Source organism: Cyanobacteria bacterium GSL.Bin1, assembly GCA_009909085.1.
Taxonomy (GTDB): Bacteria; Cyanobacteriota; Cyanobacteriia; order Cyanobacteriales; family Rubidibacteraceae; genus Halothece.
The window spans coordinates 57,672-115,114 of record JAAANX010000065.1 but is presented as its reverse complement, the minus strand read 5'-3'; the positions used below and the strand labels follow the sequence as shown (position 1 = coordinate 115,114).

Annotated in this window: 56 protein-coding genes and 1 pseudogene (2 of these 57 cut by a window edge); 30 read left to right on the top strand and 27 right to left on the bottom strand. The window is 43.7% G+C overall.

The window, feature by feature from the left end:
* Nucleotides 1-697, bottom strand: the 5' portion of a protein-coding gene (gene pflA, locus GVY04_08295; GenBank protein NBD16136.1) for a pyruvate formate lyase-activating protein. 68 nt of this gene lie to the left of the window's left edge; 697 of the gene's 765 nt are visible here — the first part of the coding sequence; it begins with the start codon at nucleotides 695-697; its stop codon lies beyond the left edge, outside the window.
* Between the two features lie 146 nt (nucleotides 698-843).
* The gene (pflB, locus tag GVY04_08290) at nucleotides 844-3,072 is read right to left on the bottom strand and encodes a formate C-acetyltransferase (protein ID NBD16135.1); all 2,229 of its coding nucleotides are present in this window, start codon (nucleotides 3,070-3,072) and stop codon (nucleotides 844-846) included.
* A gap of 341 nt (nucleotides 3,073-3,413) precedes the next feature.
* Here pflB and trxA point away from each other — a divergent pair, with 341 nt between their 5' ends.
* The 8 genes from trxA (at nucleotide 3,414) to hflB (ending at nucleotide 13,027) form a co-directional block, all read left to right on the top strand.
* Nucleotides 3,414-3,737, top strand: coding sequence for a thioredoxin (gene trxA, locus GVY04_08285; protein NBD16134.1), 324 nt, complete (start codon nucleotides 3,414-3,416; stop codon nucleotides 3,735-3,737).
* A gap of 168 nt (nucleotides 3,738-3,905) precedes the next feature.
* Entirely contained in the window at nucleotides 3,906-5,111 is a 1,206-nt protein-coding gene (locus tag GVY04_08280; GenBank protein NBD16133.1) for a ferredoxin-NADP reductase, read from the top strand.
* 173 nt (nucleotides 5,112-5,284) lie between these two features.
* Complete coding sequence (locus GVY04_08275) at nucleotides 5,285-5,917, top strand: 2Fe-2S iron-sulfur cluster binding domain-containing protein (protein ID NBD16132.1); 633 nt, start codon at nucleotides 5,285-5,287, stop codon at nucleotides 5,915-5,917.
* On the top strand, nucleotides 5,914-6,903 hold the full coding sequence (locus GVY04_08270; protein ID NBD16131.1) for a xanthine dehydrogenase family protein subunit M: 990 nt from the start codon (nucleotides 5,914-5,916) through the stop codon (nucleotides 6,901-6,903). The genes GVY04_08275 and GVY04_08270 overlap by 4 nt, the downstream gene beginning before the upstream one ends.
* Nucleotides 6,900-9,083: a molybdopterin-dependent oxidoreductase gene (locus tag GVY04_08265; protein ID NBD16130.1), complete on the top strand. Its 2,184-nt coding sequence runs from the start codon at nucleotides 6,900-6,902 to the stop codon at nucleotides 9,081-9,083. The genes GVY04_08270 and GVY04_08265 overlap by 4 nt, the downstream gene beginning before the upstream one ends.
* 136 nt (nucleotides 9,084-9,219) lie before the next feature.
* On the top strand, nucleotides 9,220-10,389 hold the full coding sequence (locus tag GVY04_08260; protein ID NBD16129.1) for an XdhC/CoxI family protein: 1,170 nt from the start codon (nucleotides 9,220-9,222) through the stop codon (nucleotides 10,387-10,389).
* Nucleotides 10,362-10,955 (top strand): NTP transferase domain-containing protein, encoded by a 594-nt coding sequence (locus GVY04_08255; protein ID NBD16128.1) that lies wholly within the window; start codon nucleotides 10,362-10,364, stop codon nucleotides 10,953-10,955. Before GVY04_08260 ends, GVY04_08255 begins: the two co-directional genes overlap by 28 nt.
* 170 nt (nucleotides 10,956-11,125) lie before the next feature.
* Nucleotides 11,126-13,027 (top strand): ATP-dependent zinc metalloprotease FtsH, encoded by a 1,902-nt coding sequence (gene hflB, locus GVY04_08250; GenBank protein ID NBD16127.1) that lies wholly within the window; start codon nucleotides 11,126-11,128, stop codon nucleotides 13,025-13,027.
* A gap of 77 nt (nucleotides 13,028-13,104) precedes the next feature.
* Here the strand turns inward: hflB and GVY04_08245 are convergent, their stop codons facing one another.
* From GVY04_08245 to GVY04_08210, 8 genes are all read right to left on the bottom strand, one after another.
* A complete protein-coding gene (locus tag GVY04_08245) occupies nucleotides 13,105-13,518 on the bottom strand; it encodes a peptide chain release factor 1 (GenBank protein NBD16126.1) in 414 nt (137 codons plus the stop codon).
* A gap of 11 nt (nucleotides 13,519-13,529) precedes the next feature.
* Entirely contained in the window at nucleotides 13,530-13,982 is a 453-nt protein-coding gene (locus tag GVY04_08240; GenBank protein ID NBD16125.1) for a DUF4281 domain-containing protein, read from the bottom strand.
* 166 nt (nucleotides 13,983-14,148) lie between these two features.
* Nucleotides 14,149-14,910 (bottom strand): DUF1995 family protein, encoded by a 762-nt coding sequence (locus tag GVY04_08235; protein NBD16124.1) that lies wholly within the window; start codon nucleotides 14,908-14,910, stop codon nucleotides 14,149-14,151.
* Nucleotides 14,911-14,914: 4 nt separating this feature from the next.
* On the bottom strand, nucleotides 14,915-16,084 hold the full coding sequence (locus GVY04_08230; GenBank protein ID NBD16123.1) for an aminotransferase class V-fold PLP-dependent enzyme: 1,170 nt from the start codon (nucleotides 16,082-16,084) through the stop codon (nucleotides 14,915-14,917).
* A gap of 60 nt (nucleotides 16,085-16,144) precedes the next feature.
* Nucleotides 16,145-16,291, bottom strand: a complete 147-nt coding sequence (locus GVY04_08225; GenBank protein ID NBD16122.1) for a hypothetical protein — start codon at nucleotides 16,289-16,291, stop codon at nucleotides 16,145-16,147.
* Between the two features lie 85 nt (nucleotides 16,292-16,376).
* Nucleotides 16,377-17,327, bottom strand: coding sequence for an aldo/keto reductase (locus GVY04_08220; protein NBD16121.1), 951 nt, complete (start codon nucleotides 17,325-17,327; stop codon nucleotides 16,377-16,379).
* A 313-nt stretch (nucleotides 17,328-17,640) separates the two neighbouring features.
* On the bottom strand, nucleotides 17,641-19,032 hold the full coding sequence (gene hemN / locus GVY04_08215) for an oxygen-independent coproporphyrinogen III oxidase (GenBank protein ID NBD16120.1): 1,392 nt from the start codon (nucleotides 19,030-19,032) through the stop codon (nucleotides 17,641-17,643).
* A 117-nt stretch (nucleotides 19,033-19,149) separates the two neighbouring features.
* Nucleotides 19,150-19,872, bottom strand: a complete 723-nt coding sequence (locus tag GVY04_08210; GenBank protein NBD16119.1) for a heme oxygenase — start codon at nucleotides 19,870-19,872, stop codon at nucleotides 19,150-19,152.
* Between the two features lie 169 nt (nucleotides 19,873-20,041).
* On the opposite strand from GVY04_08210, the gene acsF reads away from it, so the two are divergent.
* On the top strand, nucleotides 20,042-21,097 hold the full coding sequence (gene acsF / locus GVY04_08205; protein ID NBD16118.1) for a magnesium-protoporphyrin IX monomethyl ester (oxidative) cyclase: 1,056 nt from the start codon (nucleotides 20,042-20,044) through the stop codon (nucleotides 21,095-21,097).
* A 322-nt stretch (nucleotides 21,098-21,419) separates the two neighbouring features.
* On the opposite strand, the pseudogene GVY04_08200 reads toward acsF, so the two are convergent.
* Nucleotides 21,420-21,686, bottom strand: a pseudogene (locus tag GVY04_08200) (hypothetical protein).
* Nucleotides 21,687-21,909: 223 nt separating this feature from the next.
* On the opposite strand from GVY04_08200, the gene GVY04_08195 reads away from it, so the two are divergent.
* On the top strand, nucleotides 21,910-22,107 hold the full coding sequence (locus tag GVY04_08195; GenBank protein ID NBD16117.1) for a DNA-binding protein: 198 nt from the start codon (nucleotides 21,910-21,912) through the stop codon (nucleotides 22,105-22,107).
* An 81-nt stretch (nucleotides 22,108-22,188) separates the two neighbouring features.
* Here GVY04_08195 and GVY04_08190 read toward each other — a convergent pair whose 3' ends face one another.
* Nucleotides 22,189-22,332 carry a type II toxin-antitoxin system HicB family antitoxin gene (locus tag GVY04_08190; GenBank protein ID NBD16116.1) on the bottom strand — a complete coding sequence of 48 codons (144 nt, stop codon included), beginning with the start codon at nucleotides 22,330-22,332 and terminating at the stop codon, nucleotides 22,189-22,191.
* A gap of 199 nt (nucleotides 22,333-22,531) precedes the next feature.
* Between GVY04_08190 and GVY04_08185 the strand changes: the two genes are divergently transcribed.
* Nucleotides 22,532-22,759 carry a hypothetical protein gene (locus GVY04_08185; protein NBD16115.1) on the top strand — a complete coding sequence of 76 codons (228 nt, stop codon included), beginning with the start codon at nucleotides 22,532-22,534 and terminating at the stop codon, nucleotides 22,757-22,759.
* Nucleotides 22,760-23,056, top strand: coding sequence for a type II toxin-antitoxin system RelE/ParE family toxin (locus tag GVY04_08180; protein NBD16114.1), 297 nt, complete (start codon nucleotides 22,760-22,762; stop codon nucleotides 23,054-23,056).
* 453 nt (nucleotides 23,057-23,509) lie between these two features.
* Here the strand turns inward: GVY04_08180 and GVY04_08175 are convergent, their stop codons facing one another.
* The 5 genes from GVY04_08175 to GVY04_08155 all read right to left on the bottom strand — a co-directional run bounded on the left by GVY04_08175 (nucleotide 23,510) and on the right by GVY04_08155 (nucleotide 26,530).
* Nucleotides 23,510-24,118, bottom strand: coding sequence for a DUF4935 domain-containing protein (locus tag GVY04_08175; GenBank protein NBD16113.1), 609 nt, complete (start codon nucleotides 24,116-24,118; stop codon nucleotides 23,510-23,512).
* Nucleotides 24,115-24,570 (bottom strand): hypothetical protein, encoded by a 456-nt coding sequence (locus GVY04_08170; protein ID NBD16112.1) that lies wholly within the window; start codon nucleotides 24,568-24,570, stop codon nucleotides 24,115-24,117. The genes GVY04_08175 and GVY04_08170 overlap by 4 nt, the downstream gene beginning before the upstream one ends.
* Nucleotides 24,571-25,126: 556 nt before the next feature.
* Nucleotides 25,127-25,711 carry a hypothetical protein gene (locus tag GVY04_08165; GenBank protein ID NBD16111.1) on the bottom strand — a complete coding sequence of 195 codons (585 nt, stop codon included), beginning with the start codon at nucleotides 25,709-25,711 and terminating at the stop codon, nucleotides 25,127-25,129.
* Nucleotides 25,712-25,787: 76 nt separating this feature from the next.
* Complete coding sequence (locus GVY04_08160; protein NBD16110.1) at nucleotides 25,788-25,967, bottom strand: Uma2 family endonuclease; 180 nt, start codon at nucleotides 25,965-25,967, stop codon at nucleotides 25,788-25,790.
* Complete coding sequence (locus GVY04_08155; protein NBD16109.1) at nucleotides 25,964-26,530, bottom strand: Uma2 family endonuclease; 567 nt, start codon at nucleotides 26,528-26,530, stop codon at nucleotides 25,964-25,966. The genes GVY04_08160 and GVY04_08155 overlap by 4 nt, the downstream gene beginning before the upstream one ends.
* Before the next feature lie 752 nt (nucleotides 26,531-27,282).
* Here GVY04_08155 and GVY04_08150 point away from each other — a divergent pair.
* From GVY04_08150 to GVY04_08140, 3 genes are all read left to right on the top strand, one after another.
* The gene (locus tag GVY04_08150) at nucleotides 27,283-29,901 is read left to right on the top strand and encodes a TonB-dependent receptor (protein ID NBD16108.1); all 2,619 of its coding nucleotides are present in this window, start codon (nucleotides 27,283-27,285) and stop codon (nucleotides 29,899-29,901) included.
* Nucleotides 29,902-29,904: 3 nt separating this feature from the next.
* Nucleotides 29,905-30,849, top strand: a complete 945-nt coding sequence (locus GVY04_08145; GenBank protein ID NBD16107.1) for an ABC transporter substrate-binding protein — start codon at nucleotides 29,905-29,907, stop codon at nucleotides 30,847-30,849.
* A 572-nt stretch (nucleotides 30,850-31,421) separates the two neighbouring features.
* On the top strand, nucleotides 31,422-33,221 hold the full coding sequence (locus tag GVY04_08140) for an ATP-binding cassette domain-containing protein (protein ID NBD16106.1): 1,800 nt from the start codon (nucleotides 31,422-31,424) through the stop codon (nucleotides 33,219-33,221).
* A gap of 153 nt (nucleotides 33,222-33,374) precedes the next feature.
* On the opposite strand, the gene GVY04_08135 is transcribed toward GVY04_08140, so the two are convergent.
* A complete protein-coding gene (locus GVY04_08135) occupies nucleotides 33,375-34,244 on the bottom strand; it encodes an EamA family transporter (protein ID NBD16105.1) in 870 nt (289 codons plus the stop codon).
* A 115-nt stretch (nucleotides 34,245-34,359) separates the two neighbouring features.
* On the opposite strand from GVY04_08135, the gene GVY04_08130 reads away from it, so the two are divergent.
* The 3 genes from GVY04_08130 to GVY04_08120 are packed head-to-tail and all read left to right on the top strand — an operon-like array spanning nucleotide 34,360 to nucleotide 36,469.
* Entirely contained in the window at nucleotides 34,360-35,508 is a 1,149-nt protein-coding gene (locus GVY04_08130; GenBank protein ID NBD16104.1) for an FtsW/RodA/SpoVE family cell cycle protein, read from the top strand.
* Nucleotides 35,509-35,549: 41 nt separating this feature from the next.
* Nucleotides 35,550-36,083 (top strand): hypothetical protein, encoded by a 534-nt coding sequence (locus GVY04_08125; GenBank protein ID NBD16103.1) that lies wholly within the window; start codon nucleotides 35,550-35,552, stop codon nucleotides 36,081-36,083.
* A 14-nt stretch (nucleotides 36,084-36,097) separates the two neighbouring features.
* Entirely contained in the window at nucleotides 36,098-36,469 is a 372-nt protein-coding gene (locus GVY04_08120) for a hypothetical protein (GenBank protein NBD16102.1), read from the top strand.
* A 93-nt stretch (nucleotides 36,470-36,562) separates the two neighbouring features.
* On the opposite strand, the gene GVY04_08115 is transcribed toward GVY04_08120, so the two are convergent.
* Entirely contained in the window at nucleotides 36,563-37,072 is a 510-nt protein-coding gene (locus GVY04_08115; GenBank protein ID NBD16101.1) for a hypothetical protein, read from the bottom strand.
* 109 nt (nucleotides 37,073-37,181) lie between these two features.
* On the opposite strand from GVY04_08115, the gene GVY04_08110 reads away from it, so the two are divergent.
* The 3 genes from GVY04_08110 to GVY04_08100 all read left to right on the top strand — a co-directional run bounded on the left by GVY04_08110 (nucleotide 37,182) and on the right by GVY04_08100 (nucleotide 39,847).
* Entirely contained in the window at nucleotides 37,182-37,454 is a 273-nt protein-coding gene (locus GVY04_08110) for a hypothetical protein (protein ID NBD16100.1), read from the top strand.
* Nucleotides 37,455-37,787: 333 nt separating this feature from the next.
* Nucleotides 37,788-39,155 (top strand): AAA family ATPase, encoded by a 1,368-nt coding sequence (locus tag GVY04_08105; protein NBD16099.1) that lies wholly within the window; start codon nucleotides 37,788-37,790, stop codon nucleotides 39,153-39,155.
* Complete coding sequence (locus GVY04_08100; GenBank protein NBD16098.1) at nucleotides 39,152-39,847, top strand: transcription termination factor rho family protein; 696 nt, start codon at nucleotides 39,152-39,154, stop codon at nucleotides 39,845-39,847. Before GVY04_08105 ends, GVY04_08100 begins: the two co-directional genes overlap by 4 nt.
* Before the next feature lie 9 nt (nucleotides 39,848-39,856).
* Here the strand turns inward: GVY04_08100 and GVY04_08095 are convergent, their stop codons facing one another.
* A complete protein-coding gene (locus GVY04_08095) occupies nucleotides 39,857-40,990 on the bottom strand; it encodes a glycosyltransferase (protein ID NBD16097.1) in 1,134 nt (377 codons plus the stop codon).
* A gap of 432 nt (nucleotides 40,991-41,422) precedes the next feature.
* Between GVY04_08095 and GVY04_08090 the strand changes: the two genes are divergently transcribed.
* Together GVY04_08090 and GVY04_08085 are read left to right on the top strand one after the other, a co-directional pair.
* Complete coding sequence (locus tag GVY04_08090) at nucleotides 41,423-42,136, top strand: UMP kinase (GenBank protein NBD16096.1); 714 nt, start codon at nucleotides 41,423-41,425, stop codon at nucleotides 42,134-42,136.
* Nucleotides 42,133-42,681, top strand: a complete 549-nt coding sequence (locus GVY04_08085; protein NBD16095.1) for a ribosome recycling factor — start codon at nucleotides 42,133-42,135, stop codon at nucleotides 42,679-42,681. The genes GVY04_08090 and GVY04_08085 overlap by 4 nt, the downstream gene beginning before the upstream one ends.
* 9 nt (nucleotides 42,682-42,690) lie before the next feature.
* Here the strand turns inward: GVY04_08085 and GVY04_08080 are convergent, their stop codons facing one another.
* From GVY04_08080 to GVY04_08070, 3 genes are all read right to left on the bottom strand, one after another.
* Nucleotides 42,691-43,428, bottom strand: coding sequence for a hypothetical protein (locus tag GVY04_08080; GenBank protein NBD16094.1), 738 nt, complete (start codon nucleotides 43,426-43,428; stop codon nucleotides 42,691-42,693).
* 66 nt (nucleotides 43,429-43,494) lie between these two features.
* Nucleotides 43,495-44,262: a sigma-70 family RNA polymerase sigma factor gene (locus GVY04_08075; protein NBD16093.1), complete on the bottom strand. Its 768-nt coding sequence runs from the start codon at nucleotides 44,260-44,262 to the stop codon at nucleotides 43,495-43,497.
* A gap of 280 nt (nucleotides 44,263-44,542) precedes the next feature.
* The gene (locus GVY04_08070) at nucleotides 44,543-45,232 is read right to left on the bottom strand and encodes a uracil-DNA glycosylase (GenBank protein NBD16092.1); all 690 of its coding nucleotides are present in this window, start codon (nucleotides 45,230-45,232) and stop codon (nucleotides 44,543-44,545) included.
* A 768-nt stretch (nucleotides 45,233-46,000) separates the two neighbouring features.
* Here GVY04_08070 and sds point away from each other — a divergent pair.
* The 3 genes from sds to GVY04_08055 all read left to right on the top strand — a co-directional run bounded on the left by sds (nucleotide 46,001) and on the right by GVY04_08055 (nucleotide 48,410).
* Nucleotides 46,001-46,975, top strand: a complete 975-nt coding sequence (gene sds / locus GVY04_08065; GenBank protein NBD16091.1) for a solanesyl diphosphate synthase — start codon at nucleotides 46,001-46,003, stop codon at nucleotides 46,973-46,975.
* Nucleotides 46,976-47,060: 85 nt separating this feature from the next.
* Nucleotides 47,061-47,672, top strand: a complete 612-nt coding sequence (locus GVY04_08060) for an exopolysaccharide biosynthesis protein (GenBank protein ID NBD16090.1) — start codon at nucleotides 47,061-47,063, stop codon at nucleotides 47,670-47,672.
* Between the two features lie 66 nt (nucleotides 47,673-47,738).
* Nucleotides 47,739-48,410: a tetratricopeptide repeat protein gene (locus GVY04_08055; GenBank protein NBD16089.1), complete on the top strand. Its 672-nt coding sequence runs from the start codon at nucleotides 47,739-47,741 to the stop codon at nucleotides 48,408-48,410.
* Here GVY04_08055 and GVY04_08050 read toward each other — a convergent pair.
* The 3 genes from GVY04_08050 to GVY04_08040 all read right to left on the bottom strand — a co-directional run bounded on the left by GVY04_08050 (nucleotide 48,402) and on the right by GVY04_08040 (nucleotide 53,002).
* Nucleotides 48,402-49,805, bottom strand: coding sequence for an HlyD family efflux transporter periplasmic adaptor subunit (locus tag GVY04_08050; protein NBD16088.1), 1,404 nt, complete (start codon nucleotides 49,803-49,805; stop codon nucleotides 48,402-48,404). The genes GVY04_08055 and GVY04_08050 overlap by 9 nt on opposite strands.
* A 69-nt stretch (nucleotides 49,806-49,874) precedes the next feature.
* Nucleotides 49,875-52,247, bottom strand: a complete 2,373-nt coding sequence (locus tag GVY04_08045) for an FtsX-like permease family protein (protein ID NBD16087.1) — start codon at nucleotides 52,245-52,247, stop codon at nucleotides 49,875-49,877.
* A 2-nt stretch (nucleotides 52,248-52,249) separates the two neighbouring features.
* A complete protein-coding gene (locus GVY04_08040) occupies nucleotides 52,250-53,002 on the bottom strand; it encodes an ATP-binding cassette domain-containing protein (GenBank protein ID NBD16086.1) in 753 nt (250 codons plus the stop codon).
* Between the two features lie 285 nt (nucleotides 53,003-53,287).
* Between GVY04_08040 and GVY04_08035 the strand changes: the two genes are divergently transcribed.
* Together GVY04_08035 and GVY04_08030 are read left to right on the top strand one after the other, a co-directional pair.
* On the top strand, nucleotides 53,288-54,052 hold the full coding sequence (locus tag GVY04_08035; protein ID NBD16085.1) for a GAF domain-containing protein: 765 nt from the start codon (nucleotides 53,288-53,290) through the stop codon (nucleotides 54,050-54,052).
* A 91-nt stretch (nucleotides 54,053-54,143) separates the two neighbouring features.
* A complete protein-coding gene (locus tag GVY04_08030; GenBank protein NBD16084.1) occupies nucleotides 54,144-54,944 on the top strand; it encodes a hypothetical protein in 801 nt (266 codons plus the stop codon).
* On the opposite strand, the gene GVY04_08025 is transcribed toward GVY04_08030, so the two are convergent.
* Entirely contained in the window at nucleotides 54,911-56,506 is a 1,596-nt protein-coding gene (locus tag GVY04_08025; GenBank protein ID NBD16083.1) for a S8 family serine peptidase, read from the bottom strand. The genes GVY04_08030 and GVY04_08025 overlap by 34 nt on opposite strands.
* 88 nt (nucleotides 56,507-56,594) lie before the next feature.
* Here GVY04_08025 and GVY04_08020 point away from each other — a divergent pair, with 88 nt between their 5' ends.
* Complete coding sequence (locus tag GVY04_08020) at nucleotides 56,595-57,290, top strand: ribulose-phosphate 3-epimerase (GenBank protein NBD16082.1); 696 nt, start codon at nucleotides 56,595-56,597, stop codon at nucleotides 57,288-57,290.
* 75 nt (nucleotides 57,291-57,365) lie between these two features.
* A protein-coding gene (locus GVY04_08015; GenBank protein NBD16081.1) for a class I SAM-dependent RNA methyltransferase crosses the window boundary here: on the top strand, nucleotides 57,366-57,443 show its 5' portion. Its footprint extends 1,164 nt past the window's final position; only the first 78 of its 1,242 coding nucleotides appear in the window; its start codon is at nucleotides 57,366-57,368; its stop codon lies off the right edge, out of view.

Sequence of the window (57,443 nt, the reverse complement as noted above, 5' to 3'; positions counted from 1 at the left end):
GTGGTTTTGTATCTTGCAATTGATAGTCATAACCGAGTTTTTCCCATTTATATTCCCCCATTTGATGGAAGGGTAAAACTTCTACTATCTCTACATTATGCAAACTAGAAACAAATTCAGCTAATCTCTTAATATTATCAATGGGATCAGTTAAATTTGGCACTAACACAAAACGAATCCAAGTTGGTTTATTGATCTCACTTAAATAGCGAGCGAATTTTAAGGTCGGTTCAATAGTAACACTGGTGACCTTGCGGTAAATTTCAGGGTCAAATGATTTGAGATCGAGTAAAACTAAGTCTGTATTTTTCAGCACCGGTTTTGCTGCTTCAAGGGGAACATAACCTGAGGTATCTAACGCTGTATGAATTCCTAAGGCTTGGCAACGTTGAAAAATTTCACTCACAAACTGGGGTTGCATTAAGGGTTCTCCCCCCGTTACTGTGACGCCACCACCCGAGAAATGCATATAGGAACGATATTTTTGGATTTCTGTGATCAGTTCCTCAACGGTTACTTCTGTTCCGTCTTCCAAATTAAGACAATCAGGGTTTTGACAGTAGAGACAACGAAGGGGACAGCCTTGGGTGAAGATGACAAACCGAATCCCTGGTCCGTCAACGGTGCCACAACTTTCCAGGGAATGAATGCGTCCTTTGCTTGGTATCGGCATAGTCGTTAGGGTCGTATCTGGCATTTCCTCCCTCTAGATCTTGATTTTTGTTAATACTCAAATTGACGAATGTAATAGTGAATAAGTGATAGAAAACCAATAATTGATTCCTATCCCTGACTCCCCCGCCCCTGATGAGAGGGGGAGTGTTGATACAGGTTCAGAACCATTTAAATCCGGCTGTGGAAGGTTCGAGAAATCACATCTTCTTGCTGTTCTCGAGTTAATTTAATAAAGTTGACGGCGTAACCGGAAACACGAATGGTTAATTGGGGATATTTCTCGGGATGATCCATGGCATCGAGTAAGGTTTCTCGGTTGAGGACATTGATATTAACATGATGTCCACTGTCATGGAAGTAACCATCTAACATTCCAGTGAGGTTGTTGATGCGGTTTTCTTCACCTTTTCCTAAGGCTTGGGGAACAATGGAGAAGGTGTAAGAAATACCATCTTTTGCATTCTCATAGGGGAGTTTCGCGACTGAAGATAATGCCGCGATCGCGCCTTGGGTATCCCGTTCGTGTACGGGATTCGCCCCCGGTGCAAAGGGTTTTCCAGCTTTGCGTCCGTCGGGGGTACTCCCGGTTTTCTTGCCATACACCACATTCGAGGTAATGGTGAGAATCGACTGCGTGGGAACGGCTTCTCGGTAGGTGGGATGTTGACGGATGTGGTTCATCAAGTCGGTCACCAGATTGATCGCAATGCTGTCAGCGCGAGGGTCGTTATTGCCAAATTTGGGATAATCCCCTTCCACTTGATAATCGACGGCTAACCCATTTTCATCCCGCAGCACTTTCACTTTGGCATATTTAATCGCCGCAATCGAGTCTGCCACCACCGATAAGCCGGCTACACCACACGCCATAGTGCGATAAACATCGCGATCGTGTAACGCCATTTGCAGCCGTTCATAGGCATATTTATCGTGCATATAGTGAATAATATTGAGGGCGTTTACATACAGTTTCGACAGCCAACCCATCAAACCTTCAAATTTTGCCATCACCTCATCGTAATCGAGGTACTCAGAAGTAATCGGTTCACTGGGAGGCGCCACCTGATCCCCTGATTTTTCATCCTTGCCGCCGTTAATGGCATAAAGTAACGCTTTTGCCAGATTGACCCGCGCACCAAAGAACTGCATTTGTTTCCCAATACGCATCGCCGAAACACAGCAAGCAATCCCATAATCATCGCCGTATTCGGCACGCATCAAGTCATCATTTTCATACTGTATGGAACTGGTATCAATGGAAACTTTGGCACAGTAGCGTTTGAAATTAACCGGGAGGTTTTCTGACCAAAGTACTGTCAAATTAGGTTCGGGTGCGGCTCCTAAGTTATAAAGAGTATGGAGAAAACGGAAGCTGGTTCGCGTCACTAAAGGACGACCGTCTAAGCCCATTCCCCCTAAGCCTTCGGTGACCCAGGTCGGATCCCCTGAGAAGAGTTGATTATATTCGGGTGCCCGGAGAAAGCGGACCATACGCAATTTCATCACGAAATGATCAATCATTTCTTGGGCTTGCACTTCATCAATCAAGCCGTTGGCTAAGTCCCGTTCAAGATAAATATCAAGAAACGTTGACACTCGTCCCAGGGACATGGCAGCGCCATTTTGTTCTTTGACGGCACCAAGATAACCAAAATAGGTCCATTGAATCGCTTCTTTCGCCGTTTCTGCTGGCTGAGAGATATCAAAGCCATAACTGGCTGCCATGGTTTGCAAATCTTTCAGCGCTGTGATTTGTTCTGAAATCTCTTCTCGCAAACGAATGACATCTTCGGTCATTGTTTCCCCTTCTAGGGATTCAAGCTGATGTTTTTTATCCTGGACTAAATGGTCAGTGCCATAGAGGGCAACGCGACGATAATCGCCAATGATGCGACCGCGCCCATAAGCATCGGGCAAGCCAGTAATCACGCCAGAACGTCGGGCTAAACGCATTTGTTGCGTGTAGGCAGAGAAGACCCCATCATTATGAGTTTTACGGTATTTGGTAAAAATTTCGTCAGTTTGGGGATCAAGTTGATAACCGTAAGCTTCCAGGGATTTTTTCACAACCCGAATTCCCCCATAGGGCATAATGGCCCGTTTTAGAGGTTGATCGGTTTGTAAACCAACAATTTGTTCTAAGGTTTGATCAATATAACCGGGTGCGTGAGCGGTAATTCCTGCCGGAGTTTTTGTATCGGTATCTAAAATGCCTTTTTCTCGTTCTACTCCCATTAAGAGTTGGACTTTCTTCCACAGATTTTTTGTTTTTTCTGTTGCCGCTGCTACAAATGATTCGTCACCCGTGTAGGGAGTATAGTTATTTTGAATAAAATCGCGAACGTCAATATTTTCTATCCATTGACCAGGTACAAATTGTTCGGTTTTTGTTAGCATCTGATATTCCCCTTATTTCCCGATTTTTGTGGCTTGAGGAGAAGTCCTTCTTATTTTTTAAGGCTTCTTGTTTTCAACGCAATCTTTAATTTTCTGACTGACGTTTTTCCTCTCGCCTCCTATTCTAATGAGTCCAGTCAGCATATTTACTCAGCTTAAAAATAGTTCATAAATAATTATTTTTTGTAGGATTTAAAAAATTAAATTTGTATTAAAGAAAAATCTAGATCAGTGCAGTCATATAAAAACAACAATTAAGTTGTTAAATTGAGTGGTGTTCAGTAATCTGGTAGGGTAGATTTAACTAAATTTAGACCTCATCAACCATTGGAGAGACTAGCGTGGCAGAAACAGCTTATATTCAAAGTGAAAGTGAATTAGATGAACTGATTGCAAGTGAATCGGTTTTGGTAGTGGATTGTACAGCGACTTGGTGCGGACCGTGTAAACTCGTTGCGCCTTTGATCGATCAATTGAATGAAGCGTACAGCGATCGCGCTCAAATTCGGAAACTCGATCTCGATGATCATAAATCCGTTGCCAAACGCTTTGAAATCAAAAGCATTCCCGCAGTGATGTTCTTCAAAGGCGGGGAACAAGTGGAAACCCTTGTCGGTGCCAAAACTTATGACCAATACAGCACAGAACTAGAAAAACATCTATAGTGTCAATTTAGATCAAGTTATGGTATCAGGTTAGTCGCTCTTGACTAAAGCTTCGGTTATCAGCCTCATTTACCCGTTAAGCTAAGCTATAGCGGGATTCTTCTTCGCACATTTTGAAAGATAATCTTTGTAAAATAAGTTAAAACAGAAATTGGGAGAGAGAAAATCATGTACGGTCCCACCCCGTCAGCTAACACAGTTAATAACACGCAGTATGCCAATCGCTTCTTTGTTTATGAAGTCGTTGGTTTAAAGCAAAATGCAGTCACTGACCAAATCGAATCACCAATTCGTAAAAGTGGCAGTGTTTACATCACGGTTCCCTATAACCGCATGAACCAAGAAATGCAACGCATTACTCGCATGGGTGGGAAAATTGTGAGTATCAAGCCCCTGAATGGCAATCATCACTCAGAACAGGCTGGGACAGTTGGGCAGCAAGAAAAGAAAGCAGCCATGACTGATACGAAAGCAAAATCCAAATCGAAAGGTAAGTCCGATGTTCCAGTTAACATCTACAAGCCGAAAAACCCCTTAATCGGTAAGTGTATTGAAAACCGAGAACTGGTGAAAGAAGGCGGAGTTGGTCGCGTTCGCCACCTCACCTTTGACGTTTCTGATAGCGAATTGCGGTATCTGGAAGGGCAAAGTATCGGTATTATTCCTCCCGGCAAAGACGACAAAGGAAAACCCCACAAATTGCGGTTATATTCCATTGCTTCCACTCGTCATGGGGATTACGGCGATGATAATACTGTTTCCCTTTGTGTGCGGGAGTTGGTTTATCAACATCCAGAAACCAATGAAACCATTTATGGAGTTTGTTCCAGCTATCTCTGCAACCTTGACAAAGGGGCTGATGTCACGATTACCGGCCCTGTGGGCAAAGAAATGCTGTTACCTGAAGATCCCAATGCCAATATCATTATGATGGCAACGGGAACCGGAATTGCACCGTTCCGCGCTTACTTACAGCGGATGTTTGAAGAAAAGCATGAAGACTACAAGTTTAACGGCTTTGCCTGGTTGATTTTTGGGGTCCCCTACACCGAAAATATCTTGTATAAGGAAGACTTGGAAAAACTCCAAGAAGAATTCCCAAACAACTTCCGTCTCACTTACGCCATCAGTCGGGAACAAAAAACAGATGATGGTAAAAAAATGTATATTCAAAATCGGGTTGCACAACAAGTGTCCGAAATTTGGAAATTACTTCAAGACGAGAAAACCCATGCTTATATCTGCGGTTTGAAAGGCATGGAAGATGGCATTGATGAAGCCCTTTCTGCCGAAGCCCAAAAGAATGGTGCCGACTGGTCTGATTTCCAAAAGAGCCTGAAGAAAGCTGGACGTTGGCACGTCGAAACTTACTAAGACAGGAACTAACAACTAATAACTGCTAACTCGTTAATAATCAACCTCCCCTTTGTTTTTTTGCTTAGGGGAGGTTTAGTGTAGTTGATTTGTTATTTTTGAAATAGTTAACAAATGCTCCTGTTGCTTGGCGGTTACAAGTAAATACAATCACCACTCAATTAATATTGGAAATGGTCAATCCAAACCCGGAAGAACTTGAGACTCAATCAGCGACATCAGCACGTCATTCTCTGATTCAAGCAGAAACCCGAGTCACACTTAACATTAATGGAAACTCTTACGCGGTAAAGATTGAACCGCGAGTGACATTACTCGATGTGCTGCGAGAGCAGTTAGGACTCACTGGCAGTAAAAAAGGATGTGACCACGGGCAGTGTGGGGCTTGCACTGTCCTCATTGATGGAGAACGAATTTATTCTTGTCTTTCCTTAGCCATCATGCAGGAAGGGAAAACTATTACCACCATTGAAGGATTAGGAACTCCTGAACAACTTCATCCGGTGCAAGCTGCTTTTATTGAAAATGATGGCTTTCAGTGTGGCTATTGTACACCGGGTCAAATTTGTGCCGCTGTTGCTTTGCTTGATGAAATTAAACACGGTAATGTTAGTGCCATCACCCCTGACTTAACTTCTTCCCCGCCATTGGAAGCTTTATCAGAAGCAGAAATTAAAGAACGACTCAGTGGCAACCTGTGTCGCTGTAGTGCCTACAATGGCATTGTTGCTGCGGTGCAACAAGCTGCCGGGCAGACTCCGCCCTCTCCCGCTGCCGCTATTTTTGTGGAGCAAACTCCAGAATGAAGAATTTTTCTTATCTCCGGGCAACTTCCACACAAGAAGCAGTGGAACACGCTAATCAAGATACCTGCTTTATTGCAGGCGGAACGAACTTAGTGGATCGCTTAAAAGCCTTCCTTGATGATACTTCCACACTAATTGATGTCTCTCGGCTTGCTCTCAAAGAAATTAATGTTCTATCGGATGGGGGCGTTAAAATCGGTGCAATGGTTACGAATACCGCCCTTGCCAATCATCCTCAAATCCGACAAGATTATCCGTTGCTCTCCCGTGCCATTTTAGCCGGTGCTTCCCAACAAATTCGGAATATGGCAACAGTGGGAGGAAACTTACTGCAACGGACGCGCTGTCCTTATTACTATGACACGGCTTTTGCTTGTAATAAACGGCAACCTGAGAGCGGGTGTTCCGCACGGGAAGGAATTAATCGAATGCACGCCATTTTGGGAGCGAGTGAGCATTGTGTTGCGGTTCATCCCTCTGATATGTGTGTGGCGCTGGCTGCCCTTGATGCAGTGGTTGAAGTGGAAGGGACAAATGGCAAGCGAGAAATTCCATTTAGTGAGTTTCATCGTTTACCGGGGGATACCCCGCAGCAAGATACCAACTTGGAAACTGGGGATTTAATTACTGCGGTGAGGTTACCGCCAAATCCAGCGGCAAAAACGGGGGTTTATTTAAAATTGCGCGATCGCGCGTCTTATTCCTTTGCGCTTGTTTCCGTTGCAGCAATGGTAAGCGTACAAAACGACATGATTCAGCAAGTTCATTTGGCGTTAGGCGGTGTAGCCCATAAACCGTGGCGTTTATTAGAGACCGAAGCCTTTTTACAAGGAAAACCCGCCACAGCAACCACCTTTGAGCAAGCAGCAGAAGTTGCCCTAGAGGATGCTCAACCTCTCGCTCACAATCAATTTAAAGTCAAAATGAGCAAAAGAGCGATCAAACGCGCACTCACGATTTCGGCACAGGGAGGAGGCATTGTATGAAGAAAGTGGTTGGCACATCTGTTAGTCGCAAAGACGGTTTAGCAAAAGTTTTGGGAACGGCGACCTATAGTGCTGAACATTCTATTCCCGGAATCATTCATGGTTATTTAGTTACCTCAACCATTGCTAAAGGTCAGATCCGAGCGATCAATACCTCAAGAGCGGAACAAAGCCCTGGTGTCATTGCCGTCTTTACCCACGAAAACGCACCAGCAATTCATCCGCCGGATAATAACTTCCTCAACTCCAAAATCTATGAAAGCCGTCTCCCCCTCGCCGATAACCAAATTCACTATGCAGGACAAATTATTGGCTTAGTGGTTGCTGATACCTTGGAACAAGCGCGAGAAGCAGCGCAGTTAATCGAAGTGGACTATGACGTTGAATCCCCTGTCATCGATGGGCAAGACGCCACTTATGAAACAGCTATGTCCATGTTTGGGGAAGCAATGACCTTTACTAAGGGGGAATTTGCGACTGGCAATTTTGAAGCGGGAATTGCTGATGCTACCGCCAGGATTGAAGCCACCTATACCACTTCCACGGAACTTCACGCGCCGATGGAGCCTCATGCCATTATCGCTCATTGGCAAGACGCAGACTCCCTCACAGTTTACGAACCCTCTCAATTTGTCATGGGAACGCAACGCACCTATGCCCAATTGTTTAACCTTCCCTCAGAAAATGTCAGAATTGTTACTCCTTACATTGGTGGCGCGTTTGGCTCAAAGGCATTTCCTTGGTCTCATGGCATTCTCTGTGCTGCTGCTGCCCGTATTCTCCAGCGTCCTCTAAAGTTGGTGGTGACTCGTCGGCAAATGACCGCTAATACCGGACATCGTTCAGAAACCGAACAAACGCTTCACCTGGCAGCAACAACAGCAGGGAAACTACTGGGCATTTCTCACAATGCGCGATCGTGTACTTCTCCGGTGGAAATGTTTCCCGAACCGTGTACCAGTGTTACCCCAGTGATGTATCAAGCCCCCAACCTTCAGCTTAATCAAGAAGTGGGGATCTTAAACGTTGGGGTTCCTACATTTATGCGCGCACCCGGCGAAGCACCAGGGATGTGGGCAATCGAATCCGCGATGGATGAACTCGCTTATGCGTTAGAGATCGATCCAGTAGAACTGCGACTGCAAAATGAAACCGCTGAACACCAGCGCACCGGCTTACCCTTCTCGGCAAAACACTTTAGAGAGTGTCTGCAAGTCGGTGCTGAACGCTTCGGCTGGAAAGACCGTTCCCCTCAGCCTCGGAGTCACAGATTACGCCTCCCTAAACGGGAGGCGCCTGCTGAGACCGTTGGTCAAACTCGCGATGGCAAATTGGTGGGATGGGGCATGGCGGCGTCGGCTTTTCCTGCTTTGCGAGGGATGGGGACATCAGTGACGGTGCAATTATTCCCAGATGGCAAGGTTCATGTCCTCACCGCTGCCAATGATATTGGCACGGGGGCTTACACGATGGTTGCGATGACTGCTGCGGAAGCCTTAGGCATTTCAGTTGAGCAAGTAACGGTGGAACTGGGCGATTCCAATTTCCCCGATGGCGGGATGGCAGGAGGGTCAATGATGACGGCTTCTCTTGCGCCTACGGTGTTTAAGGCAAGTCAAGATGTACTACAAGTGGCAAACTGTCAGAGCGTTGCTGAAGCCTGTACCGCCCTGCAACAGTCTGGACAAACTCATTTTGAAGCCACTGCTTCTACTGCCCCTGGTAAAGAAGGCCAGCAATGGGCGTTTCACTCCTGGGGCGCTCATTTTTGTGAGGTCACGGTGGATGAAGAAATCGGACGAGTCCAGATTACACGCTGGGTTTCGGTGATGAATATTGGGCAAGTGCTGAATGCGAAAGCTGCGGCAAGTCAAATTCGAGGGGGTGTCATTATGGGGATTGGAGAAGCCTTGATGGAGGCGTGTCATTTTGACCCCCCAACCGGTTATCCCGTGGTTTATGATTTGGCAACCTATCACTATCCCACCCACGCTGATATTCCCCGCATTGATGTGACGTTTGTGGGAGAACCGGATTATAATTTCAATCCCTTAGGCGTGCGAGGTGTGGGGGAAATTGGGATTACCGGGGTTGCTGCCGCAGTCGCCAATGCCATTTATCATGCCACAGGCAAGCGATTACGCAGTTTACCTCTGACCCCCGATCAGCTGCTTTCCTAGTAGTTCGTCAGTTTTGAAATCATAAGTCGGGTGAGGACAAGGAGACAAGGGAGGAAAAATCAGCAAACTCCTCCCTCAATACAAAATTGTTTGCCCACTAGAGTGTCTTGAAGAACAAGGGAATAAAGAGTTGCCCATGAATGAGTTACAGCGTATTCTGCAAGGCTTTGAACAGAGTCAAAAGAGAGGGCAACGCACTGCTTTAGCCACGGTTGTGCAAACCAGCGGTTCGGTGTATCGTCGTGCCGGGGCGCGGATGCTACTCACCGAAGCGGGAGAGATGATTAGCGGGATTAGTGGGGGCTGTTTAGAAGCAGATGTGCTAGCACGGGCGCAATCCCTTTTCAAAGAAGGAGGTTCTCCTGTTGTCGTGCAATATGACACGATGAATCATGAGGAAGATCTGTTATTCGGCTTTGGGATGGGATGCAATGGCATGGTGGATGTTCTCATTGAATCTTTGAGTGAAACGTCGGCAAGGGAACAACTCTCTTTCATCCAAGACTGTTTACAATCCCAGCAGGTGGGTGTAATAGCAACTGTTTTTGCGGTGGAAGGAGTCTCTAACCTCCAAGTTGGCACCCGAGTGATGATGAAAGCAGATGGAATGGTGATTAACCAGATTGAAAATCCTGAAATTGCTCAAATTCTGAGGAAAGAAACGGAGAAAACACTCAACGAGCAACATACTCGCATTCAATCCTATACCTTCCCGGAAGGTCAAATTAGTGTCCTGTTGGAAGTCATTCCTCCCTCGGTTCCCTTATTGGTATTTGGTGCCGGATATGATGCGATTCCTGTGGTGCAGTTCGCCAAACAACTGGGTTGGCAGGTAACGGTAATTGATCATCGGGAGGAGTACCTAACGCGCGATCGATTTCCGGAAGCCGATCAGCTGTTGGAGTGTAAACCAGATCCGGCGGACTCTTATCAGCATCTTCTCACTCCGCAAGCGGTTGCTGTGGTCATGACCCATCGCTATCTCAGCGATCGCGCTTTCCTCAAACATCTGATTCCTTCTTCTATCGGTTATCTGGGAGTTTTAGGACCCAAGCACCGTATGAACCAATTGTGGCAGGATTTAGCAGCCGACAATATCATCCCAACCCCACAACAACAGCAGCGCGTGTATAATCCGGTGGGCTTAGATTTAGGTGCAGAAACCCCAGAAGCCATTGCGCTTTCGATTATCGCAGAAATTCAAGCGGTACTCGGCGGACGAACTGGGGGATTTTTACGCAATCGCGCTGGTTCAATTCACACCTCCACTCAATCGTCATGGGCAAGATCGGCATCGTTATCCTAGCAGCGGGGGCATCTACCCGCTTCGGACAACCGAAACAACTGATCTCTTATCAGGGCAAATCCCTCATCGAACAGATAACAGGCGTTGCCATCGCCTCTCATTGTCAGCCCATTGTAGTGGTTTTGGGAGCAAATGCCTCTCAAATTAAGCCCAAATTGAGGGCTTACAACATCGAGATTGCCTGGAATGAACAGTGGTCAACGGGGATGGCGAGTTCTCTGCGCTGTGGACTCAAAAAAATGCGCGCGATCGCGCCTGACTTGAATGCCATTATCTTAATGCTTTGCGACCAACCTTTTGTTTCAACTCCTCTCCTTCAAGCATTGATCAATGGCTATGCAACCGGAAATTATCCGATTGTTGCGTCTCAATACGGTGAAGTAATCGGCGTGCCAGCTCTATTCGATCAAACCTTATTTCCAGAACTAACCATAATTGAGGGTGATCGGGGTGCTAGACAAATTATTAATTCTAATCAATCAAAAGTATTAAGAATTCCTTTTCCTGAGGGATTAATTGATATTGATACGCCTGATGATTTAGCCCGTCTATCGCCTAAGACATAATTGATGCCTCATTTTGATAACTGCCTGAGAAATATGTTAAGTTAAATTAAGATAGTCAAAGAATAAAATAGAAGGTTACAAGACCCTTAAAAAAATCTTCCCGAAGGAAGAAGTTCAAGAGAAAAGCTTAATTTAAGCATTATTGTTAGACACACAAAAGGACTTAAAAAATGAAACTACCTTGGCGGGTAATTCTACTCTGGACATTACCAATTCTTGTCGTTGGTTTTTTCCTCTGGCAAGGAACGTTCTCTCCGAATGGTGGAGACCTCAGTGGTGGTAACACTGCAAATACACGACTGAGCTACGGTCGCTTTTTAGAATATTTAGAATCGGAGCGCGTACAAGCCGTTGATCTGTACGATAATGGCAGAACTGCGATTGTCGAAGCGAGCGATCCGCAAATTAGTGGCAGTACCCAACGTTATCGCGTTGACCTCCCAGAAAATGCCCCAGAACTGATTACAAAAATGCGAGAAGCTGACGTGGCGATTGACTCCCATGAGAGCGGAGATAATGGCGCACTGTGGGGCTTCTTAGGCAATTTAATCTTCCCCATTTTATTGATTGGGGCTCTATTTTTCCTCTTCCGTCGCTCCAACAACGCTGGTGGCGGTCCCGGACAAGCGATGAACTTCGGGAAATCTCGCGCTCGTTTCCAAATGGAAGCAAAAACTGGCGTTCTTTTTGATGATGTTGCCGGTGTGGAAGAAGCGAAAGAAGAGCTGCAAGAAGTGGTCACCTTCCTCAAGCAGCCGGAACGCTTTACCGCAGTGGGGGCAAAAATTCCGAAAGGAGCATTACTCATCGGACCACCGGGAACCGGAAAAACTTTATTAGCCAAAGCAATTGCTGGTGAAGCGGGCGTTCCCTTCTTCAGTATCTCGGGTTCTGAATTTGTGGAAATGTTTGTTGGGGTCGGTGCCTCACGGGTTCGTGACCTCTTCAAGAAAGCAAAAGAAAATGCTCCTTGCCTCATCTTTATTGATGAAATTGACGCCGTTGGTCGTCAGCGTGGTGCAGGTATCGGCGGTGGTAATGATGAACGGGAACAAACCCTGAACCAGTTACTGACAGAAATGGATGGGTTTGAAGGCAATACTGGTATCATCATTATTGCTGCGACAAACCGCCCGGATGTTCTCGATACAGCCCTCTTACGTCCCGGACGCTTCGACCGGCAGATTACTGTTGATGCACCGGATGTGAAAGGACGGATTTCTATCCTCAATGTTCACGCTCGGAATAAGAAGTTAGACCCTGATGTTTCATTAGAATCCATTGCCCGACGCACTCCTGGCTTTACCGGCGCGGATTTAGCAAACCTCCTCAACGAGGCAGCGATTTTAACCGCTCGTCGTCGCAAATCAGCCATTACCCTTGCTGAAATTGACGATGCCGTGGATCGGGTGGTTGCTGGTATGGAAGGCACCCCGTTAGTAGATAGTAAGAGCAAACGCTTGATTGCTTACCACGAAGTGGGTCATGCCATTATCGGGACCTTAATCCCCGCTCACGATCCGGTACAAAAAGTAACCTTGATTCCTCGGGGACAAGCGCAAGGGCTAACCTGGTTTACTCCCAGTGAAGAACAAAGCCTGGTCTCGCGATCGCAGCTGAAAGCTCGCATTACTGGTGCTTTAGGCGGTCGTGCAGCTGAAGAGGAAGTCTTTGGCGATGCGGAAGTTACCTCGGGTGCTGGCGGCGACTTACAACAGCTAACAGCAATGGCCCGTCAAATGGTCACTCGCTTTGGTATGTCGGATCTTGGTCCTTTATCCTTAGAAAGTCAAAACAGCGAAGTCTTCCTCGGTGGCGGTTTAATGAATCGCTCTGAGTATTCTGAAGAAATTGCTTCTCGGATTGATTCCCAAGTGCGGGAAATTATCGAACAGTGTCATCACAACGCTCGTCAAATTATTCGCGACAACCGCGTTGCCATTGACCGTTTAGTGGACTTGCTCATTGAGAAAGAAACCATTGATGGGGATGAGTTCCGTCAAATTCTTTCTGAATATACAGATATCCCGGAAAAAGAACAATATGTTCCGCAAATGCAACAGAATCAGTAGCCAATTACTGGTCTAAACAAAAAGGAGATGGGAGTTTACCCCATCTCCTTTTTTTCTTGTTTGAAAAACACGATTCATTAACGCCAATAATTGCGTCCTTTCCAAAAAACCCCTACCATCATCCCCAGCAACCCAGGATAAGACAAACGAACTAAAAAGCTGGGTAATGGCAACAATCCGCTTAACCCTAAAATAATCGCCAAACATAGGACTAATGCCCATAAACTTCCTGCATTGAGGAAGATCTGAGATTGGAAGCGATCACAAACCGCAACCCCCAATACCCCGACACCAGCAGCGGCAGCTAAAGGCAGTAAAATACCGAGAGGGGGCGATAGAAGGAGGGAGACACTTTGTTGTATTCCCGGAACATTAGAAATCAGGAAAATCAGTAAATAGTCGATCGCGCTGGCAATAGCAACTGTAATTAACGAAACAAGAAACAGGGGTTTCCAAGGCTGCGACTTAAAGCGCCGGAGAGTATCATTCATGGGTCTATCTCTTAACTAGAAGTTGCTTCTGTGGTTTCTGATTTTTTAAAGAATTGTTCGGTAATCCAAGCCGTAATTATATGGGACAGGAGTCCAATCGGACCGGCAAATAGACATAAAATAATGGAATGAACGGTAAAAATTCCTTTTTCTTGTCCTTGCCAATACACCCAACGCCCCACAAATAAATCCATCACTAAAAAGTGTGCCCATCCGGTTGCAGCGGCACTTTCTTCACCAAAGAATTGGGTAATGGTCGGTAAATCAGGATTGGATAACGCTGCTGCTGATTCTGTATTGAGGGTATTAGCAAAAAAGAAAATATAAAAGCCGACTAAAATAATAAAGGGTAGAAAAGAAGACATTACTTTTTTCGTAACGCCCCAATTCGGAAGGAAGATCATTAATGCCCAAAAGGGTAAAACAAACAGGTTGGCAATATCAAATGCAAGATTCATAGTCATTGGTTATTAGTCATTGGTCATTGGTCATTGGTCATTAGTCATTAGTCATTGGTCATTGGTTCACTGTCTCTCCGTGTCTCCCATGTCTCCCATGTCTCCCATGTCTCCCATGTCTCCCCCTTACTCCAACTCCCCCTCACTTTGTCTCCTCATTAGTAATTATTAATTACTGGCTGAGGGCTTTTAAAAAGCGTTGCAAACTATCAAAAATTCCTTGTTTTCTCGCCGATTTACTCGTAAATGCGGGAGTTTCTTCTGCAGAAACATCTTCTCCGGCTGCTTTTCGCAGTAAGCGATCTAACGTATCACCAACTGGTTTTTCTGGTTCTTCGCAAAAGAATTCATAATTATTCTCTTCTTTTTCAATCCAGATTTGCCAACCGGAAGGATAAGATTTTAGGATGGCAGCCTCATCTAGGGGTTGCAAATAATAGCAGCTTTCCAGGGTACTTAAAAATCGTTCTCGTAGTTGACGGGCGGCGTAACCAATACCAACCGTAGCAACATCTTCTAGCTGGGGAATCAAGAGAATAACCGGACGATCACCAGCGAGATTACAAAGCTTCTCGACTTTTTGCACTTCTACTGCTGAGGGAGAAACCAGTAAGAAAAGCTGGTCTTCTTCTGATACTTTATTTTCGATGGGAACATTCCGACTGCCTAAATCATTGACTCGAAATGAAACCTCTGACCAATTCCGTCGCGCTAAAGCCGCCGCACCAGTATCGGGAAACAGAACTTTTAACCCTGATCCATAATCATCTTCAAAGAGATCGGCAAATTCTTTGGCAATGACTTCTCCTTTCAGGGCGATTTCTGGAATTTTAAGTTCGACTTGTAAACGAGTTAAGCCCGATTCTAAGGCAGTGAGCGTTGACTGTTTCGCTTGCGCGATCGCGCTTTCTAAGGTTGTTGGAAACTCCATCATCACTTTATCTTGCTAATACCAAACTTGATTCTTCAATTAAGCGTTGTAAAACTTGTTTTAACACCAGTGCTGTCCACTCGATATCTGCTGCGGTGGTACTGCGGCCTAACGTTAACCGGATGCCGGCTAAAGACATTGCTTGAGAATAGCCCATTGCCAGCAAAATAGGACTCGGTTTCAGTTTACCACTATCACACGCTGAGCCCGCACTAATCCCGATTCCGGCTAAGTTTAATTGGCGCACTAGGGTTTTCCCGGTAATCGGTTCGGTGGGGCTATGAACGGCAAAACTAACATGATGAGGCAACCGATCGCTGCAATCACCAGTGGGAATTAAATAGGGACAATCGGCAAGTAACGCAAATAATTGGTTCCGTAACCCTTCCAAACGTGGGGTTTCTGTGGGCAGGGCTAACCGGGCAAGTTTCGCCGCAACCCCTAACGCCGCGATCGCGCCCACGGCTTGGGTGCCGGATCGCAATTGTCTTTCTTGTCCGCCCCCTGTCAGCAAGGGTTGTATTGCTACACCTTCGCGCACATATAAGGCACCTGCCCCTTGCACCCCATACATTTTATGACCGGAAAGAGAAAGTAAATCGACGGGGAGTTGTTGGACATCGATGGGTAATCGTCCAGCCACTTGCACGGCATCGGTATGGAATAAAATTCCTCTGGCGCGGGCGATTTTTCCCAATTGCGCGATCGGCTGTAAGGTTCCCACCTCGCTTTGTCCGTAGATAATGGAAACCAAGACTGTATTACTTTGAATCGCTTGTTCTAAATCCCAAGGATGAATCCGCCCTTGTTGATTCACAGGCAAACGAGTCACTTCCCATCCCCTAGCTTCTAAACGCTGGGCTGTCTTTTCAATTGCCGAATGTTCCACACTAGAGATAATTAAATGTTGGGGTGACCCATATTGATCGGCAACCCCAAGTAAGGCAAAATTATCCGCTTCTGTTCCACCCGAGGTAAAAATAATGGATTCTGGTGTCGTGGCATTGATTAACTGCGCTGTTTCGACCCGCGCCATTTCAATTTCCATTGCGGATTGTTCTCCCCAGGCATGAAGACTAGAGGGGTTACCCCAATGCTCGCTTAAAACCGCTTGCATTTTGGCAATAACATCCGGATGAGGCGGCGTGGTTGCACTGTGATCAAGATAGATTTGCATAGATTGGCACTGACTTGGAAACTGATTGGCAAGGACTCCGTTACTTTCTATGGTACAAGGTCAAGTCAGACTGAGTTGCAATAACTTTTCCTGAATGACAGTTTTCCAGCCCGGTTGTTGAATAATTCGCGGATCGGGAAGCGCGATCGCCGCATCAAAAATGGTCCCACATTGGAACAGTTTTGGGGAAGCCCCCAAGACAATCAAGAAATCCCCTTACAAATTCTACAAAAGCATTAGGGCAGGATGTAGCGAAGGGGGACTGCCCTTTAGTTATTGCCTTGTTTCCAAGTTAACTTTTCCAAGGCTGGCTTACCCGATCTAACTCTTGCGCATCTTCTGGACTTAGTTCCCACCCCAAAGCACCGGCATTCTGTTGGGCTTGCTTAGCATTCTTTGCCCCGGGAATCGGAATGGTTCCTTGAGTGATGAGCCAATTTAAAGCGACCTGGGCAGGGGTTTTTTCATATTTTTCTGCTAATTGTCGCAAGCAATCAATCACTGGAGAAACTTTATTGATACCAGAGGACTTAAACTTGGGATCGAGGCGACGAGCGCCAGTGGGTTGTTCTTCACCCGTATATTTGCCGGTGAGTAAACCTTGGGCAAGGGGACTGTAGGCAATAACGGTAACCCCTAATTCTTGGGCGGTCTGCCAAATCCCATTGCTTTCAATTTTACGATTGAGCAGAGAATAAGGCACTTGGTTACTCGCTAGGGGAACCCCCCGTTTTTGCAGGTGTTCATGGGCTTCCCGCATTTGACTGGCGGAATAGTTACTTACCCCAACAGCTTCAATGCGCCCTTGTTTCACTTCTTCTGCTAAAGCTTCCATGAGCGTTTCCTGCGTCATGAAGAACGTAAAAGGAGTATGCACTTGATATAAAGGAATGCTTTCAACTTGCAGGCGTTGCAGGCTTTCACTCAAAGCGTCGGTGACTGATTGAGGAAATACTCGCCAAGGTAAGGGAAAATATTTGGTCGCGATCGCGGCGGCGCAATTGGGTTCTCGCGTAAACGTGCCTAATAACCGTTCTGATTCCCCCAAACCATACACTTCTGCTGTATCAAATAGGGTCACTCCTGCCTCAAGAGAGGCTTGAAAAGCGTCTTGCACTTGGGTTTGGTCGTAGGTTTTGCCATAATCCCAAAATAAACGATCTCCCCAAGACCAAGTTCCGACACCAAGGGGCGTCACTTGCGGACCATTTTTGCCTAAAGCGACTGTTGCTGCTGTATTCATTCAATCTTTACCTTGTCAAACCAATATTGGGCCTCTGTAAAAGTATATTATTTGTGCAGTTGGGATGAATGAGATGCGGGGTTTGTCGGGTAGCCTTGAAACTGATGCTGCAGTTTCCTTTTTCGTTGCGCGATCGCTTCACAATTGGTTCATTTGAATCTTATATCTTAAACTTTAATCGGTTAAACTCTTAAGTGGATCTTGAAAGAAACGTATGACCATAAATTTAAACCTCCCACCAGAATTAGAGCAATATCTATTTGAAAAAGCTAAGGAAAAAGGTCTTTCAATATTTGATTGCCACTGGATGGGATTAAATGGATTGGGAAAAGGCTTTACTTTGCCGTTGTTTTAAATAGCTATCAAAGACGCTGGCAATATTCCGAATCAGGAGTCGTCCGATTGGGGTTACCTCAATTTCTTCTTCTTGAACTTCGACTAAACCATCTTTTGCTAATTCTTGTAAATCGGCAAATTCAGCAGCAAAATAGTCTGAGAATTTCCCATTCAATTTGATGTTATATTTCTCTTCTAATCGTTTGGGCGAGATATGAAATTGACACATTAATTCAACAATAATGGCTTGTCGTAAATGGTCTTCTTCGTGCAGTTGCACTCCTTTTGCAATGGGAAATTTGTTGGCATCAATGTCACGATAGTAGTCTTTGAGACGTTTTTGGTTTTGGGTAAAGACGTCATGCAACATACTAATTCCCGTCATTCCAAAGGAGAGTAAATCGGATTCCGGCTTGGTGGTATAGCCTTGGAAATTGCGATGTAATTCCCCTTTTCGTTGCGCGATCGCGAGTTCATCATCCGGTTTGGCAAAATGATCCATGCCAATGAAAACATACCCTTGCGAAGTTAGTTCTTCAATTGACATCCGCAAAATGCTTAATTTTTCTTCGCTATTGGGTAAAGCGGTTTCTGGAAGTCGTTTTTGCACCGGTTTCAACCAAGGAACATAAGCAAAACTGAAGACTGCAATCCGATCTGGATTTAATTTTACTGTTTTATTAATGGTTTTACGGAAAGTTTCTAAGGTTTGATAAGGTAAGCCATAAACCAAATCCACATTCACACTTTCAAATCCCGCTTCTCGAATCCAATCCATGACATTAAATAGCATGGTTTCCGTTTGCACCCGATTAATTGCCGTTTGGACTTCCGGGTTGAAATCTTGAATGCCAAAGCTAACGCGATTAAACCCTAAACTGCGCAAGAACAACAGATAATTCTTATCCACATATTTGGGATTAATTTCAATGGAAACTTCTGCATTCTCTTCAAAGGGAAAAGTCTCACTCATCTTTGTCCATAACTTTTCCACTTGTTCTAAATTGAGATAATTTGGGGTTCCGCCTCCCCAATGTAATTGGTTTACTTTCCGTTTGGAATCCACTAAACCAGCCACTTGATCGATATTACGGAACACATAATCTAAATATGGTTGGGCTACTTCTTTTTTTTGGGTAATTAAGGTATTACAACCACAGAAATAACAGGGAGTTTCACAAAAAGGAATATGACAATATAGCGACAAAGGGGTTTGGCTTTTATTTCCCACTTTTATTGCATTCGTAAAGGCTTGCGGATCAAAGGTTTCTGTTAATTCAGTTGCTGGGGGATAACTGGTATAACGGGGTAAAGGACGAGCGTATTTCTTTAAAAGTTCGGTGTTAAATTCAACGGTTTTGATGGTCATTTCTTTTGTTATGAGTCATTGGTCATTAGTGATTAGTCCTTGGTGATTAACTGGCTTGTAATTACCAAGGACAGACGAGAAACAAGGGAAAACAAACGGCTAGCTAGTTACTAATTTCTAGACAGCAACAGCTTTTTCGGTACTACCGGGTTTATCTTGACGAGTCAGGAGATCAAAGGTGTGATCACCAATACTTTCTTTAATTTCTCCTTCTAATTCATGGAAGACATCCCGATTCATCCGAAAGACATCATTGGCTTCATCAACAATGGCTTGAACCGTTGCTTCATCAACGTTAATTTCATCAAGGGCTTGGCGATATTTTTGTTTAAATTCTCGTTTTGCTTCCACTGTTGGTAGTGCATCAAATTCATGTAAACCGGTTCCTTTATCCGGGGGTAAATCCATCGCAGAACGGGCAATATTTCTTAAACTTTGTCCACCGGAAAGATCACCCATATAACGCACATAAGAATGGGCAATTAATCGTTCCGGTTGCGTTTCACTTATCTCTTTGATGCGATTGACATAAACTTGTCCCGCCGGAGACGCAGAAATTTTATTTGGCCAATCTTCTCCGAAATAAAAGGCCAAATCTTCTTCCAGTTTTTGTTTCCGTTCCAACTCTGGGAAATAAATTTTCCCGACCACGGGATGTTCCCGATGACGATAGATTTCGGCTTCTAAGGTGGAATAGACAAAATACAAATCTGCGGTGAGTTCAGCAAAGGGCTTTCTCTCCATTACGCCTTTAAGAAAGCATTTCATAAACGCAGTATTTTCCGAGGCGGTATGAGACTTTTTCGTTCCTTCACGGAGTTGTTCAGCGAGATGACTCATGGTTCAATCCCTCTTCAAATCTTTTATATCATTTAATGATTATGAAGTGATATATTACTAATTGCACTTAAATTCGTAAAATTCTTTACAAAATTTGAGAATGAGAGTGCTTAACCCATTAGATATGTCTATGATATCCATTGGATAACTTTAAGGAGAAAAATTACTTATGTCAACAGCCGTCTCCCAACCGGAAATCAAAACCTCGATGAAAGAAACGTTACTCACGCCTCGCTTTTACACCACCGACTTTGATGCGATGGCGGAGATGGACTTATCGAGTCAGAAAGCAGAGTTAGAGGCGATGGTGGCGGAAATGAAGGCGGATTATAATTGCCATCACTTTGTCCGTACCGAAGCATTTGAGAAATCTTGGGAACATATCGACGGAAAGAAAAGAGAAGCGTTTTTAGAATTCTTAGAACGGTCTTGCACCTCAGAATTTTCGGGATTTTTGCTGTTTAAGGAACTGTCTCGGAAACTGAAAGGGCGGAATCCGTTGTTGGCTGACATTTTCCACTACATGGCGCGAGATGAAGCCCGACACGCTGGGTTTTTGAATAAAGCGATGAAAGACTTTAATGTCACCCTTGATCTCGGCTACTTAACCAAACATCGCACTTATACCTTCTTCAAGCCAGAATGGGTGCTTTATGCCGTTTACTTATCAGAAAAAATCGGCTACTGGCGCTATATCACCATTTATCGCCATTTAGAACAGCATCCCGAATACGAGTTTTATCCACTGTTCCAAATGTTTGAAAGCTGGTGTCAGGATGAGAACCGTCATGGTGATATCTTTAAGGCCTTGCTGCGATCGCAGCCCCAATTATGGCAAACTTGGCATGGCAGACTTTGGGCGCGTTTCTTCTTACTCACGGTTTTCGCAACCCATACCCTAACCGTCCATGAACGGGAAGATTTTTATGAATCTTTAGGCTTAAACGCAACCGAATTTGACCGTCATATTACCCGGAAAACCAACGAAACCGCAGGACGTGCCTTCCCAGTGATGTTAAACGTGGATCATCCTGAATTTTTCAAACGTTTAGAAACCTGCGCCGAACGCAATCGGAAAATCAACGACATTGACAACAGCAATGCACCCGGTTGGTTGAAACGGTTACGGAAACTCCCGTTAATTACAGCTATTTTTGCAGATTTGGTGCGCTTGTATTTCATCAAGCCCATTGATGCAGTCAGTGAATGGGAAGCTGTTTATTAGATTAAGGTAGGGTGGGTTTTGCCCACCTAAAAATTATGATTTTCATTTCACCGAGCCAACAAGAGAGGCAAGAGTGAAATTCCTCCTATTTGACAATAGAGAAAGCGTCAAATTGTTTTCCATCAAATTCTCCTGTTATGGTGACCTGATCGCCAACCGTGATGGATTGGGGAGTATTGTCTCCGTAAACATCCCAAGCATCAATGGTTAAAACGCGATCGCCTGTATTGAGTCGAAAACCATCTTCCCACACTCGCTCTACTGTACCTTTATAGGTCATTTCTGCTTGAGATGGGGAATCCGAAGACTGAGATTGCCTCTGTTTGACAATAGAGAAAGCGTCGAATTGTCTTCCCTCAAACTCTCCTGTTATGGTAACCTGATCGCCAACCGTGATGGATTGGGGAGTATTGTCTCCGTAAACATCCCAAGCATCAATGGTTAAAACGTGATCGCCTGTATTGAGTCGAAAACCATCTTCCCACACTCGCTCTACTGTACCTTTATAGGTCATTTCTGCTTGAGAAGAAAATCCCGTCACTACTGTCAAGCCAAATAATACTACAGCGAGAGATTTAATTTTTACCATCATGTCTTCAATTCCTCAAAGAGAGAAAGGCTTATATTTTCGATACTACTCGACAATAACGACAGTAGTGAAGGGAACGAGTATAGTGATCGCTAATGCTTTGCATCAACAAATATCACATTTTAAGGGTGGGCATTGCCAACATAAAATTCACCGAACAATGAACTTATTAATGGAGAGGTGATTATAGAATGGTAATCAATTGACGGCTCCTAAAACGATAATAAACTCACTCACAATTCAAATCCCAGACGAAAAACTACAACAATTGCAACAGCTAGCCAAGGAAAAAGGTATTACAACTGAAGAAATCATAGAAACAAAAATCAATGAATGGTTAACACACAACGCTCAAGAGTTTTCTGAAGTAGCTAATTATGTTGTAAATAAAAATGCTGAACTTTATAAGCGCTTAGCATGACTCGTTACTTGACTCTTCAACCTGCTTTCATTTTTAACCAATTAAAAATATCTTCAACCGTTAAATTTAAATCAATCTCCTCTAAAACCGGTGCGCGATCGCGCTCTTAATATTCGCTAAAGCCTCATTAACGTCTTCACCCTCACTGATATAATCGGGTAGAGAAGGAACAAAAACTGTATATCCACCTTCGTTGCTGGGTTCAAGTACAACTTGTAACTTCATCAATTTAATGCTTTGATGCTTAAAAAATATCTTATCAAACTCTGATGAGGAGGCGGGATTAGCCTTGATCTGTGGTGGGCGATGCCCACCCTACAAGTTAAATTAAAGGATAGCGCGAGGCTCGATAGCTCAGTCTTTTTTTAGACTGGTTAAACTACAATTTCTAGTAGAATGAACTGAAACCCAACCACTCTTTCCGATGGATATCAAAGCAACCTTAAACGAAATCAACTCTCTTAACATTGAAGAAAGAATTGATCTTGTCCTTGCGATTTGGGATAGTATAGCCGTTGAACAGAGTTATCCTAATTTAACAGAAGCACAAAAACAAGAACTCGATCATCGCATTAGCAAGTATGAAGAAAATCCAGAAAACGTATTGACATGGGAGCAAATTAAAGCATCAGTTAAAGATCAAGAACAATAGATGAATTATGTCTTGGTTTTTCGTCCTGAAGTTCAAGAAGAAGTGAATGAAGCCTATAACTGGTATGAAAAGCAAAAATTAGGGTTGGGTGATGAATTTTTAGATTCTGTAGAACAAACCCTGAACCGTGTCTCCTCGATGCCTGAATCATACCAAGTGGCTTATCGTGATGTTCGACGGGCAGTTGTGAAGCGTTTTCCCTATGCTGTGTATTATCGAGTCATCTCAAGTCGTGTCGTTGTTACTGCAATTTTCCATGTTCGACGCGATCCAAAATCATGGCAGACTCGAAACTAAGATGATCGCGCTTTTATCCCTTATTTTGGCTCAAGGTAAAGCGCTATGAGCCTTGATATATTGTGGGCGTTGTCTATCCTACAATCTAATTTAAAGGATAGTGGGAGGTTTTACAGTGCGATTTATGCGCCTCCATCCACTCAACCTGCTTTCATTTTTAACCAATTAAAAATGTCTTCAACCGTTAAATTTAAATCAATTTCCTCTAAAACCGGTGCGCGATCGCGCTCTTAATATTCGCTAAAGCCTCATTAACGTCTTCACCCTCACTGATATAATCGGGTAGAGAAGGAACAAACACTGTATATCCGCCTTCGTCGCGCTCGTTCAAGTACCAACTTGTAACTTCATAAATTTAATGCTTTGATGCTTAAAAGTATCTTATCAAATTTTGATGAGGAGGCGCGATTAGCCTTGATCTGTGGTGGGTGAGACAAAGCACTGAATCTATTTCTACGGTGACACCTGCGAGGAAATAAAATTGTATCCATCATCAAATTTTGGAATTATCCTACAGTTAAATTGAGCAAGTTCATCAACAATATCAGGATTATCAAAATCTTTTGAGTTTCGATTCAAAAAACACGCTTGTTGGGGTTGATTAATTTGCAAATGGTTGATGACTGAAGCATAAACCAGTGCATCTTGTGGGGTTAAATCATAATTCTGTTCACAGGAAGCTGCTTCCTTTAAAAGGTTAGCAGTAAGAGAAATAATTTCTCCACAGTTAAGAATTTGTTCTCGATTTTTGATGAAGCGGTCTCTTTCTTCTTTATTACTTTGAGTCAGCAAAGTGTTAATTTCTTGAATATTCTTGAGACGAGTTTGATAAGAAGCTGTTCGTGAAAGTTGATTTAATTCAGTCTGTAAGGAGCGCTGAAGTTTTTCGCGGTTCTTTGCTTGACGATGTAATTTTTCATGAGGCTCAGCAAGACTGTAGGCGGGAATAATGAGCTTTGCTTTTCTCATTTCACACAGTTGTAGAATTTGTTTACAACTAGAACCTTGCTCTTGTTCAAACGTTAATTCTAAGACAAAATTAGTTTCAACATAGATATTCACGCAGCCACCTCATGCTTTAACCTTCCTCTCGCTAAAGCAGCATATAATCCAGAGTCAACTAACCAACGCTGAGAAGAATCAAGGTTTTCTGGACGATTTTCAGCAGTAATAATAAGTTCCCAAAGCCAAGAGTTAACAATTAGCTGAAAGCTGTGTCCACTAATTTCTTCAGCTTTGATTCCTGCTCGATCAAAGTACGGTTGGAAGATTGATTTTGCATCAATACTGTAGTTAGGTTCACTGTCATCAGTGGAATTTTTATCATGCTTTGTCCATAGATAAATTCTCTCTGGGAAGACCATTAAAAAATAGGGAGCATTGAGAAAAGTATAACGAGCCATAAGATTGCGCCGATATCTTTTTGCCCATTCTGAAGAGACATTGTTTTTAATTTTGACTTCTACAATAAGAATTAGTTGACCGTTTCGATTTTCAACGGCTAAATCCCACATTTGGGATCGAGGAATCGTTTCCCCATTTATTGCTTCCTTTAATCCTTCTTTAAGGCGTTTGATGGCAATTTCATCAGGGGTATCATCAGGATCAAATTGGTTGTCTGTTTTTTCAATGAGATATTGCAAGATTTCTTTTTGTTCTTCAGGTGATAGTTGATCGATTAAACTAAAAACTTGCTCTTTTGTAATTTGTAGCGTTACCATCGCTTAACCTCCATTATTTCCTGAATGATTGCTCCTTCGCCTAGGTTAATATCCTCCTCCACTGGTTCAAGGTAAAGCGCGATTACACTTGATATATGGTAGGCAAGGCAAACCCTACAATCTAATTTAAAGAATAGCGTAAGGTTCTAAGCTAACACGCATTTAAACCGCGGATTTCAGTTGCTGAAACCCAGTCATGGTCTGGATTGATCCAGAAGTTTAAATGCTGAACAGCTTACGGCTCGATTTTCAATCTACGCGCTTCATCCTCTCGTATCTCCATAGGCATTGGGTTCTCAAACGCCATTGAATTTTTAATATATAAGATAGTAATTATAAAAAAATATCTTTAATAAATTTCCGAATTAAGGGCTTTAATAATTGTCATTTCAAGACTATGATTGACTACCCTTAAAATCGGCATATTTTCGCGATCAAAATTAATCTGATAAGCCCCTTCAGAAAAACACCGAATCAGCGTCTCTAGCATTATAGAAAAACTCAAATACATCACGTCAATTCCTTCAAAAACTGAAATTACTGGGTGTTCGAGCTGAGGGTGCAATGGTTGTGAATCGGAAGGTAAAATATACCAGGCTCCTTCAAAACTTGAAAAAGGAAAACTGGTCATCAAAAAATCATCTTCCTCGCCATCGCGGAACTCTTGCACTACTTCATACTCTTCTATCGCTTGTTCTAGAGAAATAAAAAAAGTATCTCGAAAAAGCGGGATGTTATAATAAAGTTCCTCTCCTTGTCCGTTATGCCATTGATAAAGTTCATACAATTCTTCAGGCAGTTGAAATGAAAGCACTTTAGTTTTTTGTTCAATTTCACTCCGACTTAATCCAGGTTGCAATTGCGACCGAATTGGAAACCCTTGGCTTTCAATAAATTGGACTAGGATATCTAATTTTTCCGTGATGATTGACATAAGAGCATTTTTCTTATTGCTTGGATTCTAAGCTAGTTTTTAGCTAAAGAGTAGCATATTGATAGCGCGATTACAGTTATGACCAAATTTTCTTTAAATCTAGAGTAAAACCGAATAAAATATTTTCCCCAGACAGAGAAGAAGGCGCATTGAGAATTTCTGTTCCTGTTTGCAGGCAATAGCTTTCTACTGTTTTTTGTTTGGGATTAATCAGCCAACCCAGGTAATCGCGCTGCCTATGCCTCGATCCACTCAATCTGTTTTCATTTTTAACCAATTAAAAATATCTTCAACCGTTAAATTTAAATCAATCTCCTCTAAAACCGGTGCGCGATCGCGCTGATAAAATATTTCTGGCTGTTTTTGCGGTTGAAAAACAAGAACTGAGCGATCATCTGGGTCAACTAACCAACCTAACTGAGAACCATGCTTTAAACAGTGCAATAAATTACCAGTAACGCGATTAGCACTTTGATCGGGAGAAAGAATTTCAATACTCCAATCTGGTGCAACCATAACATTATCTAACGGTTCTCCTTGCTCATCAACCTGAATCGATTCCCAACAAAATACGGCAATATCAAGAACAATTGAACGCCCGCCAAAGGTACAGCGTAACTCTGGAAAGGCATAAGCAATTTCTCTTGCTTCTGTGACTTCATTAATCGCATAAATTAACTTTCCCTGAAGTCGAGAATGGCGACTCTTTGGCATGGGGTTTGAGATAATTTCTCCTCCAATATATTCCTTTGGCGGTTTCGTTTCTGGTAACTGTAGAAACTCTTCCAACGTTATAGAAGTGGGCTTAGCAGCAGTCATATTTAATTACCTAATCTGATTGGTCAAAATTGGACAGTGATTGAAACAGTTACACTCAGGAATTGAATTAGAATGACTATCAAAATACGTTATCAAATTCTGATGAGTAAATGCGATAAGCCTTGATATTTCGTGGGCGAGGCAAACCCTACTGCGTAACTCAAAAGATAGCGCGATCGCGCAACTACTTTAACTGCTACAAAAAAAATGAGGAACTCACCAAGGATTCAACTTCCAGACGAAAAACTGCAGAGGTCTTTTTTTAACGCGAGGTGTGAGTAGAATTTGGATACGTGAGAAATCATTCGACATCAACCCCCTTCTGATCATTATTGGCTTTCGCGAACAGTGGCCCAAAAAGGACTTGGGATTGTCCAAGGGCATCCATTCGGTTAAGGTATTCTCTATGTCTGAACCGATAAGCATCACCTCGATGGCTGACCATCGATTGAGTTATGTCCAACTTTGGGCCGAGAAACGATTGTCAACCTTGAGGATTTGTACTGGGCAGTCAGTTAGAAAAAGCCCAAACAGCTTTAGAGGATTTGGGGCAACCACGCCGAGGCAAAAAAAGACTCACCCAGTTAGACGAATGGCAAGAAGCGGCGGAAGGGATTTTTTAGAGTCTCTCAACTCAGCGTTACTTCGTAAAATTCAACCCATTTGATTTTTATTATTAAAAAGATTTCTCAAGTGATATAGTGAGAGACTGTGACAACCAATAATTGACATTAGCTTTTAATAAGATAACAGTGAATCTGATTCAAAAATCCCTTCTTGGTTATGCCGTAATTCCGATTACATCAATGTTAGTAACCAGTGTTGTTCATGCTGCGCCTTCTCCCGTTACTGACATCCAAGTCAAAAGTCAAGGTGAAAATAACCTCCAGCTATTGCTCATTACGCCAACAGGAGAACCCCTACAAACCTTCCAAACGCCAGTGGGAGAAGATACCCTTTTCATCGACATTATTGATACGCAATTACAGTTAACAGAAGGAGACAGCGCTCAAATCTCCGATCCCTCTGTTGAAATTGCTGAAATTAGGGTGATTCAGAAATATCCCAACAGTATTCGTGTCATTATCCGTGGGGCAACCACACTTCCAGAAGTAAACATTGAATCAACTCCCGAAGGACTCGCGGTGAATCTTCCCGAACAAGGCAGTTTAGCCCAAACGACATCTCCCTCACCAACGCCAGAAGCAGCACCAACGCTTGCTGCACCGGCACCGGAAGAAAGTGCCACTGAAGATGGTGTGATTGAACTGGTGGTGACCGCAACACGAACAGAAGAAGAAGCCAGCGACATTCCTCGTTCCACCACAGTTGTTAGCCGAGAAGAAATTGAACAACAGTCGCAACTGTCGAATAACCTTCCTGATATTTTAGGGAATACGGTTCCAGGGTTAGGTCCCCCCAGTCAAACTGCCTCGAATCGAGCACAAAAGTTGCGCGGTCGGGAACCCTCTGTCTTAATTGATGGCGTTCCTGTAGATAGTAACCTCAGTGTCTTTCAGGATTTACGCAGTATTGCCCCCGATGCAGTGGAACGCGTAGAAGTGGTGCGCGGTCCTAGTTCTATTTACGGGGCAGAAGCTAGTGGTGGCATTATTAACATTATTACTCGTCAACCGGAAGAAGTTTTTACGGCTCGGACGACCGTGTCTATTGGTCCTCGCCTGTCTCTGTCTGATGTTGAGCAGAGTTTTGGTGCAGGGGTCGAGCAATTTTTCTCCGGTCAAGTCGGGCAATTTGATTATCTGCTCGCCGCATCCTACGAAGAAAGCGGGAATAGCTTTGATGCCGAAGGCGATATTATCCCTGTCGGTCGCTCCCAAGGATTAGATAACCTAGAAACATTCAATATTCTTGCCAAAGCTGGCGTTGATTTCACCCCAAACCAGCGCTTGCAGTTAACGGTTAATTACTTTGATGACAAGCAAGATCCACCCACAATTTCCGATCCCAGTGTGGATAATCTGGATGAACGCACAAAAGCGCAGCCCTTAGAAGCCTCGGGAGAATTAGAACTAGAAGATTTACCCGGTCGCGAAGATTTAACCCTAAGCGTCAATTACTCCCATGATGATCTTTGGGGGAGTCAGCTTGATTTACAAGCCTTTTATAAAGAATCCACAACGCTTACAATTCCAGTTGATAACCGAAATACGATTTTTGAATCCGTTTCTCGCACGGTTACAGAATCCGAAAAAATAGGCGCTCGTTTGGATATTGAAACGCCTTTAAGTAATAACTTAGATTTACTGTGGGGGGTCGATTACGCGGATGAATCCATTGAACAACCCTTAGATATTTTTGATGCAAACGCCTTTGATAGCAGTGGTGGCAATGAATTGATACAAGTGGATGAGGAATTTTTCTCCCCGCCTTACGATTTAGAAACCTTTGGTGCGTTTGGTCAACTCGATTGGCAAGCAACAGAAAAACTCGCCCTCAGTGGGGGATTACGGTTTGAACGCTTTAATATGTCAGTGGATGATTTTAATGTCTTGGGCGATATCGACTTTGCTGGCGAAGCGATTCCCGATGAAGTAACAGGGGGTCAAGTCAGTTTTGATGATGTGGTCTTTAATGTGGGAGCCATTTATGATGTCACTGAGGAAATCAGTGTCTTTGCGAATTTTGCTCAAGGCTTTTCTGCTCCAGATTTTCGCCGTTTTCTGCGCTTCCTACCGTTTTCTGTGAATACACGACCCGTAGTTGTGGATGAAAGTATTGATGTTACTCAGCCAATCATTGTTGATAATTACGAGATTGGGGTTCGTGGCAATTGGGAACAAGTGCAGTTTTCCTTAGCCGGTTTCTTTACTTACTCCGAATTGGGACAAAATGAACGATCGAGCGAGGATGGTTCTTTTTTAACCTCGAATCGTGAACCGACGCGCACTTATGGCATTGAAGCGACAGCCGATTATCAAGTCAATGACCAATGGCAGTTAGGCGGGAATTTCACTTGGGTGGAAGGAGACAGCAGCCCCGATGGTGTTGATGACTTTGTTCCTTTGAGTACAGAGAATATTCAACCTATTAAAGTCGGGTTGTATGTGCAAAATCAAACGACACCCACTTGGTCGAATCGGTTGCAGTTATTAATTGTGGGTTCGCGCGATCGCGCCTTTGAAGAAGACATTGACGGTGATCCCATTGATCCCTTCCCCATCGAAAGTTACACCACCCTCGACTGGATTAGCAGTTTGCAACTTGGTAACGGAACCCTCACCTTAGCCGTACAAAATCTTTTAGATAACCAATACTTCCCAGTTGACTCCCAAACCCAAGACCGAAACCGAGAATATGCTGCTGCTTTAGGACGTACCATTAGCTTGCAATATCAACTGAGCTGGTAGATCATGCTTCGACCTTTGACCGTATCGCTTTTCCTGCTGGGACTTTTGAGTCTCACAGGATGCCAAAATAACCAAACCCTCAATCGACCCATCCCTGATCCGGCGCGGATGGTCACTCATACGAAAGGAGAAACGGCAGTTCCTATCAATCCTGAGCGAGTCATTGCTTTAGATAATATCGCTCTCGATAGTGTTCTCGCCTTGGATGTAGAACCGATCGCTGCATTAATTAATGAAAATACAGGGCAATTTCCCGTCCATCTGCGCGATCAAATGACCGAGAGAACGCAAAAACTTTCTCCCACCCAACAAAATCTAGAAACTATTACCCAACTCAACCCCGACTTAATTATCGGCGGGAAAAATGTCGAAGCAGTATATAACCAACTCAATCAGATTGCACCCACGATTTTATTAGGAAAAAGTGGAACCAGTGCTTGGAAACAGAAACTCCTTCTCACCGCCGAAGCAGTAGGGAAACCCAAGGAAGGACAAGCCTTGCTCGATCAGTACAATCAACGTGCAGCAGACCTCGGGTCGCGCCTTGAAAACCCTTCCGAAATTGAAGTTTCTGTGGTGCGTGTGTTTCCTGATGGGTTGCGCCTTTATCAAAAGGAGACCTTTGTCGGCGGTATTCTCGAAGATGTCGGCTTATCTCGTCCACCGAGTCAGGATAAAGATAATTTATGGATTAATATTTCTCGGGAACGATTTGATGCCGCCGATGGGGATGTCATCTTTGTTTGGAGTTTAGGCAACGACGCTGAAAGTGCTTATAAACGCTTACAAAATGACCCTCTCTGGTCACAATTGGGTGCCGTGCAAGCGGGAAACGTTTATCCGGTTCCTGGATATTGGATTGGGCGCGGTCCCATTGCTGCTAACAAAGTGTTAGATGATTTATCGATTCATTTGTTGGAAGAGGAGCAAAACAATAATGAGCTATAGCATTTGAATATAACATTCCATTTCGTCAAACTGGAGTAAGAAAATATCCTAACTCAAATTGGAATACTCATCCTATCTCATTTGATCATTTTAGTCTGGCTGTTGAGAAAAGTGAAGCAGGTGCTCAGCAAAAATAGTAAATTTATATTGGGTTTATATGGACAAGTTTGGGTGATTTTTCAGGGGTTTGTCCGAGATTGGGTTGAGGAATTGATGAGATTAAATTCGAATAAATTGGCTTTTTCTCAAAGGGGGTTGAGAGCTATGAAACTCATACAACAGGAGCTTTAGGATGCTTGTCACTCCGTGAGATTCCCGACCCCAACCTTTAACAAGTTTATAGCGCGATGTAGCAAAGCTACTGCCCTTCGGGCATCGCCTTCCTCTGACCATGAAGATCGAGACTTGAGCAAAACGGAGCGCGATCGCGCTCGTAAAAGTCCGTTTAGGGAGCAAAAAAAGCCGTTTTTAGTCTAGACAGTAGCAGCCCGTTCTCCCTAGTCTAAAAAGAGGATTACAATCTCTGACCGTTGGTTAAAATCGGTTTGGCTACTTTTTTCTCAACAATACTGATGTTTCCTGCTACTCATCCCTTATCCCGCCTTTTCCGTTATAGTCGCGATTATCATGCTCAAGTGGCTGGCGCGATCGCGTGCTCCATTCTCAACACCATTTTTGACCTCGCCCCCCCTTATTTGATTGGGATTGCCATTGATGTGGTCGTGCAAGAAGAAAATTCTTTAATTGCACGCCTCGGCTTCACCAGCATACCCGCTCAACTGGCTGTGGTCTCTTTAATCACGTTTTTGATTTGGAGTTTAGAATCGCTCACAGAATATGCTTACAGCCGCTTGTGGCGTAACCTTGCCCAAACCTTGCAACATGAACTGCGCGTCGAAACCTATAGCCATTTGCAAGAGCTAGAGTTGAGCTATTTTGAAGAACGGAGTACAGGCTTTTTCCTTGCGGTTCTCAATGATGATGTTAATCAACTGGAACGATTTTTGAACTTTGGGGCGCATCAACTCCTCCGCTTTTTCACCACGATTTTATTTGTGGGGGGAACGTTTATTGCCTTAGCCCCTGGGGTATCTTGGCTAGCGATGTTACCGATTCCCTTTGTGTTGTGGGGCTCGATCGCGTTTCAAAAAATGCTCGCCCCTCGTTATGCAGAGGTGCGGGATAAAGCGGGATTAATCAATAGTCGCCTCAGTAATAACCTTTCTGGGATTGCAACCATTAAAAGTTTTACCGCAGAAACTTACGAACGCGATCGCGTTAAAAAAGAAAGTGAAGCCTACCGCCAGAGTAACCGCAAAGCGATTGCTTTAAGTGCGGCGTTTGTCCCTTCGATTCGGATTTTGATTTTAATGGGGTTCACCGCAACCTTATTTTTAGGCGGATTAGCCGTCTCGAATGGGGAACTCTCAGCCGGAACTTACGGCTTTATTGTCTTTATTGTCCAACGACTCTTATGGCCCTTTACCCAGTTGAGTGAACTCATGGATGAATATCAACGGGCGATGGCTTCGATTTATCGAGTCATGAATGTCTTAGATACACCAATCGCGATTGCCACTGGGGATCAACCCTTTCCAGTGGAAGCAGTGGAAGGAGCAATTAAACTGGATCGCGTAACGTTTGCTTATCCTGGTCAGCACCCCGTTTTTCAAGACCTTTCTCTCCACATTGGGGCCAAACAAAGTATTGGCATTGCGGGGGCGACTGGTTCGGGGAAAAGTACGCTAGTGAAGCTACTGCTGCGCTTTTACGAACCGCAACAGGGGCAGATTTTCATTGATGGACAAGATATCCAAACCCTGAATATTTATGATTTGCGCCGTTGTATCGGTTGGGTAAGCCAAGATGTGTTTCTTTTTCAGGGAACTGTTGCTGAGAATATCGCCTATGGTCAGATTGATGCAACTGAAAACGAAATTATTCACGCGGCCAAACTTGCCGAAGCCCATGACTTTATTCAAAAGTTACCCCAAGGTTATGACACCATTGTCGGGGAACGAGGACAAAAACTTTCGGGTGGACAGCGACAACGCCTTGCCATTGCGCGGACTTTACTCAAAGACCCACCGATTTTAATTTTAGATGAAGCCACCTCAGCGGTTGATAATGAAACCGAAGCTGCTATTGCGCGTTCCTTAGACGTCATCACACACAACCGTACCACGATCGCGATCACGCATCGCCTCTCCACCATTCGCCATTGTGACCATATTTATGTGATGGATCAGGGTCAAATTGTGGAACAGGGTAAGCACGAAGACTTATTAGAATTGAACGGAATTTACACGGCTTTATGGCAGGTCCAATCGGGGATTCACCCTACAGACAACGTCAGAACAAGCCAGGACTAGTCCTCTGTCAACTTTGAAATCATGGGTTGAGGTGGGACAGAGCAAATAAGGAGAATCTTTGCTTCCCTTTTGCCTCTTCACTCGCTTCTAGCGGTGCGGAAGCCGATCAATCAATGGGTTGATTGAGTTTCAGAGAGGGGTTTCTGCCAGTTTCTAACCCGCACGGTTAGTGCAAATGACACCAGTAATGACTAACCCACCCCCCGTAATTAACGTTGAAGTAACTGGTTCGGACAAAATTAATGCCCCTAAAATTGTAGCGGCAATAGGGACAAAATTAATAAACACTGCGGCTTGCGAGGCACCGATGCGTTGCACCCCAATATAGTACCAACAGAAGCCCAAAGCTGACCCCAATATGCCTAAATAGGCGAGGGCAAATAAGGCTTTCGGTGAGGGAAGCAACCAATCACTTTGATACCCTTCCCACAAACCAAAGGGTAGCAGTAAAATTGCGCCAATTAGGCAAGCATAGGTGGCAGTCACCACAGGTGATAAGTTGCTCATCACTTGTTTGCCGACGATGGTGTAAAGTGCCCAACTAAATAAACATCCAATGAGAAAGAGGTCGCCGAGTTGTAAACCTTGAGAGAGAAGAACAGTGGGGTTCCCTTCGCTGATCACAATCGTGGCACCGATCAGAGAAAGGGTAATGCCAAAGATTTTCAGGGGAGATAATTGATCCTTGAAAACAATGGTAGAAGCCAGCGCGATCGCGATCGGATTGAGGGCAACAATCAAAGCCGCACGGCTCGCACTCACCGTTTGTAATCCCAAAAAGAAAAACACATTATAGAAAAAGACCCCTGATAAGCCCAGCATTAGGACTGGCAGCCACTGTTCTCGCCTTAAAAGAGGGAGTTTACCTTCCCACCTCTGGGTAATAAACCATAAACAAACACTAGCAATGGTAAAGCGGGTTAAGGCAGCGGTAAACGCTCCGACACTTTCCCCAACAATCCGTCCGGCGATAAAGGTTCCTCCCCAAATGAACGCCATAATGGTCAACTGTAAATAAATCATATTCTTTCATTTCAACCGAAAAAGCCCTTTTCAACGATAAGGGGTGAATCCTTGATCGTGCCAATTCCCTTTTTTGCTAAGATTGGCTCAAGTTGTTGGGTAGGAGTGATCTCTCGTGTTGAAGTACTGGATTCCATTTTTTAATCCCGAAATCGCGAGTTGGGGAATTCCAGCTCGTTTACTCCGTTGGTTAACGTTTCTCTGGCTTCTCATTGGCTTAGTTGTCTTATTTTCCGCCTCTTATGCGATTGCTAATGTTGAGCATGGTAATGGACTCTACTACTTTCAACGACAAGTCATCTGGGCTTATTTGGGACTTCTTCTGTTCAAGTGGGTGACCCGGAACCCGCTCTCTTCGGTTTTAAAAGTTGCTCCTTATGCTCTTTTTATTTTCCTCGTCTTAATCTTTGCTACCCAATTCTTTGAGCCGATTAATGGTGCGAGACGTTGGATCAATCTCGGTCCCATATCACTACAACCGTCAGAACTGATTAAACCCTTTCTCGTTTTGCAAAGTGCCATTCTTTTCAGTCGCTGGTCTCGTTTAAGCAATGGTTGGCGAGTCTTTTGGCTCGGGACATTTGCGATTGTTTTAGGGGGAATTTTAATTCAACCTAACTTGAGTAACACTGCTTTATGTGGCATGGGTTTATGGTTAATTGCTTTAGCGGCAATGATTCGCTGGCAGTATTTAGCAATGGTTGCTGCAAGTGGCGTCGGTTTAGCTTCGATCAGTATTTATTTTCAAGAGTACCAACTGAAACGAGTGACCTCCTTCATGAATCCTTGGTTGCAAGCCCAAGGAGATGGCTATCAATTGGTTCAGAGTTTACTTGCCATTGGGTCTGGGGGCGTTTGGGGGACCAGTTTAGGTCTGTCTCAACAAAAGTTATTCTACTTGCCGTTTCAATACACCGATTTTATTTTTGCGGTGTTTGCAGAAGAATTTGGCTTTGTCGGTTGTATCGTCTTATTGACCTTAATTACGAGTTTCATGACCGTCGGTTTAATCGTTGCCCAGCAAGCCCAAAAAACGGTCCACCGCTTAATTGCAATTGGAGTGGTCATCTTTTTGGTGGGCCAATCTTTGATTAATATCGGCGTTGCAACGGGTTCTTTACCAACAACCGGTTTGCCTTTACCTTTATTCAGTTATGGTGGAAACTCAATGCTAGCAAGTTTATTTTTAGCTGGGCTCTTGGTGAGAGTTGCTATTGAAAATCATCAACGGAATGTGGTTGAGTTTCCGAAGCCCTCACGTTAATAATAGAGGATGGACAATTAATAACTAATTTTCTTTCGATAATGAACACTGATTTTACTGTTTATATTAAGTGGTCGGCAATTCTGACGGCTGCTGTTTTTGTCTTCACCCTCATCGCCTTTATTTTTAACTGGGGATTCCGGTTCCGGCTAGTGGGAATTACTGGTTTTATGGGGGTTCTTACCGCCGGGTTGTTTGGTTTATCGTTAGGATTGTTTAGCTATACTGATGTACCGGGAGCAGTGTCATTTTCTGTGGTTTATGATAACGGCGGTTCCGAAGTGGTGATTAAACTCCCTCCCACGGTTACTGAGTCGGAAGTGGCAGCTAGTTTGCGCAAAGCGAGTGCCGATCTTTATTCTTACGGACGTTTAGGCGGCAGCGACAATCAGATGACGATTCGGGCGCGAACGGTAATTCACCCGGAAGAGGGGGTTTCTAAGCCCTTATACTTAGGAAAAGTGCAGCGATCGCTGTCTAATCGAGAAGATACAGACTTAAATCTTGAAGTTTTTTCCTCTCGTTTTTCTGAACTCCCCGCTAGTAGTGATGCACCCGCACCAAAAGTAAATTAACGGTTTGAGAAGCCATGGCAGAGCAATTAGAATCCAAACAACAGCAACTTGCGATTATTGAAGCCAATGCTGACTATTTAGGGGCAGTTGCTTACAAATATTACTGTGAGTTCCAAGAAAAAGGAACCTTGGTCTTATTACGACAACTAGAAAATGAAGGGACTCAGTTAGAACAGTGGCAATTAATGTATAAACCCATCAGTCTCATTCCCTTGATGCTGAGTGATTGGAAAGAAGCAGGGATTCAGCAGATGATTGTGAAATATAATCCTGAGGTGTCAGTGGTTTGTACTTTTTTGTATCCTAATGGCACTCATACCAGTTATCTCTTTGAACCCAGCCAACCCCCACCGACGTTACAAAAAGAACTCAGCAGCGATGCTTGACGGCTCGATCTTTGATCGACGCGCAACTAATCAAGAAAATGATTAATCATAAGCAGACGAGTTAAGAAGGGAACTAGAGCGGGTTAAGTTGGCTTAGTCGTTACTCTTTATCTCATCATCATTGTTCGTCGGTAAGCGCTTCTCAACGGAGGCGATTTTCTGTTTGAGATCTGATACTGTATTCATTAGCATTGATTTGAGGTAATAAACCTGAGTTTCTAAGGTCTGACGATATCGGCTTTCCCATCGCAAACGAGTCTTGAGATGGTTAATCTGCTCTTGGAGGGTATTTTCTGCTTTGGCTTGCGGAACCGTGTCGGCAAGGGTAATGGGGGTGTGCTCACTTTCTGTTTGTTCCCAATCCTGTATATCACTTTGTAAAGTCGTATCACTATACTGTATATTGCTTTCACTATAATGTATAGCAGTAGGCGCGTAAAGATCAATTTCTTCATCAATCGTGATCACAGGATCCACTGCTAATTGGGATACACAAGCATTTCTAATCCACTGGGTGTAAGGAATTCCTTCTTTCTGCGCCCGATTTTTAATGGTTTGTAAAAGTGCTGGATCAATGCGAAAGTTGATCTGCTGTTTAGCCATCCTCAATTAAAGATTACCGTATATCAACTACTTTATATTGTAAAGTGACTTAACTGAACAAGAGCAGTTCCCAGAATGAGAATAATTCTCATGAGTGGTCAATCAGTGTATGCTAGTGCTGGTCGGCTATTCGCCCGAAGCTATTCAAGCCCTTTACCGCATTGGCGATTCCAGTACCAATATTCTCACCCCACTAATGCCCTATTTTCCTGTAGTCATTGCCTTTGGACAGCAATACGATCCAGAGTTGGGAATTGGGCGGTTAATTGCCCTGATGTTACCTTATTCCCTTCTGTTTCTAGTCAGTTGGCTGGCGCTATTTTTCTTATGGCTGATTTTTGACTTACCTTTGGGTCCCAACGCCCCGATTTACCTGTCATAAATCAACTCAATTCATTGATATAAACATAATCTAGGGTCTGCTGGAAAAGTCATTTGGCTGCTTGAAGGGAGGGAATAGGCAACAAGCAACAGGCAAGAAAATCACTAAGAGTGCTGCAACAAATAAACCATCCATAATGTCTTGAAATTTCCCTAAGCAGCCTATAGCTACTGGATGATCATTTTCTTGGATTACTCTAAAACGATTTTTTACTGAGGTTTGCTGGCAATATCTAGCTAGATCAGACACAAATTTACTACAATACGATTGTAAATTAAGTTCATTGTTTTCTGTGTTTTTACGCACAACTAATACATAATTATTGTTTGAGTTATGTCTGACTCACCTTTAAAGCAAGCCCTTTTATCCCTTCCAGAAGAAGCACCTGAAACAATTATCTCTCATCGTTTTATACCTGCATTCCTTGAAGCGTTAGGCTTTACTCAAAATGAGCGATATCCAGAGTTTTCTACTGGTGTAGGAGGTCAAGCTGTCGACTTTGCAGCACGTAGAAATACAGATGAAGATTTATTTTTTTATTCACCGAAAAACCCTTTTCTTATTGTTGAAGTAAAAGGGCGGGACGTGAATCTTGCCAATGGGGAATATAAAAAGACCGTTAAGCAAATTAAGCGTTACTTAGCTCCCAGTGCTGTCAATTGCCAAACAGCCAAATGGGGAATTATTACGAATGCTGATTACATTCAACTCTTTCGCAAACATCGTAAAGTCGTTTATCCGGTCACCCAGTTAATTCGTTTGAAAGCAGATAATATCGATGAGAAATTTCAGCAACTCAAAAAGATTATTGATGATCCAGCCCAAGCCCTGACGATTACTATCTACAACAACAAAGGAGGGGTTGGGAAAACAACAACTGTCCTTAACTTAGCAGCCTATTTAGGGATTTATCACAAGGTTTTAGTCATTGATTTTGATCCGAACCAAAAAGATTTAACTCAGATCTTAAAGGCAAAGCCGGGAACACACAAACTTTATGAGTGTCTGAAGAATTATAGAACTTATAAAATTGAAAAGGCTATTTACCCTTATCGTATTGCTAATAAAAAAGGTTCAGAAACTGGGTTTGATATCATTCCTGCTGATGAAACTTTTATGGAGAAAAACGAAAAACAGAATGAGTTACTGTCAGAAGTCACTAGAGGTCGTTTACGTAACGTCTTAAAAAATATTAGAAATGATTATGATTACATTTTAATTGATGCTCCCCCTAGCTGGAATTTTTTTAGTCAAGAAACAATTATTGCTGCTGATGTAGTTCTTCTTCCAACTAAGCATAATAATTTTGCTTCTCTTTTAAATGCCCAACAAGTGATTACAGACTTTCTTGATGAAGTAGGTAAAAAGCATCGCGAAGCATTTGATGATGCGATTGATGTTGCTAATCCTACTGCTTTACCGATTTTTTATAATGGCGAAAACATAACAGAGGCGCAGCGAAAACAAGCTAGAGAGCAACTCTTTCAACTGATAAAAGAAACTAAAAGTAAAAAAGGAGTTGATTTACGACCCTACTTTTTTCCTAAAACCACCCAAGGTCATAGAAATTCAGAAATTTATGAAATTCCTTATTATGCTTACATAGCAAAAGCTGCATTTTATGGAATACCAGCTGTTTATAGATATAAAATTGCATTTAATTACTACAAATCTTTCGCTAAGGAGTATTTTCTCTCATGAAACAAGAAGTTGGGTCTTTAATGTATCTGTACTTTGATGAACTTGAACTTAATGAACCCGTTGAAGTCTCGGAATTTTTAATTTATGGTGCCGCTCAAGCAGTCAATCAAGCCAATAGTCGAAATTGGCTTCCAATTATTGTGAAGCAAACGGGAGAAGATCAATATCAAGTCATTGGTAATGCTTTTACTTATGCAGTTGCAGAACAAGCGGGGTTAGACAAAGTTTGGTGTATTATTGCTGATAATTCTCCTGCAACTACTGAAGCTTCGCAACTTTTAGCTCACGAAAAAGTTCCTCAAATTAATTTAGCAACAGCAAGCTTTGATGAAATTAAACTAGGCCTTGAATATTTGGTTCATCGTCCTGTAACCTCTCTAAAAGGTGTTAATGTTGCTAAAGCGAGTAGTCGCATCGACGAAGCACCCCGTCGTTATTGGCGAGAAAGTTTAAATGATGTCACTAAATTGAAATGTGGCATTACACGAGGTAGCAAATTAAAAATATTTAAGGAAGTTTTTTATGTGACACCAGAGCCTTTACCTGAAATTATTACTGATACAAATATCTTAGAAATGTTTAATGCTAAAGAATTGAAGCAAATGGCTAAAAAAAGAGGAATTAAAGGTTATAGTAAGACAAAGAGAGCTGATTTAATTAAAATCCTAAGTCAAACCCAAAATAAAGTATAAATTCTCACTTTACCCATTTTGAGTTGTTTCTATAAACTGCCAATAAGCAGTATGAAACTGCTGAGTTGAAAAGCGAGTGGCATGTTGATAAATTTGTTCAGGAATTAGCTTCTCTTGCTTCGATTCAAACATTTCTACTGCTTCTACTAATGCAGAGGAGGTTTGTGGAGAAAACAGTAACCCTGTTGCTGTGTCTGGATACGCTTGTAGATCTTTTACTGTTTCTTTTGCCCCCCCTGCACCATAAGCAATGACAGGTGTACCACAGGCTTGGGCCTCTACTAACGCAATACCAAAATCTTCACAAGCGGCATAAACAAAAGCTTTAGCTTTGGCTAAATAGTCTTCTACCACTGCATTGGGTTGGGTTCCCAAAAGTTTGATATTAGGTTGAGCTTGTTTTTGTAATTCAGAAAATTGAGGTCCACTCCCAATAATGACTAACGGGCGTTGCAGTTGGTTAAAGGCTTCAATAATCAAAGAAATTCGTTTATAACTAACGAGGCGCGAAACCGTCAAGTAAAAGTCTTCTTTCTCAGCCTGAAAAGAAAAGCGTTGGATATCAACTGGGGGATAAATGACTTCTGCAGGGCGACGATAGCATCGCCAAATTCGCTTTGCCGTGTGGTGGGAGTTGGCGATAAAGTAATCAACTCGGTTGGCACTAATGACATCCCACTGGCGCAACTGATGAAGGAGATAGCGAGTCAAGATCCCAGGGATTCCTGTCCCAATTTTACTTTGTTTGAGATATTCAAATGTCAGTTCCCAAACGTAGCGCATGGGGGTGTGACAGTAACAGATATGGGTTTGGTAGGGGCTGGTAATCACCCCTTTAGCAACCGCATGAGAAGAGGAAAGGATAATATCGTATTCGTGGAGATCCAGTTGTTCAATTGCGAAGGGTAAAAGGGGTAGATATTTTTGCACCCCATTACGCGCTAAGGGGAAATGTTGTAGAAAAGTTGTCCCAATTTTTTGCTCATAAAGATAACTCTCCGGGTTTGTGGATTCAAAATCAATCAAAGCATAGAGATCAGCATCAATTCGTTGGAGAATTGCTTTAACTACTAATTCTGATCCACCTGTAGCTTTGGGTGTCAGCCATTCGTGAACAAGGGCATATTTGGGAAATTGAGGCATAACTTGATTGAACTGCAAGTGCTTTTGCATTTAAGCACAAAACCAGCAATCCTCGCAAAACCCTCGGCACTGATTCAGATTAAAGTTTGGATTGATCAATCAAAAAAGTTGTTCCGAAAGAAATCGGATCGCCATAGGAAAGTTAGATCATTCTCGCCAAGTCAATGGGGAATAATGATGGTAAGAAAACACCCAGTTCCAAGCCATGATTTCTCTCGATTATCCTTGATGTCAAGAAGACAAAACCTTTTTCTGGACCAGGGGAGTTTATAATTTTGTCTGAATTCACTTTCGCTTGGTCAAAGCTCCTAAAACTGGTATGTTAGATTTCTGTGGGGATGCTCTCCTCATCCTCCTCCTCAATCAGGTGGCGGCAGAACACTATTATTCTATAAATCAGCCTACATTAAACAGTGTGCGCTAATCATAAGGATGAGTTACAAAAGGGTTTTACTAAAATTAAGTGGGGAAGCCTTGATGGGCACCCAACAATACGGCATTGACCCAACTGTGGTCAGTGAAATTGCTCAAGAAGTCGCTGAAATTGTTAAAACTGGCATCGAAATGGCGATTGTCGTTGGTGGAGGGAATATCTTTCGAGGGGTCAAAGCAGCATCTGCCGGAATGGATCGAGCAACGGCTGATTATATCGGCATGATTGCTACGGTAATGAATGCGTTGACCCTGCAAGATGCATTAGAACAGGTTGGGGTTCCCACAAGAGTCCAAAGTGCAATTACAATGCAACAAGTGGCTGAACCTTACATTCGGCGACGGGCAATTCGGCACTTGGAGAAAAAACGAGTGGTCATCTTTGCTGCGGGTTCTGGGAATCCCTTTTTTACTACTGACACAACTGCCGCTTTACGAGCAGCAGAGATTGACGCGGAAATCCTATTTAAGGCAACCCAAGTGGATGGGGTCTATGATAGTGATCCCCATACTAATCCTGATGCTCGTTTATTTGAACATCTCACCTATACTTATGTTCTGAGTCAAAATTTACGAGTGATGGATGGGAGCGCGATCGCGCTGTGTCGGGATAATAACATTCCGATTGTCGTCTTTAATCTTCTGCAACGCGGCAACATCATGCGTGTTGTTCAAGGAGAAACTGTTGGAACATTGGTCGGAGGGCCGAAATGAAATTATCAGACGTTGAAAGTAAAATGAAAAAAGCGATTGATGCGACGCAACAGTCTTTCAATAGCTTACGCACCGGACGGGCAAATGCTTCTATACTTGACCGCGTAATGGTTGATTACTATGGCATGGAAACCCCCCTCAAATCTTTAGCGAACATCAGCACGCCTGATGCCACAACTATTACCATTCAACCCTACGATAAGGGAAGTTTGGAACAAATTGAAAAAGCGATCTCGATGTCCGATGTGGGTTTAACCCCCAACAATGATGGTGAAATTGTACGCCTGAATATTCCCCCTCTTACTAGTGAACGTCGGCAAGAACTAGTGAAAATTGCCGGCAAATATGCCGAAGAAGGTCGAGTTTCCATTCGCAACATTCGTCGCGATGCGATTGAGGAGGTGCGCAAAGCCGAAAAAAATCATGAACTATCTGAAGACGAAGCTCATGATATTCGGGAAAAAATCCAAAAACTAACCGATAAATATGTCGCTAAGGTGGATGAGCTCCTGAAAGCAAAAGAAGAAGACATTGCCACTGTTTAGGAGTTCGCCTTAAATGGAAGATGGAGGAGGTGGGGGTAGTGGTGGGAGCTGCCCAATAGACTTCTGCTCAACCGTGGTCGCATCAACTGCCATCCCTTCTTCCACGCTTTTAACGACTTCTTGTTCAATTCCTAGCTCTTCCAAAACAACAGTAGGGGTAGGTCTTTGATCAATATTGATTCGCTTTACTAATACTTGGTTATTAGCAATCCACTGTCCCGGACGCACGTAACGACTGGTTTGTTCGTTAGGAGCCCTTAAAATTGCTGTTACTTGATTGCCGATTTTTACAGCTCCCTGCACTTGCACTGCTCTTGCTAATTTGGGTTCTGGAGGCGGTGCCGGTTGATCGGTCGGTAAACTGGGTAAGGGTTCCGTCGGTGAATTAGATGCAGTGGGTTGCCGTCTCACTTCTCCATCAGGTGCAATGGGGAAGAGGTTAAAGGGATCGCTACGATTTTCTCCTGGAGTAATCCCTCGCCCTTGAATAAATTCTTCTGGATCGGTTGCTTTTTTCAATCCAGCAACTTTTCGAGTTGGAGGCGCTGTTTTTTCAATTTTCGTTTCTACTGCTTGATTTTCTTCCTCAATATCCACTGGTTCCGAAGCCAATTCTTCCTCTGGAGAAGAGGTCGAGTTAGCACCGTCACTCACTGATTCTGTTTCTGTACCAAAGGGAAGTAACTGGCAACTACTTAAAGACAATCCTAAAATAATTGAAAGCTGGATTAGTAATGGCTGTTTCATCCTTAATTCTTCCTTCCAACTCGGTTGCTGTTGAGTATAACACCTTCAAGTTTTGAAATGCCTCACTCATAACATTTTATTTTTAAGCAATTGGACACCCTTTTTAAGACGGCGAGAAACAGTTACTACACTCACACCAAGAACCTCTGCAGCTTCCTTTTGGGTCAGATCATGGAGGAAGACAAATTCTAAAACTTTGCGTGTCCGCTCCTCAAGTCCGATTAATCCTTGTTGTAGTCGAATTTGGTCTTCTAGAGCAAGTTGAAAACTACGGTATTGACTATCGGGTACAAGCTCGCCAAGACTAGTGGTTTCATCTCCCTCTCCCGAGCCCATTGGCATATCTAAACTCAAGGGTTCCCGGTTTTTAGCCGCAAGTTTAACTTCTTGCCATTCACTCGGAGAGACGTTAAGTTGGCTTGCAATCTCAGAATCAGTGGGATCGCGTTGTAATTCTTCTCGTAATTGATACGTTACTTTTGTCGCTTTTTGTCGTAATTCTAGCCACCGTCGCGGAATTTTTACGGATGTGCTGCGATCGCGCAAATAGTGTTGAATTTCACCCCGAATGTAGGGGACAGCAAAGGAACTAAACGCATTCCCTTTCGAGAGTTCAAACCGCTCGATCGCGCGGATTAACCCCATACATCCCACCTGGATTAAATCTTCATAACTTTCATTACATTGGTTAACCCAATGATGCGCTTCTTTGCGAACTAAACCAATGTTAAGTTCTACAATCTGATTCCGAATTTTTGGATTCTGGTCACTTTGGTAAATCCTCAGTAACTCCAAGCTATTTTGTTTAAGGTGTCCAGAAGTTAAGGCAGGCATCTTTATTTTTACTCCAGGAATTCGCTTCTAACGATCTCTTTTTCAGACTAAGATCACTTTGATCAAAGATTTCCGAACTAAATATAAGAAATTAATTTAATCAGAATATCTTGTTCTTGGTTTGATTTTAATGTGATCCAAGTATGAAAACAACAGTATTTTCACGTGCTTTTCCAATTGACTGAAAGTAACTTCACCGAAGGTGCGTTTACTTTCAAACACGGACCCAACTGCCCCTGCCTTTACTGAAGTACCACTCCTAATTTTGTGACTTTGTTTCTTATTTAATTTTTCTCAGATCATCTAATTTTTGTCGAATTAACTGCATATCTTGCCACATTAACCACTTAGGCTTCCCTTTTTCGCGCGAAGGGTTCCTTAACAGATAGGCGGGATGAAAAATTGCCATTGCCCAATACCCTTCCCAATTCAACCATTGACCGCGAATTTTGCTGATTCCTTTTTTTTCTCCCGTCAACCCCTTCAAAGCCGTTGCACCGGTAAAGAGAATAATTTTGGGATTAACGAGATTAATTTGCTCTAACAAATAAGATTTACAAGCATTGATTTCTTTGGTCGAGGGGTTTCGATTTTGGGGCGGACGGCACTTGACAATATTAGAAATATAAACATCTTCTTCAGGGCTTAATTCAACCGAAGCGAGAATTTTATCGAGTAACTGTCCTGATTTACCGACAAACGGCAAACCCTGCTCATCTTCGCTTTGCCCTGGGGCTTCACCAATAACCATGACATCTGCTTTTGGATTACCACGACTGACAACGACTTGCGTCCGAGTTTGAGCCAGTTCACAACGTTGACATTGGCGACAATGATGGGCTAGTTCATCCAAATTTTTGTAGGTTCCTGGGAGAATCGAGATTTGAGGATCAAAGGGGATTCGCTCCCACTGCTGTGGAGAAATAGAGGGAGTATCCTCAAAAAGATTAGTTTGTTGGGAGTCACTCATTTTTAATCCAGCAAAAAAACACGGCTAGAGTTAAGCCGTGATCATTTTATCCTAATTTGGATTAATTATTGAGTGATGCTTGCTTCGCTAGCTGGCACTAGGTGCGATTCGATTGGACATCACGCACCCGTTGCGCTAGAAACAGAACACCGTAAACCATCGTGAGGTAGGAAATAGCAAGAAGTGGAATCAGAATGGACATATTCATCATTAAGTGGTTGCGAGGAGTGGACAGTTAATTAAGAGTCTGCTAGTTCCCTTCTTTTGGCGAGGCTAATGCTTACAATAATCTTTACTAGGGATTAAATTAACCAGCTTGTCTTCAATTCTAGGTGAGTATCTATGACGTACTCAAATTAGAAAATATTCCTTGCCAATTTTTCTTGCTCTTGGCAAAGCTGCGGCTAATTCCGGTGGACCAAGCATTTGCATGGTAACAGAACCTTGTAAAGGGGTACTTTCTCAATCGCCCTGAAGAAAAGTCCTAGCTGTCTCTACAACTCAATTTAGATTAACTAGCTTAAGGTTTAAAATTTATTTAAACCTTAATGATAAGATTAGCACAATTCTGAAAAGAGATCACCTAAATTTTTAGGTTGGACAATCATTTTTTGTCAGCTTCTCAAACTCAGTGCCCAAAAGGGAAAGAACTGACAAGAGAGTGGCTTTTCTTTTCGTACTTGTTTTCATGTCGGTAAAGCTTAGATTAGAATTGTTATAAAGATATGTAAACATTTATCTACTACTGCGCCCTATATAGGCTTACCGATGACCTCTGTAACATCCTTATTTGCTCCTGTTGATGAAGACCTGCGCTTATTGACAGATAACTTAAAACAACTCGTTGGAGCGCGTCACCCGATCCTGGGTGCGGCGGCAGAACATTTATTTGGGGCTGGCGGAAAACGTTTGCGCCCCGCTATCGTTTTATTAGCTTCTCGGGCAACACTGGTTGGAAATGATCTAACATCATACCATAGACGGTTGGCAGAAATTACGGAGATGATTCATACCGCCAGTTTAGTTCATGATGATGTGGTGGATGACTCAGAAACCCGCCGGAATGTTGCCACTGTTAATAGTTTATTTGGCAATCGGATTGCCGTACTGGCAGGAGACTTTCTCTTTGCTCAATCCTCTTGGTATTTAGCAAATTTGGATAATTTAGCAGTTGTCAAACTGCTATCCGAGGTCATTCGCGATTTTGCCGAAGGTGAAATTCGTCAGGGATTGAGTCAGTTTGATGTAGAACTATCGATTACAGATTATTTAGAAAAGAGTTACTATAAGACAGCCTCTTTGATTGCCAATAGCGTAAAAGCGGCAGGCGTGCTCAGTGGGGTCTCTCCCGAGGTATGTGAGCAACTCTATCATTATGGACGGAATTTCGGTTTAGCGTTTCAGATTGTGGATGATATCCTCGACTTTACGGCAACGAGTGAAGTCCTTGGCAAACCAGCTTGTTCGGATCTCAAAAGTGGGAATTTAACCGCACCGGTGCTCTATGCCTTTGAAGAAAAGCCGGAATTAAAAGATTTAGTAGAAAATGAGTTTACGGGCGAAGGCGAGTTAGAACGCGCGATCGCGCTCGTAAAAGAAAGTCGTGGGATTGAACGGACGCGGGAACTTGCTGCTCATCATAGCCACGTAGCTGTAGAATGTTTAGACCATGCCTTAAAAGATTCTGCTTCAACCCAAGCGCTGCGAGAACTCGCCGACTATATTTTACGACGGTTATATTAAGAATGAGGTCAGAATTGTCTATAATTGCTCACGAGTAAGCATTGAAAGCTTATGCATTAGATAATTGTGGTCAATATGAGGGTGAATGGCAAAACTATCTCGTGAGTTATACCGTTATTTTTGTGAAGAAGAGAGAGCCGCACAAGTTGATTTAGCTGACTTCTTAGAAATAACAAAAGAACGCATTTTTGGTTTTTTATTTGTTCTTCTTTCTCTCCCGTCTGCACTACCGGTTCCAGCGCCCGGTTATTCGATTCCTTTTGGTGTGGTGATGTTTTTACTAGCCAGCCAAATGGTGTTCGGGGCACAAGAACCTTGGCTTCCGCAACGGGTTCGTCATCATCAGTTAGATTTAAAACAAGTGCAAGGTTTTATTAATAAAGGAGTTCCTTGGCTGCAGCGTTTAGAAAATCTATCTCGTCCTCGTTTGAGCTATATCTGTACCAGTTTTGGGGGGCGTGTCATTTTAGGAAGCGCGATCGCGCTGATGTCAATTTCGATGATGATTCCGATTCCGGGAACCAATACTTTACCGGCAATTGGCATTTTTATTATTGGTTTTGGGTTACAAGAAGATGACGGGGCGATTTGTTTAGCTGGATTAGTCGTGTGTTTCCTCGCCTTGATTGTTGTCTCAGGAATTTTGATTGGTGGGTTTAGTCTCATTGATTATCTCAAAGAGAGTTTGACTAACTAATAGTAGGTTTCCCTGCTAACCGATTCGTTTTACAATCAGGGTCGAATCGTCAAGAAAAAACTCACCATGACACCTCAATTCCTAAAGCCAAGACAAGTGGCTATTCTTCTAATTTCCACCTTGATCATGTTGTTGATTACAATTGTGCCGGCTGCACCGAGTTGGGCGCAAACGCAGTCCTCTGCACTCGAACAAGGGATGACAGCTTATCAACAAGGGGACTATCAAACGGCAGTTGAAGCGTTTGAGCAAGCAATTAATAACGATCCAGCAGCAGAAAAAGCCTATTATTTTCGAGGCGTTAGTTATTTAGAATTGGGAGAACTTGACAAAGCCATTGCCGATCAAACGCAAGTAATTGAGCTGAATCCAAAGAATGCCGGTGCTTACTACGATCGCGCTTTGGCACATACTCAACTGCGTCAGTATGAAAAAGCCGTCGCTGATTATGATCGCGCAATTGAGCTGAAACCTGATCAAGAGCGAATCTATCTCAATCGGGGAATTGCTCATGCTCAACAAGGAAAATTAGAAAGCGCGATCGCCGATTATAACCAAGCCCTAGACTTAAATGCTGATTTAGCAGATGCTTATGCCAATCGCGGTGTCACTCGGGCGGCGATGGGCGAAAAAGAGAGCGCGATCGCGGATTTGGAAAAGGCGGCTCAATTATATCAAGACCAAGGGAATCAACCACTGTATGAAACCGTACAAAACACTATCGACAAACTAGAGTGAGGGGGTAATTTTCGTTCCCGCTTCAATGCGTTCGGAGGGATAAAGAATGACTTGTTCTCCTTCCTCTAAGCCTGACTTGACCTGTGCTGCAAGGTTATTCCGTTGTCCAATTTCAACCGGAATCCGTTCTGCTTTGCCATTTTCTACGGTGAAAATACACCAGCCCTGTTCGCAGCGAAATAAGGAACTAATGGGAATTTGTAAGATATCTTCTTGTTCCCAGACAACAATTTGGGCTTCCACGCGGTATTGATCGCCTAAATGATTGGGGATGTCAACAAAATCAATAATGATATTGACGCGCTGTTCTTCTACACCAAGGGCTGATACTTTCGTAAAGGCTGCCGGTTCAATTCGTCTCACGGTTCCCACTAACGGTTCATCCCCTCCCCACTGTTCTATTAAAACGCGATCGCCGCGTTCAATTTGAGTCGCATCAGTAGAAAGCACATCAACAACCAGTTCGAGATCTTTGGGATTACCGAGTTCTAACAGCGATACACCCGCTTCCACATACTGTTCACTTTTTTGGTGAATGCGTAACACTTGACCATTCGCAGGGGAGTTAATCTTAGTGCGTTGGGCACGATCCGTTCGTTCTGCGAGTTGAGCTTCTAAACTCCGAATTTGTGAATCATAGACACTGAGGAGATAGTCCGGATCTTGTTGTTCGGCTTGTAATTCTTCCCGACGCGCTTGTGCCCGTTTAAGTTCAGCTTGGGCACGATTGAGGTCTTGTTGGGCAACTGCTAAACTTTGCGCGATCGCGGTTTCATTGAGTTGAGCTGATTCTAGGGCTTGTTCTGAAATTGCGCCTTGTTGGCGGAGAAATTCCGCTCTTGCGCGATCGTGTTTCGCTTGTTGCAATCGCGCTTGTAGTTCTTGGATGACTGCTTTTGAGGCAGAAATCTGGCTTTCTGTGGCGGAAATATTTGCCTCGGCTTGAGTTAGGGCAGCACTTTTAGGTCTGAGAGTTGCAACCCCGGATTTTTCGGCTTTGAGACTTTCAATTTCAGCGAGTAGAGATTGCACTTCACTGTCGAGAATCAGCGGATCAATTTGAGCAATGGTTTCGCCAGCAGTAATGGTATCGCCTTCATCTAATTCAAGACGCTGCAAATAGCCAGCAACGGGCGAAGAAACCACATACCGATCGCGCACTCGGGTTTCCCCTTCTTCTGTAATGGTTACGGAGAGTTCTTCCCGTTTAACAGTTGCAACATCGACTACAATCGGACTGGGACGAAAGAGGAAGAACACAGCACCGGTTATGCCTAACCCACCGAGAATATAAAGCCAAGGTCGCAATCGAAAGCGTTTTTTGGGGGGAGTGACACCATTTTCTGAGCTTTCTTCAGAACGGAATAAACGAGGGCGGAACTGGGAAAGTTTCATGTTACTGAGTGGATTGAACCACAGACGAATGGATCAGCTCAATTCTCATAGTTTAATTTTAAGTGCTGATTACTCTCTAGTTTTCAAAACCGCAATTAAATCAAGTTTTTGGAGTTGACGATAAATGATGAAACCAGAAATTAGACCCGCAATGATCACGGTGATGGTGGTGAAACCATAGGTGGCGCGACTAATGACGAAGGGCAAGCGATACAATTCCGAATCATAGGCTTTGACCATTAAAGCAGATAACCCCAGACCAAAGCCAATACCAACGGGAATGGCAAACAGGGTAAGAATCGCTTGTTCTCCCAATAAAATCAGAGCAATTTCAGTTTGCGTAAAGCCCATAATCCTGAGACTGGCTAACTCCCGACCTCGTTCAGAAAGGGCAATGCGAGCAGAATTATAGACAACGCTAAAGGTAATGATGCAGGAAAAGATCACGAGAATTCCCGTCATCATTTGCATATTTTCCCCACTAATTTCTTCAAAACTCTCGATCAGTGCATCCCGAAAGGAAACGCCTTCAATAACAGGGGTTTGTTTTAATTGATGGTATAGCTTGTCTTCTTGTGCCTGATCAATAATCGCATACGCCCCGGAAATTGTCCGACCTTCGCGCATCATTTGGTTTAAAGCCTCAAGATTCATGTAAGCGGATAACCCAACCATTTCATCCACTAAGCCCGTCACTTGGATCTGTCGTTTGGGTTGTGCCCCTTCTAAGACTTCCACTTGCACAAAATCGCCCGGTTGTAGATGGAGAATTGCTGCGAGTTTATTGGTTAAGACTAACCCGTCTGGGGGTAAAGGAACTTCATGCAATTGCCGATCAATAAGTTGGCGCAATTCCCCTGTTAGTGGTAAGCCAGTAATTGCAAGACGATGTTGATAATGCTGGTGGCGCAGACGGGCGGGAACCATCCGAAATTCTTCCGCATAGAGGATTCCAGGGAGATGATTGAGGTCATATAGACTGCGTTGAGAACGGGGTTGATTGAAAATTAAGGTGACATCCTCACGCTGGATCACCTGAAACTGCACTGTCATTAGCCAATCTAGGGCATCTCGTAAATAAAACCCGGTGAGGAGAATCGCCACAGAAACAGCAATGCCTAAAATGGATAAACCGGCGCGAACGGGACGACGTTCTAAGTTGCGTAAGATAATCCGTCCGGCGGGAGAAAAGAACTGTTGTAAGCCCAATTGTTCGATGAGAGTCGGGCGAAACGTTGCGGGGGGTTCCGGTCGCATTCCTTGGGCGGGGGGAAGCGCGATCGCGCTGCGAACTGCCATTAAACCGCCAACACAAGCTGCCCCACCACTGACCAATAAGGCAGCAACCACTAACGGTAAACCAGCTTCGTAACGCAATAAGGGGAAATGGAAAAAATCCGTATAGATTTGCGTTAAGCCGTATCCCAGTTGCAATCCTAATCCGACTCCTAAAATGGCCCCAGCACTGAAGACAACCAGAATAAACTTGAGGTAGTGCCATCCGACTTGACCGTTGCTGTAACCAAAGGCTTTGAGTACTGCAATCTGTTGTCGTTGCGTGGCAATGAGGCGAGAGAGCAAAACGTGCAATAAAAAAGCAGCGATCGCGAGAAAGAGAGTGGGCAGAATCGTCGCGGAAACTTCTAAACTTTTGATTTCATCACTAATAATCCGATGCGACACTTGATCGTCTCTGCCATATGCCCCTAATCCACCGTAGGGATCGAGCAAATCGTCTAATTGCGCAATCACAGCCGTTTCATTTGCATTCGGGGTTAAGGTCAGCGAAACGCTATTAAATGCGCCATCGAGATCAAACGCATTGGCTAAAGCGCTTTCATTTATCCAAATAATCCCAAAGCGTCGATCATCCGGATAAAGACTCCCCGCACCCGAAACCGCATAGACATATTCAGGAGAAAGGGCAATGCCTGAGATTTGTAAGGCTTGCCAGCGTCCGTTTAGAATTGCGCCAATTTTACTTTGCAGCTTGAGATCATTGGCCTTGGCAAAGGCTTCACTGACTAATCCCTCTTCTGAGTGTTGCGGATCAGGAAACTCTCCGGGATGACGGATAAATAAATCATTGAGCATTCCTTCGCGGTGTTTAGGCAAAGAAATCAAGCGTCCGCTGGCGGGTTCATCTAATCCGGGTACATCAAGGGTGACATCAGCAACAATGCGCGTCTGCACTTGTGCGACTCCCTCAATCGCTGCAATTTCTTGCTCTAGCCATTGCGGGGCGCGCTTGAGTTCGGCAAAGACTTCTCCAAAGCGATACTGCTCATAATAAGCCCTTTGTGTCAAATTGAGGGAATGGTAGCCACTGCGCATCAAGACAAAACAAGCAATGCCACAAGCCACCACTAGCGCGATCGCGCTCAGTTGTCCCCATTGTTGCCACAACTCCCGAAAAAGTTTCCGATCTAAAGGCGAAATCATTGCTACCACTCCAGTTGGTCAGGGGATTTTTTAGTTTCATTTTCTCGAATCTCTACAATCTCCCCACTGCGCATCAACAAGACGCGATCTGCCATTTCAGCAATCCCGGCATTATGGGTAATGACCGCAATGGTTGTGCCAAATTCTTGATTCACCTGATTCAACACCTCTAACACTCGCTTTCCAGTCTGAAAATCTAACGCGCCCGTGGGTTCATCACAAAATAAGACCTCTGGACGTTTGGCAATGGCGCGCGCGATCGCAACCCGTTGTTGTTCGCCGCCTGAAAGTTGGGCAGGAAAATGATTGAGGCGATCCTCTAATCCGACTAAGGTTAATGCAGCTTTCGGGGACATAGGATGATGGGCTAATTCGGTCACGAGGGCAACATTTTCGGCTGCGGTCAAACTAGGAATCAAGTTATAAAACTGGAAGACAAACCCCACATTTTCCCGACGATATTGCGTTAACTCCGCTTCCCTGGCGGTGGTGAGGTTATTTCCCCGAAAAAAGATTTCACCCGTACTGGGAATATCCAATCCGCCTAAAATATTCAGTAAAGTTGATTTGCCGCTCCCCGATGCCCCTAAGAACACGACAAACTCCCCTTCGTACAGTTGCAGATCCACGGATTTGAGCGCTTGCACCTGCACCTCTCCCATTTGATACCACTTGGAAACTTGTACCGCTGAAAAAAGGACGATTTTTTCATCCCTTATTCCCTTGAAAGCTGGTGTAGTGGAGGAAGTAGCCATGGTTTAGATTGGTTGGAACTTGAGCTTGAAAAGAGAGTTCAGTTTTTTTTCTATTCTCCCTTGAGTTAAGTTTAATAACTGAGACGGGATGACGACTCAGTTTTTATAGAAGATAGTAAGCAGTAAAGACTATTGTAGTGAATCAACAATTCCTTGCCTCTTTAAGTAAATTGTCTTGAGATCACTCTTAATCACCGTGATGAAATGATTTAGTTTCTGTGAGGAGATTACTCAAGTTAGCTACCGAATTCGGGATTGTAGCAATTGAGTACCAAAGGAATCATTATGAAAGCTAAGCCCTCTGCGTTAGAAGCAGCCCGACTCGAAGCCCTTCGACAATATCAAATCCTCGATACTCCTTCTGAATCGGCATATGATGACATTACTAGACTGGCAGCTTTTATTTGCAATGTTCCCATTGCCTTAATTAGTTTAGTTGATGGAGATCGCCAGTGGTTTAAATCAAAAATAGGTCTCAACGTTGAGGAAACAAGTCGAGATGTCTCATTTTGCGCTCACACCATTTTAGGTGAAACAACAATGATCGTTAACGATACGATGTGCGATCAACGCTTTGCCGAGAATCCTTTAGTTACCTGTGCTCCAGGCATTCGCTTCTATGCTGGTGTTCCTTTAATTACCCCCCAAGGATATGTGATTGGCACGCTCTGTGTCATTGATCGCCAGCCAAAAACATTATCAGAAGGACAAAAAAACAGTTTGGAAGCTTTAGCGCGTCAAGTGGTTACCCAATTAGAACTCAAGAGAGTTTCTTCTCAATTGGCACAAGCGTTAGAAAAAATAGAGATCATGGACGGTCTGATTCCCATTTGCTCTTATTGTAAAGGAATTCGTAATGACGAAGGGTATTGGTCAACGGTTGAGACGTTTATCCAACATCACTCTGACGTAGAATTTACCCACGGCGTCTGCGATCAGTGTATGCAACAACATTTTCCAGAAGTAGCTCAAGTTTTGCTACCAGATTCTGATCGTTTAATACTGGACAACGATCTAGATGATGAAGGTACAGAAGATCAAGGAGACTAGCGCGATTTTCCATTGTACATAGCATGACCAATTTCTCCTTTTCTTAACTTACTTAGATGTATAATATCCAACGATAAAGGACAAGATATTTATGACAGAACGACAATGGTGGGCATTGCAGTGGCTGGATCTGTTAGAAAAATACCGGTTTAAAAAACGACTGGAACGGGGTCGGAACTATGCCCGAGAAGGCAATATTCTCAGTATTAATTTTGAAGGCGCTAAAGTAACGGCTGATGTGCAAGGGACGGCTGATGAACCGTATCACCTCTGGATTAAATTAGACCCCTTTAGTGATGAGGATTGGCACTATGTCATTCAAACTTTAGCAGAAAAAGCCATTTTTTCCGCACAATTATTAGCCGGCGAAATGCCAGAAAATATTGAGGAAGTTTTTATTGCCAATGGCTTAAGTTTATTCCCCTTTTCACTTTCTGATGTTCATTCCCGTTGTAATTGTCCTGATCCCAAGAATCCTTGCAAACATATTGCTGCCGTTTATTATGAACTCGCAGATCGCTTTAGTGAAGATCCCTTTGTTTTATTTCAGCTGCGCGGACGAACTCGCTCAGAAATTTTAGAAGAAATTCGGATGATTCGTCAGCAAAATCTTGGAGGAGAGACAGAACAATTCAGCGAAGAAGAACTGACACAAACAACGACTCCGGAAACATCAACAGCCGATTTGGATTGGAAGTTAGAAGCATTTTGCCAATATGATCAGCCTCTAGATTCGGCACTGATGCAGATAAATGCGGAAACGGATCAAACGGTTTTAGAAGTATTAGGTCGCTTTCCCTTACCAGGAACTGAGGCGCAAGCCGTACAGCAATATTTAGAGCAAGTGCAGAAGCAAGTTCACTCTGCAATGGTCCACCAAGCTAACCCATAAGATTGCTTTGGATGATGAGTCTGTTCAGCGAATTGAACGCGAATTTTGTAGCGTCCGGTTTCAGGGACTTTACAGAAAATATGTTCAACACTATCCACTTCGCTGAGTGAAGCACAGTGGCTAGTTTTTCCAGAGGGCTTGCCGATAGGAACTAAAAAGAGATTCAAGTTATTTAAACCGCGATCGCGAAAGGTTTCGCCAAGATCATAGCGGTCATTCTGATTCTCGTCTTTCAATTCCACCAACCGATCCCAGGTTAACGTCACCGTCGCATAACTTCCAGCAGCTAGCGGTTGGGCAATTTTATAGTCTTGATGGGAATTGGCAGTAACTTCGCGATAATCCCAGCCCCGATTCGGGACAGTTTGTTCAGGATGCCACTGTCCGGCACTAAACTGCTGATAAGCCCGCAACGTATTGAGATGACCTGCCCCTAGTTCTAAGTCAAGGGGAATTTCTGGATTATCATAGGCTTTGGAGTCAAGCCAAGTGCGATTTTGCTTGCTATAAAGGTTGCGACTCATGCCAAGGGAGGGGTCTTCAATTTTATCAGCAGCATTGAGTAAAACCGCTTTCATCACTTCGTGATTGCGAGCATCGAGACTCCAGCGGGGTGGAAAGGGAGAAGGTTCAGTTTTGGCAAGTGTCTGTAAAACGCGATCGCTATATTCTTGTAAGAGGGCAACACTACCGGTGACATGAGGAGCAGCAAAACTGGTGCCAGTGGCACTAATCACTCCGTTTTCTGGATGATAAACACTAATATTATCCCCAGGCGCAACTAAACTAACTCCTGAGCGTCCTTTCGTATTAATTTCTTTCGCCACTAAGCGGCGACCGATGCCGATGGGGTCACCACCCAGATTAGGAAACCCGACTTTCGTATATTTTTGATCGCGCTGCATACTATAAGCAACAGTGATGCCATTGTAGAGATCAGTAGGAATCGGAATGCCCCCTTCCCCTTGATTCCCGGCAATGACATACAAGGTATTGTGAACTCGGGCGGACCAATCCACACAACGCGTCAGTAGCGCATTGCCATCGAGGGCTGGGTTTTCTCGCGGATCCCGGTCTAATGAGTCTCCAAAACTAAAATTAATTGCCCTGACATCTCCACTGTTTCGTAAGGCTATATATTGCGCTGTGAGACATTCTTCGGGTTGCCCTGCTTGCCGTAATGACCCCACCGCACTGCTGTAGAGTTTTGCGGCTGGGGCAACCCCCTGTAACCGCTTTTCTTGAGACACCATAACCGTTGCTACCATTACCGCATGGGGATCGAGATGTTGATTCGGATTCGCAACGCGATCGCGATAAAAAACATCAGCAAGCGTTAACGGATAATTGCCAATTGCTGCTTTATCCCAACCAAATTTTCCGGCACGACCAATTTCCACTTGTCCAATGGCAATTTTTCGTCCCAGTAAATTATAAGGCGCTTCCTGAAGACGACGAGCATTAATCCCCAGTTCCCCAACGGAATAATCAAGGGCAAGCAGGGGACTAATTAAACTTAAACCACAAAGACTCCCCAATACTCCCGCTAACGTTTTTTTCATAGGTTGCGTTCCAATGTTTCCGAAGAAATGTTAAATTTTTTGTTAAAATTAACACTAAAATATAAGAAATAATTGAGGATTGCTCACAATGAGCCAAAAACAAACCGTTATTGCACCTTCTATTTTATCTGCTGATTTCAGTCGTTTAGGAGAAGAAATTAAAGCTGTTGATCAAGCCGGTGCGGATTGGATTCATGTGGATGTGATGGATGGACGTTTTGTTCCGAATATCACCATTGGTCCCTTGGTCGTCAATGCCATTCGTCCATTAACCCAAAAGCCCCTTGATGTCCACTTAATGATTGTCGAACCGGAAAAATATGTGGCGGACTTTGCCCAAGCCGGCGCTGATCTTATTTCCGTTCACGCGGAACATAATGCCTCTCCTCACCTGCATCGCACCCTGCAACTGATTAAAGACCAAGGAAAGCAGGCTGGGGTTGTTCTCAATCCGGGTACGCCTTTGGAACTCATTGACTATACTCTCGAACTCTGTGATTTAGTTTTGATCATGAGTGTTAATCCGGGGTTTGGCGGACAAAAATTTATCCCTGCCATTCTACCGAAAATCCGTCAGTTACGAAAAATGTGCGATGAACGCGGACTTGATCCTTGGATTGAAGTTGATGGCGGTTTGAAGGGGAATAACACTTGGCAGGTCTTAGAAGCGGGCGCCAATGCCATTGTTGCAGGATCGGCAGTCTTTAAAGCGGATGATTATGCGACTGCAATTGAAGGCATCCGGAATAGCAAGCGTCCCGAACCTGAATTAGCCAGTGTCTAGGTTACCTTACATCATTTTTGTCAGGGCGAATCATCATTCGCCCCTATTTTGTCTCTTCTCACGTTGTCAGAATTAATGGTTCAATCACAAGACACAGTTAATCTTAAACAGTTACAACGCGGAGACTTTCTCACCGTTACCATCGAACGGTTT

What these genes read in the sequence shown, in the direction of transcription:
- pflB (NBD16135.1), bottom strand. Translation starts at nt 3,072, where the DNA reads ATGCTAACAAAAACCGAACAATTTGTACCTGGTCAATGGATAGAAAAT.
- GVY04_08280 (NBD16133.1), top strand. Translation starts at nt 3,906, where the DNA reads ATGTACGGTCCCACCCCGTCAGCTAACACAGTTAATAACACGCAGTAT.
- GVY04_08275 (NBD16132.1), top strand. Translation starts at nt 5,285, where the DNA reads ATGGTCAATCCAAACCCGGAAGAACTTGAGACTCAATCAGCGACATCA.
- GVY04_08270 (NBD16131.1), top strand. Translation starts at nt 5,914, where the DNA reads ATGAAGAATTTTTCTTATCTCCGGGCAACTTCCACACAAGAAGCAGTG.
- GVY04_08265 (NBD16130.1), top strand. Translation starts at nt 6,900, where the DNA reads ATGAAGAAAGTGGTTGGCACATCTGTTAGTCGCAAAGACGGTTTAGCA.
- GVY04_08260 (NBD16129.1), top strand. Translation starts at nt 9,220, where the DNA reads ATGAATGAGTTACAGCGTATTCTGCAAGGCTTTGAACAGAGTCAAAAG.
- GVY04_08255 (NBD16128.1), top strand. Translation starts at nt 10,362, where the DNA reads ATGGGCAAGATCGGCATCGTTATCCTAGCAGCGGGGGCATCTACCCGC.
- hflB (NBD16127.1), top strand. Translation starts at nt 11,126, where the DNA reads ATGAAACTACCTTGGCGGGTAATTCTACTCTGGACATTACCAATTCTT.
- GVY04_08245 (NBD16126.1), bottom strand. Translation starts at nt 13,518, where the DNA reads ATGAATGATACTCTCCGGCGCTTTAAGTCGCAGCCTTGGAAACCCCTG.
- GVY04_08240 (NBD16125.1), bottom strand. Translation starts at nt 13,982, where the DNA reads ATGACTATGAATCTTGCATTTGATATTGCCAACCTGTTTGTTTTACCC.
- GVY04_08235 (NBD16124.1), bottom strand. Translation starts at nt 14,910, where the DNA reads ATGATGGAGTTTCCAACAACCTTAGAAAGCGCGATCGCGCAAGCGAAA.
- GVY04_08230 (NBD16123.1), bottom strand. Translation starts at nt 16,084, where the DNA reads ATGCAAATCTATCTTGATCACAGTGCAACCACGCCGCCTCATCCGGAT.
- GVY04_08220 (NBD16121.1), bottom strand. Translation starts at nt 17,327, where the DNA reads ATGAATACAGCAGCAACAGTCGCTTTAGGCAAAAATGGTCCGCAAGTG.
- hemN (NBD16120.1), bottom strand. Translation starts at nt 19,032, where the DNA reads ATGACCATCAAAACCGTTGAATTTAACACCGAACTTTTAAAGAAATAC.
- GVY04_08210 (NBD16119.1), bottom strand. Translation starts at nt 19,872, where the DNA reads ATGAGTCATCTCGCTGAACAACTCCGTGAAGGAACGAAAAAGTCTCAT.
- acsF (NBD16118.1), top strand. Translation starts at nt 20,042, where the DNA reads ATGTCAACAGCCGTCTCCCAACCGGAAATCAAAACCTCGATGAAAGAA.
- GVY04_08190 (NBD16116.1), bottom strand. Translation starts at nt 22,332, where the DNA reads ATGAAGTTACAAGTTGTACTTGAACCCAGCAACGAAGGTGGATATACA.
- GVY04_08185 (NBD16115.1), top strand. Translation starts at nt 22,532, where the DNA reads ATGGATATCAAAGCAACCTTAAACGAAATCAACTCTCTTAACATTGAA.
- GVY04_08180 (NBD16114.1), top strand. Translation starts at nt 22,760, where the DNA reads ATGAATTATGTCTTGGTTTTTCGTCCTGAAGTTCAAGAAGAAGTGAAT.
- GVY04_08170 (NBD16112.1), bottom strand. Translation starts at nt 24,570, where the DNA reads ATGTGGGATTTAGCCGTTGAAAATCGAAACGGTCAACTAATTCTTATT.
- GVY04_08165 (NBD16111.1), bottom strand. Translation starts at nt 25,711, where the DNA reads ATGTCAATCATCACGGAAAAATTAGATATCCTAGTCCAATTTATTGAA.
- GVY04_08155 (NBD16109.1), bottom strand. Translation starts at nt 26,530, where the DNA reads ATGACTGCTGCTAAGCCCACTTCTATAACGTTGGAAGAGTTTCTACAG.
- GVY04_08145 (NBD16107.1), top strand. Translation starts at nt 29,905, where the DNA reads ATGCTTCGACCTTTGACCGTATCGCTTTTCCTGCTGGGACTTTTGAGT.
- GVY04_08140 (NBD16106.1), top strand. Translation starts at nt 31,422, where the DNA reads ATGTTTCCTGCTACTCATCCCTTATCCCGCCTTTTCCGTTATAGTCGC.
- GVY04_08135 (NBD16105.1), bottom strand. Translation starts at nt 34,244, where the DNA reads ATGATTTATTTACAGTTGACCATTATGGCGTTCATTTGGGGAGGAACC.
- GVY04_08125 (NBD16103.1), top strand. Translation starts at nt 35,550, where the DNA reads ATGAACACTGATTTTACTGTTTATATTAAGTGGTCGGCAATTCTGACG.
- GVY04_08120 (NBD16102.1), top strand. Translation starts at nt 36,098, where the DNA reads ATGGCAGAGCAATTAGAATCCAAACAACAGCAACTTGCGATTATTGAA.
- GVY04_08115 (NBD16101.1), bottom strand. Translation starts at nt 37,072, where the DNA reads ATGGCTAAACAGCAGATCAACTTTCGCATTGATCCAGCACTTTTACAA.
- GVY04_08110 (NBD16100.1), top strand. Translation starts at nt 37,182, where the DNA reads ATGCTAGTGCTGGTCGGCTATTCGCCCGAAGCTATTCAAGCCCTTTAC.
- GVY04_08105 (NBD16099.1), top strand. Translation starts at nt 37,788, where the DNA reads ATGTCTGACTCACCTTTAAAGCAAGCCCTTTTATCCCTTCCAGAAGAA.
- GVY04_08100 (NBD16098.1), top strand. Translation starts at nt 39,152, where the DNA reads ATGAAACAAGAAGTTGGGTCTTTAATGTATCTGTACTTTGATGAACTT.
- GVY04_08095 (NBD16097.1), bottom strand. Translation starts at nt 40,990, where the DNA reads ATGCCTCAATTTCCCAAATATGCCCTTGTTCACGAATGGCTGACACCC.
- GVY04_08090 (NBD16096.1), top strand. Translation starts at nt 41,423, where the DNA reads ATGAGTTACAAAAGGGTTTTACTAAAATTAAGTGGGGAAGCCTTGATG.
- GVY04_08085 (NBD16095.1), top strand. Translation starts at nt 42,133, where the DNA reads ATGAAATTATCAGACGTTGAAAGTAAAATGAAAAAAGCGATTGATGCG.
- GVY04_08080 (NBD16094.1), bottom strand. Translation starts at nt 43,428, where the DNA reads ATGAAACAGCCATTACTAATCCAGCTTTCAATTATTTTAGGATTGTCT.
- GVY04_08075 (NBD16093.1), bottom strand. Translation starts at nt 44,262, where the DNA reads ATGCCTGCCTTAACTTCTGGACACCTTAAACAAAATAGCTTGGAGTTA.
- GVY04_08070 (NBD16092.1), bottom strand. Translation starts at nt 45,232, where the DNA reads ATGAGTGACTCCCAACAAACTAATCTTTTTGAGGATACTCCCTCTATT.
- sds (NBD16091.1), top strand. Translation starts at nt 46,001, where the DNA reads ATGACCTCTGTAACATCCTTATTTGCTCCTGTTGATGAAGACCTGCGC.
- GVY04_08060 (NBD16090.1), top strand. Translation starts at nt 47,061, where the DNA reads ATGGCAAAACTATCTCGTGAGTTATACCGTTATTTTTGTGAAGAAGAG.
- GVY04_08055 (NBD16089.1), top strand. Translation starts at nt 47,739, where the DNA reads ATGACACCTCAATTCCTAAAGCCAAGACAAGTGGCTATTCTTCTAATT.
- GVY04_08050 (NBD16088.1), bottom strand. Translation starts at nt 49,805, where the DNA reads ATGAAACTTTCCCAGTTCCGCCCTCGTTTATTCCGTTCTGAAGAAAGC.
- GVY04_08045 (NBD16087.1), bottom strand. Translation starts at nt 52,247, where the DNA reads ATGATTTCGCCTTTAGATCGGAAACTTTTTCGGGAGTTGTGGCAACAA.
- GVY04_08040 (NBD16086.1), bottom strand. Translation starts at nt 53,002, where the DNA reads ATGGCTACTTCCTCCACTACACCAGCTTTCAAGGGAATAAGGGATGAA.
- GVY04_08035 (NBD16085.1), top strand. Translation starts at nt 53,288, where the DNA reads ATGAAAGCTAAGCCCTCTGCGTTAGAAGCAGCCCGACTCGAAGCCCTT.
- GVY04_08030 (NBD16084.1), top strand. Translation starts at nt 54,144, where the DNA reads ATGACAGAACGACAATGGTGGGCATTGCAGTGGCTGGATCTGTTAGAA.
- GVY04_08025 (NBD16083.1), bottom strand. Translation starts at nt 56,506, where the DNA reads ATGAAAAAAACGTTAGCGGGAGTATTGGGGAGTCTTTGTGGTTTAAGT.
- GVY04_08020 (NBD16082.1), top strand. Translation starts at nt 56,595, where the DNA reads ATGAGCCAAAAACAAACCGTTATTGCACCTTCTATTTTATCTGCTGAT.